The organism is Skermanella aerolata KACC 11604, assembly GCF_000936425.1.
Lineage (GTDB): Bacteria > Pseudomonadota > Alphaproteobacteria > Azospirillales > Azospirillaceae > Skermanella > Skermanella aerolata.
This window is the reverse complement of the sequence record NZ_AVFK01000011.1, coordinates 1-57,671: the sequence shown is the minus strand read 5'-3', so window position 1 is coordinate 57,671 and position 57,671 is coordinate 1. Positions and strand designations below refer to the sequence as shown.

The following is a 57,671-nucleotide window of genomic DNA, read 5'->3' as shown; positions in this document are numbered from 1 at the left end:
GCCGACGAAGACAGCATCGTCGCGGAGCTTACGGCCGCCACCGACCTCACCTTCTCAGGCGACCTGGGCGATGCTTCCCTGGAGGTTACCGGCGCTGGCGAGCTTAGCGTGGCCGCCGATCTGGCTACCGGCAAGTCCATCTCCTATGAAGACGGCACCATCATCATCACCGGCTTCGGCACTTCTCCGTACAACCTGTCCGACGTCAAGGCTGTTGATGGCAATGTGAAGGCAGACGTTTCTTCCGATCTGGAAGTAAACAGGGATGCCCAACTGGGCGACCTCGAACTCGCGGTTGCCCAGAATGCCACGGTGACACTGACGGCGACCCAGGCGAACGATCGCACGATCACCGGCGGCAACATCGATGGAAACGGAAACAAGGGCGCTTCCGTCATCGTCACCGACCTGACCAATGGTATCGATCTATCCAAGATCGTTGAAAGCTCGCCCCTCATCGGTGCCACCAACGCGACCAAGAGCGACTTGATCGTTCAGGTAACCGGCAAGGAAGGTAATGCCGAAGACGGCGTGCTCAAAGCGACCAGCCTCAACCTTGGTTCCTTCATCGTCAAGATCGACGAGGGAGCTACGCTGAAGACCGATAGCGGTTCAGTCAACGGCAAGAGCATTCAGGGTGAAGGCGCCATTATCGTCCGAGCCGAAGGCCCTAGCATCAATGCGGATCTGTCCAAGGTCACGGTGACCGGCGACAAGACGCTGGAAGTTGGTGTAAACCTTTCGGGTCAGCCGAGCCTTGCGGGCGGCGCACAGATCGGCAATTTCGAGGTCGTGGTCGATCAAGCGGCTACCTTCTCGCTCACTGCTGCTCAAGCCACCGGCAAGACCATCGACGGTGCTGCTTCGACCGACGTAGCCAATGGCGGCTCCATCTCCATCACTGGCCTGGGATCGACTGCGGTCGACTTCAGCAAGATCACCGCGGGAGCCAAAGAGGGGACACAGAGTGCTGGTTCTGTCGTCGCTACAACGAGCGCTGACGCCACTCTGACGGCCGATACCAAGCTTGGCACTGCCGAGATCGTGGTCGGTGACACTTACACGCTGACCCTGTCCGCCGCGCAGGCTAATGATCGTGTCATTACCGATGCGGGCAACAGCGGAGGTCTTGTCGTCACCGGTCTGGCCGCAGATACCGATCTCAGCAAGGTCGTCTTCAACGGTTCGGCTACGACGGTTACCGCGACCGTAGACAGCAGCATCGACATCACCGCGAACACCACGCTGGGCGAAGTCGATCTGTTCAAGGTCCTCGAAGGCACAACGCTGACGCTGTCAGCCGCTCAGGCTGCCGCTCTGGACGGTATCAACAACAAGCTCTTCAATGTCACGACGACCCCTGCAGTTGGGGACGTTGCCTCTGTGGTGATCGTCGGTGATCTTGATACCAGCTTGAGCCTGGTTACCTCTGCGGGCGTCTCCAAGCTCGACGGCGTCAAAGTCACCTTCGATGACAACTCCATCGTGGTGAACACCGGATCGACCCTGTCGATTGCCATGGGCGATCTTGCCGGCACGCAGACGGTTTCGGGTGCAGGCACCACTGCCGTTTACAATCTTCTGGGGACCTCGGACCTGTCCAAGGTCACGACCGAGACGGTCAACGCCTTCGTCACTTCGAACATCGACATCAGCACCAATACTAAGCTGTCCACGGTGGATAGCTTCACCATGAACGATGGCGCCACGTTGACGCTGAAGGCGACCCAGGTCGATGGTATCGATCTCTTGAAGTCTGGGACGTCGGGTGCAGCCACGATCGTTGCGACGAGCGGCGATGAAGACCTCGACATGACGGGTTCGACCGCCAACATCACGGTCAACCTCGGTTCCGGTGACGACACTTTCACGGGCGGCTCCGGGAACGACACCATCACCGGTGGCAATGGTCAGGACATCATTCGCGGTGGCGCCGGCAACGACACCATCAGGCTGACCGAAGGTACTGCCGCGATCGACAAGGTGATCTTCGAAGCCACCAACAATGGCAACGATACGATCATCGACTTCAAACCTGAAGTCGGCGGCGATGTTCTGGACTTCTCGGCCTTTAGCCTTGCTGGCAACGACAACTTCACGACGGCTACCAGTGCAGTTAAAGTTGATGCGTCCGCCTTCAAGGTCATCGTCGTTACCGATGCTGCTGCGGCCGATTGGTCCAATGACGAAACAATCATCAATGCGGCGCTCACCACTCCAGACAACATCGATGATAACGCCGAGTCCATCGTTATCATCAATAATGGAACGGATAGCCGTATTTACCACTACACCGATGGTGTCACCAGAGATCCGATTACTGACGCGATAAACGGCGGCACCAGTGACATACAGCTGCTCGGCACCTTGAACGGAGTGGATGCCAGCAAGCTGGTAGCCAGCAACTTCGACCTGACGCCGTTCGTCAGCTAAAAACGCCCTTCCACAAGGCGAAGACATGACGTATCGCAGGGTTGTTTCGGCAACCCTGCACTAAAACGAGAAAGGGGTTGATTTTTAGATCAACCCCTTTCTTTTTATAGAAGCCTGATTTTAATGTGAGGCCATATCAAAGAAAATCCTTATTCGTTTTCTAATTTTTGAGCTCATTTTCATGTGGTGCGCCACACTTCCTAACAATCCGAGTTCAAGCCCCATCATGGACCCTCACTTTCAGTCTGCAATGGCCCATGACGCAGGTGACCTCCGCAAGGAGGCCGGCCTCTGGCTCAAGATGCTTCGTAACAGTGCCGGTCTCTCTCAGCGCATGCTCGCCAAAGCGGTCGGCTATCCTTATTACACGACTATCGCTCAGATCGAAGCCGGCAAGCTGCGGCTTCAGTCGGATCGTTACGAGTTCTATGCCAGAGCCTTGGGTGTCGATACCCAGGACTTCATCAAGCAGATCATGAGCTACTACGATCCAGTCACTCATAAGGCTCTGTTCGGGGATGGCAAGGCTGATCGTTGAGCGGGGTTCCATATCCCCGGCGCCTTACACGCATGCGCGATGGTACGGCCAGTGCAGTATGTGTGCTGATCCATACGGTAACGCTCTGAAGGTCGTGCTGTAGCAGACGATTGGCGTCCGCAGAGAGCTTTTTAAATGCTAGAATGTTTAGCTATTTTACTGTGTTGATTATCCATCAATCTATTTGTCTTGATCTTTAAAAAGTATAGTGAACGTTATTGGATCATAAAAACGCATGATCTGTTTGACGAAGTCACGGGTGTCCATGTTCATAACAGCAGCCCACAACTTATAGGATTCAGGTGGGATTCTGCCCCGCCCTGACTCGATCATGGAAACCATAGTGTAGTTTCCGAGGCCGACCGCGTCGGCGACCTGGAGTTGGGTAAGACCTCGGCTCAGGCGGCACTGCTTCAACCAGGCTCCGCCCGCCTTGCGCAGATTCTTCACTTCCGCGCCGCCACCATGTTGAGGATGGGCATACATGTCCCGCCACCTTCCTCTGAGTGCTTATTGATGCATATCTCACTATGCTAGCGTATTCGATAGAGGTATGCGGCGCAATTAGGCGTTGAGGACGATGCTATCATCCTTTCCGCAGCACCAGGCTTGGCAGAACAGGCCCCCTGCCCTTCCCGATATCGGTTTCCAAGCGTTTCCTGTCATTAAGTCCTCGTTAAGCATAGTGACGGCAAAGTCGGTCTCATCGGTCTCGAGCATAGGTGCTCACTTCAATGGCACCGCGCTTCGCAGGGACCTTCCGAGCAACTGTCGAAGCATTGATGATGACCAAGAAGTCCGAACTGGGAGCGGTGCTTGCGACCTGTCGCAGTACCTTCGTTATGGCCGCAGTGTTCAGTTCCGTCATCAACCTCCTGATGGTGGTTCCTTCGCTCTACATGATGCAGGTCTACGACCGGGTGCTTCACAGCCACAGTGAGGCCACCCTGTTCATGCTGACCCTGATCACGGTCGGCTTACTGGGAACCATGTCGTTGCTCGAGGTTTTCCGGTCGCGCATCCTGGTGCGGATCGGCGGACGTCTTGATCAGAGGCTGGGAGAGCGGGTGCTGGCCGCCCAGTTCAGCGGCAGCCTTAAGCGGCTCGACGGCAACCCCGAGCAGGGCATGCGCGACTTCGACACGGTGCGCCAGTTCCTGACCGGGTCCGGCATCTTCGCCTTTTTCGACGCGCCCTGGGCGCCGCTTTTCCTGGCGATCATCTTCCTGCTGCACCCCCTGCTGGGTTTCTTCGCGCTGGCCGGCGGTGCGGTGCTGCTCGTTCTCGCGTTTGCCAACAACGCCGTCACCAAAAAGCCGCTGGCCTCCGCCGGCAAGGTTTCGTCAGCCCTGTCCGGAGCGATCGACAGCAGCATGCGCAATGCCGAGGTGATCGAGGCGATGGGCATGTTCCAGAATTTCCGGCGCCGATGGGCCGTACGGCAGGGCGACGTCCTGCGCCTTCAGGCGCAGGCGGCCGACCGTGCCGGCATCGTCATGGGCCTCACGAAGTTCACCCGGCTGCTGCTTCAGACCGCTATGCTCGGCGGCGGCGCCTGGCTTGCCATCCACGAACAGATCTCCGCCGGCTGCATCATCGCGGCCTCCGTCCTGATGGGCCGGGCGCTGGCGCCGGTCGAACAGGCGATCGGCGTCTGGAAGCAGTTCCTCGGCGCACGTGTCTCGTACCGGCGACTGAACGGCCTGCTGCAAGCCACCGAGAGAGCGGACAGCCGAAGCAACCCTCCCCGCCCGGAAGGATCTGTCAGCGCCGAGAACATTCGCGCGATACCCCCCGGCCGCGACATGCCGTCCCTGTCGGATCTCTCCTTCGAACTTCCAAGCGGACAGGTGCTCGGCATCATCGGACCCAGCGGGGCCGGCAAATCAACGCTGGCCCGCCTGTTGGTCGGGGCTTGGCGTCCCAATGCCGGCACCATCCGGTTCGACGGGTCCGACATCCAGAGCTGGAACGCCGAAACTCGTGGCACTTTCGTCGGCTATCTACCGCAGGACGTCGAACTGTTCGATGGCACGGTCGCCGAGAACATCAGCCGGTTCGGCTCGATGGACGGCGAGGCGATCGTGGCGGCGGCCAAAAAGGCGGATGTCCACGATCTTATCCTGCGGCTGCCGCAGGGTTACGACACACCGATCGGACGGGGCGGCAGCGCACTGTCCGGCGGGCAGCGCCAACGCATCGGCTTGGCGCGCGCGGTGTTCGGCAATCCTGCAATCGTCGTGCTCGACGAGCCGAACTCCAATCTGGACGACGCCGGCGAAGCGGCCCTGGTGCATGCGGTTTCCCAGATGAAGGCCGATGGCACGACCGTGATCATCATCTCCCATCGCCCGAGCGTCCTGAGCGCCACCGACCAGATCCTGCTGCTTGAAGCAGGAAAGATAAGGCTGTTCGGCAGCCGCGCCGAGGTACTGGCTACCGTTACGAGGCCCGTCGTCACCGCAGGCGGCCGAGCCGGCGACCAGCGCTCCGGAAGCCATGCGGGACCCGCTCGCCAGGACGGTTCCCCCGCGCGCGACCGCCAGACGGCCGGTCATGAACTCACCGAGCAGCAAGCGGTTTGAAATTGAGCGAACTCATCGAAGCTTTCCCCATCCGCGCGGCTCAGCCGGCGGAGCAGCAGGCAAAACCGGCTTATCCGGTTTCCAGCCGCAGCATCATCATGGCGGGCTGTCTGGTGATCGCCGGCAGCTTCGGCAGTCTGGCGGCCTGGTCCGCTACGGCCAACCTCAGCACGGCGGCCATTGCCAAGGGGACCTTGGCGGTAGACACCCACAGGAAGTCGGTACAGCACCTGCAAGGCGGCATCATCCGGGAAATCCTGGTGCGCGATGGCCAGCGCGTCCATGCAGGCGATGTCGTGCTCAGGCTCGACCGGACCCAGACTCAGTCCCTGGTCGATATGCTGCGGAGCCAAGTCGATCTGGGACGGGCGGAGGAGGCCCGGATGATCGCGGAGCGAACCGGCGCCGCTGCCGTCAGCTTTCCCCCCGACCTGCTGGAGCGCGCCCGTGCGGAGCCCGATCTTGCTACGATCCTGAGTGGCCAGAAAGGTCTCTTCGAGAGCCGCCGACAGTCGCAGGAGGGGCAGACCGCGATCCTGCGTAATCGGATCGCACAGTCCAGGCAGCAGATCGACGCCATGAAGGTCCAGGAAACCGCGAAGCGGTCCCAGAGCACCTTGATCGAGAAGGAGCTGAAAGGGCTTCGCGCCCTCGCCTCGCGCGGCAACGCGCCGGGGAACAAGGTCCTTCAGTACGAACGCGAGGCGGAGCGGATCGCCGCCGAGCGCGGCGAGATCATCTCGAACATGGCGATGGTCAAGCAGAGCATCGGCGAAGCCGAGTTGCAGATCATGCAAGTCGGGAAGACTTTCCTGGAGCAACTGGAGGCGGATCTTCGAAAGACGCAGGCTTCTCTGTTCGAATCCTCGCAACGGCTGCATGCGGCACAGGCCGATCTAGCCCGCCTGGATGTGAGGGCGCCGTACACCGGCACTGTGGTCGATATGGCTCACCATACAGTCGATGGTGTGGTGACACCGGGAAGCCGCATCCTCGATATCATCCCGGACGGCGACCAGATCGTGGCGGAAGTCCAGATCCGCCCCGGTGACATCGACGGTCTGGCGGTCGGCATGCCGGCGCAGATCCGGTTCACGTCGTTCAACCAGGTCGAAACGCCTGTCAGGCATGGGCAGGTTCTCTCGATCTCCGCCGATCGCCTGATCGATCCGAAGACCGGTGCGCCCTACTATGGCATGCGCGTCCTGGTCGATGTCCGATCCGGCGAAGGCCTTACGATCTCATCGGGCATGCCGGCGGAGGTCGTCGTCGAGAAGCAGGAACGGACCCTGTTCGCCTATTTGATCCAGCCGATGCGCGAAACGATCACCCAGGCGATCAAATAATGCGATCCTCGGCAGCCGCCTGAAAAGGTTTAGGAATGGAGATCCCGTCGGGTAGAGTCGCTTGGCGGGGTTCGATCGCAGATTTGCCTGGATGTTGTTGATATTACAACTATTTCAAATCCACAAAATATAAACCCTAAAATAATATATACTTATTTATATATTTTATAGAAAATTTAATAGTTAAGATGACTTTTCGGTAAATTGAAAGAAAAGTTAAAGGTCTGGCGATAGACCTCTTCAGGCTCATATTGACACCGCGGATACGCACTTGAGCGGCATCCCAGACCATTGCGTCGAGCCATGGCGAAAGTCACGCCCTCCCCTCCCCTCCCCTGCCTACTTGCCGGATTGCCAACACTCGGCTACCCGGCTATCTCATGCGCTTCGCCATCGATTACCGTCCCACCCAGTTCTGCATCGATCTGCCTGAGTTCCTCTGCGAGCTTGCGCTGAAGCGCGACGATCTGCTCGCGGCGTCGCTTCAGGATCTCGGTCCGCTTGGCCGCCGGAGCGCGTAGTTCCCGTTTGAGGCTGATGATTTCCTGACGTCTGACTTCGCGGTGAATGATGCCGCGTGTCTCTGCCTCCTGCCACTCCGTCTCGTTCAGGGTTGCGGCCTCGTACAGGATGGAGAAGCTGTTCGGCAGGCGGTCGGCCGGCAGGCGGCCGTTTTCGATCGCCTCGGTGACTTCACGCATTCTGTAGGCGTTGTTGCGGGAAAAGGGAAGGTCGCGTTCGATCAGGTCCAGGTATTCGCCATGTTCCAGTTTCTGCTTCGCTTGAAGCAGGTAGCGGCCGATCAGCAGGTAGCGTTTCTCGATGCCCTCCCAGGCTTGCCGGATGGCACCGGCGAACTCTGCCCGTGAGGTCAACTGCCGCTCGACCGTCTCCATGGCTTCGACACGGGTGTCGGTGCGCGCCAGCTCACGCGCTTGGTTCTTGCTGACGAATGATTGTACCGCCATGACCGGTTACTCCTGTCTCAGGCCAAGCTCGTTGCGCACGAACGCCCACACCCCTTCGATCTCCGCGGCACCGAAGGCCTTGGCGATTTCCTGGACGCCAATCCCGATCTTTGACGCTCTCTTGATATCTTCCGACTGCGGGATTTCGATCGGGCAGAGGCGGCCGACGGCATTGAGTTCCAGTTTGACCTCCCTGACGGTGCTTGAGCGGCGGTCCACCCTCGTCAGCACGAATGCCGACGGCTTGCCGAAGCGGCCGACAAACTCCATCCAGGGCACGACGCTCTCGCTCTCGTCGGAAGAAGGGCCGCAGGGGATCAGCAGCAGGTCCGATGCTTCGATCAGCCTCTGTACGTCTTCTGGGTATTTCTCCAGACCTGGCGGAGTATCGATGATCAGCACATCGAAAGACTGCCGACTGATGATATCCAGGAGTTCGCGGCTGTCGCTCGGCTCGGCTGCCCAGAGCGCTACCTCAGCCAGTCCTTCGGGGCGGCGCGACCACCACTTCAACAAGGTCTGCTGCGGATCGAGATCGGCGAGGGCGACCCTCAGACCGGATCGCGCGGCGGCTACGGCAAGGTTTCGGACAAGGGTCGTTTTGCCAAGCCCGCCCTTTGGGCCATTCACCAGAACCGTTTTGCATCGTGGCACGTCGGCGATGGCCGTCTCCAGCAGGATCTCGGAATTTGCTTCCTCCGGTCCTTGGGCTGCTTTGGGAGTCGTGGGCTTCTTCCGACTTCGACGCTTGGTTCCGACGTCCGTGCCGCTCATGATGTCCCCCCCAAGTTTGACAAGCTCACGAGGGGTAAACTTTCGTCACCGGTTTGGGAAGACCGTAGTCTTGGATAACGATAGAGTGGTTGGCTATTCGTCGGCTTTGTGGCCGGGATGTCTCACCTTGGCCATCGAGAGGCGGCCCGGCATCGCCGCCTGAGTATATCGGTCAGGCAGGGAAGATGGTGAACCGGTTCAACATATCCCCTTCGCCCTCCGGCCTCTCCTCTCCTACCCGGTCTATCGAGTGTCGCGTTTCAGGATCAGGCTCTTGCGGATGAAAGTCATGAATTCGGTCCCGTCCGCCTTGTAGCCGATGGTCTTGGTGGTGACGATTCCCTGGGTCGGCCGCGAACGGGACTCGCGTACGTCCAGGACTTCCGACCGAGCATAGATTGTGTCACCGGGAAATACCGGCGCCGTCAGCTTGATCTCGTCCCAGCCAAGGTTGGCGACGGATTGGGCACTGACGTCGTTGACGGTCATGCCCAGCACGATCGCGAGCGTCAGGCCGCTGTTGACCAGCGGCTTGCCGAACTCGCTTTTCGCCGCAAAGGCATGGTCGCAGTGCATCGGGTGCTGGTTCATCGTCATGAGACTGAACTGGATGTTGTCGGCCTCGGTGACCGTCCGGCCGGGCCGGTGGTCATAGACATCCCCAACTACGAAGTCTTCCAGAAAGCGGCCATAGGTGGCTACGATGTGACGGGGTTCCCGCTTGCCGGTTGCGGCGTTCATGTTTCCTCCTGTCGTCTTTGGCTTGCGCCTGGCAACGGCTTGGCGCATCTTTGTCCGGACAAACATACACGTATAGTCGGGGAGGGCAACGCCAATGATGCGGACCAGCGAAGAAACCAGCCAAGGGGGCCTTTCCTCCGTTCCGGTGCGGAGAAGCCTGCTGTTCGTTCCCGGCAATCGGCCCGAGCGCTTCATGAAGGCGCTGGCCGCTGGCCCGGATGTCGTGGTGATTGACCTTGAGGACGCCGTGGCGCCGGCCGAGAAGGAGGCGGCGCGCCGGAAGGCCTTGGGCGCCTTGGCGGATCTTGCCGGCAGCGCGCCCGCGACGGAAATCTATCTGAGGCTGAATGCGCCCCGCACGCGGGCAGGGCTTGACGATCTGGCGGCGCTGCTCGACCACAGGCCGCGCTTGGGCGGCATTCTCCTGCCCAAGGTGGAGGGGCAGGGCGATATCGAACTGGTCGATGCCCTGATGGACGAGGCCGGGTACGATACCGGTCTCGCCGCCGTTATCGAGACGATCAGCGGCCTGGACTCGGCATACGCCATCGCCAAGGCTTCGCCGCGCATGACCTTTCTGATGTTCGGCGGCGCCGATCTGGCGGCGGAACTTCGCGTCGCCATCGCGTGGGAGCCGCTGATCCATGCCCGCGCCGATGTGGTGCGCGCGGCTGCCCGTGCCGGGATCGACGCGCTCGACATGCCCTTTCTCGGCCTTGACGATCCGGCGGGCCACGACCGTGAAATCGTGGCGGCGGCTCGACTTGGCTTCACCGGCAAATCGGCCATCCATCCCAAGCAGATCGACGCGATCAACCGCTACTTCACGCCGGATGGCGAGGCCGTGGCGCAGGCCCGGCGGATCGTGGATGCTTCCACCAAGACCGCCGGGGGCGTGATGCTGCTGGATGGCAAGCTGGTCGAACGGCCGATTCTGCTCGGCGCACACCGGGTCCTGGCAGTGGCGGCACGCACCGGGCTTTCAGCCTGAACCATGGCACCGATTTCCCTTTCCGGACCGGACGCCGACACGCCGCCGCTGGCATTGGTCCTCGCAGCCGTCACCTTGGTGCAGGCGATTGCTTCCATGGGCATGCTGTCGTTTTCGGTGATAGCGCCTTCCGCCGCCCTGTCTTTGGGGGTTGGAGCGGAACTGATCGGATTGCAGATCAGTCTGGCCTACATCGCCGCGACCTGCTGTTCCGTGCCGGCCGGGACGCTGGTGCGGCGATGGGGGGCCGTGCGGGCGAGCCAATTGGCACTCCTGCTGTGCACCGCAGGAACGGCTGTCGCCGCAAGTGGCTATCTCGTGCTGGCGGCAGTGGGTTCGGTGCTGATCGGCCTGGGATATGGACTGACCAACCCGGCCGCGTCACATCTGCTGTTCCGCTTCACGCCGCCGCATCGGCGCAACCTGGTCTTCTCCCTGAAGCAGACCGGGGTGCCGCTGGGGGGAATCTGCGCCGGGCTGGTCCTGCCGCGCCTGACCGTGGGCTTCGGCTGGCCGGTTGCCCTGCTCGCCGTCAGTGTGGTGGGAGCCGTGCTGGCGGTGCTGCTCCTGCCGGTGCGCGCGTCCTGGGACACCGACCGGCAGCCAGGGCTTGCGATCCGGGCGGACCTGACCGAGGGACCGCGGATGGTCTGGCGGGCACGCCCGCTACGGCTGCTGTCGGTCACGGCCTTCTGCTTTTCGGGCTTGCAGCTCTGTCTGGTCAGCTTCCTCGTGACGATGCTGGTGACGGAGCTGGATTACTCGCTCGTGCTGGCCGGGACGGTGGCGGCAGTGGCGCAGGCGGCGGGAGTGGTCGGGCGGATCGTGTGGGGCTGGATAGCCGACCGGATGGAGAGTGCGCTCGGCGTCCTCATCATGGTCGCGGTTACCTCCGCCCTCGCCTGCGGCTTGACGGCGGTGCTGCATCCGGGGTGGCCGGCATCGATGGTCGTGGCGCTGTTCCTGGGGTTTGGCCTGTCGGCCATCGGGTGGAACGGCGTTTTCCTGGCGGAGGTGGCTCGGCTGGCGCCGGCCGGCACCGTCGGCATGGCTACCGGCGGTGCCCTCGCCTTCACCTTCGCCGGTGTCGCCGTTGGACCGACGGTGTTTTCCGGGCTCTACACGGTGGTCGGCAGCTATACGACAATGTTCATCTTTCCTGGCCTGCTGATGATCGTCAGCCTGGGCCTGCTGCGCGCCGCCCATCGGGAAAGCACCTGACATTATTTGTCCGGACAATACTCTTTACAAACATGATTGTCCGGACATAGCATTCGGCCAGCAGAAACGTGGGGCCGTTCCGGTCAAGGACCGGTCCTCAACAACGGGAGGAAAGCCATGCTGAGACGGACTCTTCTGATCGGGGCTGCCGCGGCGGCATTGATGGGCCTGACGGGGATCGCCGCTCCGGCCCGCGCCGAGACTTACGAAATGGTCATGACCAACGAGATCGCCACCACCCACTGGACGGCGCAGGCCATGGAGCATTTCGCCGGCCAGCTCAAGGAGCGCTCCGGAGGCCGGATCGTACCGAAGATCTATCATGCCGGCACCCTCCTGAAGGACAAGGAGGCGGTGGCGGCGCTGGGCACCGGTGCGGTCCACATGGTCTGGCCGGTCAGCGTCCAACTGGAATCGCTGGCTCCCCAGTACGGCGTGATCAACCTCCCCTTCATGATCACCGACGAGGTGATGCTGAAGCCCGGCGCTTCCGACGAGATCGCGGCGCTGATGACGAAGTACGTCGAGGATATCGGCATCGAGGTGCTGGGCCTGATGCGGACGGCGGACCTGATGTTCCTGGCCAAGGACAAGGAGATCGACACGCCTAAGGACCTGAGCGGCATGAAGATCCGCCTGACCGGCGGCCGCGTGCTTCAGGACACCATGCGGCGCTTCGGCGCAAATCCCGTCACGATGCCGGCGACCGAGATGGCGGCGGCCCTGATGCAGGGTGCCATCGACGGCATCTATACCTCTGCCGGCGGTTGGGAGATGGTCGGCACGACGGCCAAGGTCGCCAGCTACGTGCCGGGAATGAGCCTGCTGACCTATTCCGTGCTGGTGGACAAGAATTGGCTGGCCGACCTGCCGGACGACCTGCGGCAGGTCGTGAAGGAAACTACCAAGGAGATGCTGAGCCGGCAGTGGCAGGAAGCGATCGACAGCGACAAGCTCGTGCTGGACAAGATGCTTGCGGCCGGCGGTAGGCTTTCGACGGTGGACGACGCCTCGCGGGAGCAGTTCCAGGAGCTTTCCAAGAAAGCCAGCAGCACCTTCAGCGACCGCTACGCGGAGGTCACCCAGCAGATGGAAGCGATCAAGGCGAAGTATTCGGCGAACTGATGTTTCGAAACCTGGGCGGAGCAGGGAAGGGGAGGGCGGTTTCCGCCCTCCCTTTTTTTGATGTCAAAGCAGCATCAGGCTCAGGGCCGGCACCGCGTTGATCAGCAGAAGACCGAACAGGCGGATGCCGTAGAAGGGCAGCACACCCTGGATGATCTCGTGGACCGGTATCTTGGTGATCTTGCTCATGACGAACAGGTTGAGGCCGATCGGCGGGGTCAAGGTCGCGATCTCGACCAAGGCCGTCATGATGACCGCGAAATGGATCGGGTTGATTCCGACGGCGTTGGACAGGGGAAACAGGATTGGGCTGAGCAGCACGATCATCGACACGCCGTCCAGGAACATGCCGACGATGATCAGCAGGATGTTGACGGTGAGCAGGAAGACGAAGGGCGACACGTCGGCTTCGCTGACGAAGCGCGTCAGTTCGGCCGCCAGTCCAAGCCGCGTCAGCATCGCGGTCAGCAGGCCGGAGCCCAGCAGGATGCCGTAGATCATGACGGTCTGCTTGACCGATTCCCGGAGCGTGCGCCAGATCGCGAAGATATCCGCCGTCCGGTAGACCACCAGCACCAGCAACGCCGCATAGATGGCGGCCAGGGCCGAGACCTCGGTCGGGGTGAACAGGCCGGCGTAGATCGTCCCGATGATCAGCACCGGCATCAGCAGCGCGCCGCTGGCCGACGGCAGGGCCTTGCGGAAACCGGCCCAGTCCGGCCGGTCCTGAACGATGCCATAGCCGCGCCGGCGGCTGACCAGGACGGTACCCAGCGCCAGCAGCGACAGCTCCAGCAGTCCCGGCACGATGCCGGCGATGAACAGGTCTGGGATCGGCATGCCGACGATGCTGCCGATCAGGATGAAGCTGAGCGACGGCGGGATCATCAGGCCGAGTGTGCCGCAGACGGCGATCAGCGAGGCGGAGAAGCGGGCGTCGTAGCCCTCATTCGGAAGGAGTTTGACGGCGGCCGGGCCGAGCGCCACGGCGCAGGCGACCGAGGAGCCGTTGACCGCGGCGAAGAACATGCTGGAAACCGCGAGCGCCAGGGCGACACCGCCCTTGAAGCAGCGGACGACCGAGGCGACGAGGTTCATGATGACGAGCGCGAGGTTGCCCTGCGACATCAGGTTGCCGGAGAAGATGAAGAACGGGATGGCGACCAGCGCGTAGCTGTCGATCGAACCCCAGGCGGTCTGGGCGATCAGGACGGGCGGGATGTTGAAGCTGAACAGCATCAGCCCCGCCGCGATGATGCCCAGCGCTATGCCGACATGGATGCCCGCGGCGATCAGCGCCAGCAGGGCCAGGACTGCCAATGCGACGGTCATCTCAGCGTAGCTCCTCGGTCTCGAAGGGATCGACGCCGTGGAGCAGGTGCAGGGCCGCTCCCACGAAGTAGCCGATATAGAGCAGGCCGCCCAGCGGCATGATCAGGCGCACCTGCCAGAGCGGCAGGTCAAGACTCGATTCCGTCATCATGCCGATCCGGTGCAGGTGCATGACCTCCACGCAGCCGGCGTAGACCAGCACCGACGCGAACGCCATGCCGAGTATGCAGTTGAGCCAGTTGAGCCCCATCCGGACCCCGCGCGGCAGGCGCTGGATCAGAAGTTCCATACGGATGAAGTGGTGGTCGCGGCTGGCGGCGCTCAGCGCCAGCAGGACGCTCCAGACGACCAGGAAGCGGACCAGCTCCTCCGCCCACCAGTGGCTCTCGCTGAACAGGGAGCGGCTGGACGCCTCGTAGAACATCACGCCCATCGCGGCGGCCATGAACAGGCTGGCGATGTTGAGCAGGACCTTGTCCTCGAACCAGATCCACGGACGCGGCAGGGTGTATCTTTCGCTGGGTTGTTCGGACCTGTTGGCATGAGCCAGGGTATCGCCGGATGCCGCAGGGGCTTCCGGTCTCGTTATTCCCGTCATGGCATCCTCTTGTTGCTGTGTTCCTCCCCAGGAACTTGCTTGTTGCTCGGTATCAGCTTCGGGATTGGAGAGACGGTGCTTGGCGCGTCCATCCGGATGCCACTTCATAGGCATGGCCGATGGACAGCAGCTCCCCTTCGGAAAATGGTTTGCCGATCAGCTGGATGGCGGTCGGCAGGCCGTTGGCGGTGAAACCGGCCGGGACCGACAGGCCGGGCAGTCCCAGGTATGAGAGCGGCCGTGTCAGTTCGGCAAGGCCGCCGACGACCTTCGCCATTCCCGCGCCGGCGCCGACATCCGTTTCGGCTCCGGTCGGAACGGGATGCTTCAGCACCGGCGTCAGCAGGGCGTCGCAGTGCCGGAGCGGCCCTTCGACCATGTCGGCAAGCATCCGGCCGCGCAGGGTCCTGGCCTGGAGATAGGCCGTCGCCGGAAGCGTCAGGCCTTGAAGCAGGCGGGCACGGACCTGTTCGCCATAGTCGCCGGGTCGATCGCGTAGCCACGGCAGATGAAGGGTCGCCGCTTCCGGCGTGAAGACGACGCCGGCAAGCTCGCCGAGCTGCCGGTGGTCGGGAATATCGACGTCGACGACGCCGGCGCCAAGGCTCTCCAGCGTGCGCCGCGCCGCATCCACCAGTTCCGCGACCTCCGGGTCCAGGCCGTCGAAATAGAAGCTGGTCGGCAACCCAATCCGGACGCCGTCGAGGCGGCCGGCGGAGGCTCCGTCCAGGGCAGCTTCGTAGTCGGGTACGGCGGCTGCGACCGTGCCGGGATCGCGCGGATCGGCGCCGGCCAGCACGCCCATCAGCCGGGCGACGTCGCGCACCGTCCGCGCCAGCGGCCCGATGCAGTCCAGCGAGTCCGACAGCGGCATGCTGCCGTAGCGGCTGACGCGGCCCTGGGTCGGCTTCAGGCCGACTACGCCGCACATCGCGGCCGGCAGCCGGACTGAGCCGCCGGTATCGGAGCCGAGCGCTCCGAACGCCAGCCGAGCCGCGACCGCCGATCCCGATCCGCTCGACGAGCCGCCGGTGATGTGATCGGGGTTCCACGGGTTGCGGCACCGCCCGAGATGGGCGTTGTGGCCGCTCGGCCCCATCGCGAATTCCGCCATGTGCAGGCGCGCGAGATCGACGGCGCCCGCCCGGTCCAGCCGCTCCAGGACCGCCGCTGTCGCGTCGGGCACGAAGCCCCGCCGGATCAGGGAGCCGCATTCCGTCACCCGGCCCTTGCGGTAGAACATGTCCTTGTGGGCGAGCGGCACGCCGCCTAGGACGCCGGGATCGCGTCCCTGTGCGATGGCGCGATCGGTGATGCGAGCGCTTTCCAGTGCCGCGTCGCGGTCGGCGGCGACGACGCAGTTGAGATGGCCGGCCTGTTCGATGCGGTCGAGACAGGCTTCGGCAAGGGCCTCCGCCTTGATCCGTCCCGATCGGACGGCGTCGGCGGCCTCGCAGAGCGACAGCGTCCAGGGATCGGCGACGCTCAAGACCGCTCTCCGGCTTCGGTCAGGAGGGTGACGAAGCGGTTCGTTTCCTGGTCGAAGCCCAATTGGCCGGCACCGGCCGCGTTCAAGGCGGCCAGCGAGCGGTCGAGTGCCGCATCGGCCAGCACCGCATCGGCGCCGGTGAGGGAAATGCCGTGCCAGTTCCGGATCAAGCCGGCGGCCGGGGATGGATCAGTCATGAAGTTGCTCCCTCATCTGCGGCGCATTCAGTCACGGGTGCCCTTGCGCCGGCCGGACGGATTGTCCTGGCGCTGGAGCCTCATCGAATAGCGGAAACGGCCGGTGGGATGGATGTTGACGGAGCCTTCGAACACCTGCCCGTCGGTGCCCAGATAGAGCCGGGTGATCTTCAGCCCCGCCGAGCCGGCCGGGGCATCGAGCGTCGCGGCGGTGCGGTCGTCCAGCACGATACCCTCGATGTCCTGAAGCACTTCCCGGATCGTGACGCCGTGGGCTTCCTCGATCATGCGGTAGACCGCCCGCTGCTCCTTGCCGATCCTCGGTACGATGCCGGCGAAGTCGCCGCGCACCCACAACGTGGTCGTGCAGAAAGGCTTGCGGGTGTCGGACGCCCAGCGCTGGGCATCCATCCTGTACCACGGCGTTCCCGGTTCGCAGTTCATCAGGGCCGCCAGTTCCTCGTCGGCCTCGATCAGCTCCGTACCCAGCACTTCCATCCGGGTGTCGCTGGCGTACTGCATCAGCTCGTCCAGGGAGTTGATCGAGTTGGCGTAGCGGCCGTCCGCCGTGGTCGCCGCCAGGATCGTGCCGATGCCGGGCCGGCGCGAGACCAGCCCCATGTCCTCAAGCTTGCGCATCGCCTCGCGCACCGTGTAGCGGCTGACGTCGAAGCGGCTGCACAGTTCGAACTCAGTCGGCATCCGCGCCCCAAGCCGATAGGCGCCCTGCTCGATCTCCTTCAGCAGGATGCTGACGATCTCCTGGTAGCGGGGGATCTCGGGCGAAGGCTGTGGCGATGGCTGGGGCGCGGGGTTGGTCATAGAACACCGATCTCTTTCAGATGCTTGAGACGATCGGCACTATATCCCAGTTCGGACAGGATCGAGGTGCTGGCTTCGCCCATTTCAGGCGCCGGCCGGGTCGGCAGTTCGGCGTCGGACAAGCGGAACGGACCCTTCAGCATCCTGAGCGGCCGCCCCAAAGCGTCGCCGTGCCCGGCGAACTCCGCGACGTTGCCCTGTTCGGCGACGAAGGGATTGTTCAGCGCCTGTCCGATATCCAGCACCGGGGCGGCCGGGATCTGGCCGCCGAAGACCGATATCCACTCCGTCGTGGTGCGGTGGGACAGCGCCTCGTCCATCAGTTCGGTCAACTGTGCGCGGTTGGCGAGCCGAGCCTTGAAGGTGGCAAAGGCCGGATCGGTCCCCCATTCCGGACGGCCCAGCTTGTCCGCCAGGATCGGCCAGAACTTCTCCTTGTTGCACATGATCAGTATCCAGCCGTCCTGCGTCCGGTAGAGCTGGCTGGGGGTGAGGGACGGGTGGGCGCCGCGCGGCTCGCGGCCCTGGAGGTGATCGGCGTTGAGATACCACGTCGCGAGGTAGTTGACGTTGTGGAGCGCCACATCGAACAGGGAAACGTCGACATCGCGGCCGATGCCGGTGGCGCGGGCGCCGGTGATGCCGGCCAGCAGCCCGAAGGCGCATATCTGGCCGGTCATCAGGTCGACGATCGACAGGCCGAACCGGGTCGGCGGTCCGTCCGGCTCGCCGGTCACGCTCAGGTATCCTGCCTCCGCCTGCATTAGGTAGTCGTAGCCGGGCCACGATCGCCGCGACCCCGTCCTGCCATAAGCGGACAGGTGGGCACAGACGATCCGGGGATTGACGGACTTCAGCGCGTCATAGGTCAGTCCCAGCTTTTCCGGCTGGTCGCCGCGCAGGTTGTCCAGGACGCCGTCGGCATGTCGGACGAGGTCGTGCAGGATCTCCCGCGCTTCCGGCTTCTTCAGGTTCAGCGTGATGCTGCGCTTGTTGCGATTGAACGACTGGTAGAAGTGACTGTCGCCCGGACCGAAGAAGTGCGGCCCCACGGCGCGCCCGACATCGCCGCCGTCGGCGGGGTTCTCGATCTTGATGACGGTGGCGCCGAGGTCGGCCAGCAGCATGGTGCCGAACGGACCGGCGCCGTACTGCTCGACCGCGACGATGGTCATGCCGGCAAGCGGTAGGGCCGCCGGTTCGGCCGCATGGGGCTGGGATGAAGGGGTGCCGGTCATATCGGGTTCTGCTCGATCAGGCGCTTGGCGATGATCAGCCGCTGAAGCTCGTTGGTGCCTTCGCCGATCGCCAGCAGCGGAGCGTCGCGGTACAGCCGCTCGACGATGAACTCCTTGGAATAGCCGTAGCCGCCGTGGATGCGCAGCGCCTCCAGCGAGTTCTCGATAGCGGCTTCACTGGCGAACAGCTTGGCCATGCCCGCTTCCATGTCGCAGCGGTCGCCCCGGTCCAGTGCTTCCGCTGCCTTCCGGACCAGCAGCCGGGCGGCTTCCGTGCGGGTCGCCATATCGGCCAGCTTGAGCGCTATCGCCTGATGCTCGTGGATCGGCTTGCCGAAGGTGGTCCGCTGCTGGCTGTACTTGACCGACTCGTCCAGCGCCGCCTGAGCGACGCCGACACCGCGCGCCGCGACGTTGACGCGGCCAAGTTCAAGACCCGAGATCGCGCATTGCAGGCCGGTGCCTTCCTTGCCGCCGATCAGGCAGTCGGCCGGGACGCGGTAGTCCTCGAACACCAGTTCGGCGCTGTCGATGCCCTTGTAGCCGAGCTTCTCCAGCTTCTTGCTGACGCGGAATCCCTGCCGCTTCTCGGCCAGGAACATGGTCATGCCCTTGTGGCGTGGCTGGGCCGTGGTGTCGGTCTTGACCAGCAGGGCGAAGCAGGACCCCTCGATCCCGTTGGAGATCCAGGTCTTGGTGCCGTTGATCACGTAGTCGTCGCCGTCGCGCCGGGCCGTCGTCCGGATCGCCTGAAGGTCGGTGCCGCAGTCCGGTTCGGTCAGGGCCAGACCGCCCCGGACCTCGCCGGCGGCGAACAGCGGCAGGAAGCGGGCGCGCTGCTCCGGCGTGCCCATCTTGTTGACCACGTGAGCCATGATGAGGTGGGAGTTGATGATGCCCGTCAGCGACATCCAGACCCGCGAAATCCGCTCGATCACGGCGGCATAGGTGCTGGGGGCTAGCCCGAGGCCGCCATATTCCTCGGGGATGGTGGCGCCGAACAGGCCGAGTTCCTTCATCTTGCCGACGATTTCCGTCGGGTAGATGTCATCGTGCTCAAGATGCTGGGCATAGGGTTTGACGTCGCGGTCCAGGAAGCGTCCGATGCTGTCGAGGATCATGCGTTCTTGGTCGAGCCGGTCGGCCAAATCGCCGGCCGGATTGGTGCTGAGGGGGGCGGCGGTCATGTCGTCGCAAACTCCTAATGTTCGTCAGGCCGTAAGATCGGCCGAAAGGGTCGCCGCATCGGTCTCGGCGCAGGACAGGACGGTGGCTTCCACCGCGCGGCTCCGCTCCGGCGAAACGGCCAGCGCCGCGTTGATCCGGTATTTCTCGACGATCTCGTCGTTCGTCAGAGGACGGTCGGGAGCGCCGCGGTTGATCTGTTCGCGGTGGCTCAGCGTCTGGCCGTCGGCCATCTCCACGATGACTTCGCCGGAGTAGTGGCGCGGGAAGCCCGATTTCGGATCGACCTCGTAATCGACCTTGGCGGCCAGCGCCAGCAGCCCGGGGTCGCCCAGCATGCCGGGCTCCAGGTCGCCCAGGCCCATCCGTCCATGCAGAAGCCCGACCGCGACCAGATAGGGAATACTGAACTGGGCATCATAGGAGTTGGCCGGCCGCTTCTTGCTGGCGACCGGCTCGCACACCGTCTTGACGACCTCCGCCGGCACCAGCGCACGGATGCGGCGGATCCTGCCGATGTCGAGACCGGGCGAAAGCCGGATGGCGGCGTCGATGCAGGCGTGGGTGAAGTGGCAGGCCGGGAAGGGCTTGATGGCGGTCTGGTTCAGCTCCCATCGGTCGCCCAGTCCGGCCGTGGCAAGGGCCAGATCCGCCTCCGCCGCGCGCGGTCCGAGATAGGCGTTGTACAGGCCGAACCGTCCCTCGTACGGCGCCGCGGCTCCGACGAAACCTTCCCGCGCCAGGGCCGCCGCCGTGATGCCGGACGATGCCGCCCAGCCCGGATGCATGCGCTTGGTCCAGGCCCCGTCCTCCAGGAACTCCAGGCTGCCGGCGCCCATGCTGAGCGCGATGCCCTGGGCCTGCGTCAGTTCCCGTGCCGACAGGCCGAACAGCTTGCCGGCGACAAGGGCGGAGGAGAAGGTGCCGACCAGGCCGGTTGGGTGGAATCCAACCTGATGGAAACCGCCCTTGGCGACCGCGCCGAGCCGGGCCGCGACCTCGATCCCCAGGATATAGGCGACGATCAGGTCCTTGCCGCTGGAGCCCGCCTGGACACCGGCGGACAACGCGCAGGGCAGGGCGCTGACTGTCGGATGGACCACCCCGCCTAGATGCGTGTCGTCGAAGTCCAAGCCGTGGCACAGGATGCCGTTGACCAGGGCCGCGTCGCGCGGCGCCAGCCGGACCGGTCGGCCGATCACGCCGACCGACTTCTCGGCGGCGCCGGACAGGCCGGATAGCGCCGTCAGGGTGCGGTGGGCGAAGTCGTAGGTGCCGGAAACCAGGGCGATGCCGACGGCATCGAGCATGTGATGGACGGCGCGGACGCGAACGTCCTTCGGAATGCCGTCCCAGGTCAGACCGGCCGCGAAATCGGCGAGCGTTCTGGAAATGGTCGAGCTTCGGGAAGACGCCTCGTCTAAGGGCATCGCTTTCTCCCATCATGGTTCTTATTGGTGCCGGCTTGGTGCGGACCGACTTTGTCCGGACATTCAGGCGTATGGCGCGAGCGCTGTCAAGCGCTGAATTGTCGAAATCGCCGACGTTCTGCCGAAGCGCTCCTTCCGTCCTGTAGCGCACGCATTGAAAACGAAGGCCTTTGTGGCCGAAAAGCGTGGCGGTATCGCGATCTGACGATTTGATCGGGCTGGCGGAAAGTGAGATGCTTGGTTCCAATTAGCATCGCGCTCATGTCGCGACCCCGTTTTCCGGTGCGCGTTGCAGGCATTTACAATGGACATATCGTTATACTCCTCGGACATCCTGCGCGGAGACGGGGAGCTGGGGCTGTTCCGTGCCCAGTCGCCGGACGGCGCGCATTCCGTCCTGGTGCTGGCACCGCTGGTCGAGCAGCCGGACCCGGCGATCACGATGCGGATCGAGTCCGAATTCGTCGTCGCCGGTGAGATCGCGAGCGATTGGGTCGTCCGGCCGCTTGGGCTCGACCGGACCACCGCTGTCCCGCGCCTGATCCTGGAAGATCAGGGCGGCGATCCCGTGCCGATCGGGCCGGTACGCCCTTCCGGCCTGGGACGGTTCCTGCGTATTGCCGCCGGGCTTGCCGCCGCGGTCTGCGAAATCCACCGGCACGGGCTGATCCACAAGGACATCAGACCGGCAAACCTGCTGGCGGATCAAGCCGGGCGCGTCCAACTGACCGGCCTCGGCCTGGCGACGCGGCTGCCGCGCGAACGTCAGGCGTTGGTCCCGCCGGAAACGATCGCCGGCATTCTGGCCTATGTGGCGCCGGAGCAGACTGGACGGATGAACCGCTCGGTCGACGCGCGCAGCGACCTCTATTCGGTTGGCGTCACGCTGTACGAGATGCTGACCGGCACCCTGCCGTTCGCGGCAGCCGACCCGCTGGAGTTGATCCACTGCCATATCGCACGGCCACCGACGCCTCCCGGTGAGCGAACGCCCGGCATACCCGGCCAGATCGAGACCATCGTTCTGAAGCTGCTGGGCAAAACCGCCGAGGAGCGATATCAGACCGCCAAGGGCCTCGAAGCGGACTTGCGGCGCTGCCTGGGAGAGTGGGAAAAGGCGGAGCGGATCAGTCCGTTCCCACTAGGCGCGCACGATGTTCCGGACAGGCTTCTGATCCCGGAACGGCTTTATGGCCGCGACGCGGAAATCACCGTACTGGTCACGGCATTCGACCGGGTCGTGAACAACGGTGGCATGGAGGTGGTGCTGATCTCGGGTTATTCCGGGATCGGAAAATCCTCCGTCGTCGCCGAACTGCACAAGGTGCTCGTCCCGTCGCGGGGCCTCTTCGCCGCCGGCAAGTTCGACCAGTTCAAGCGCGACATACCCTATGCGACGCTGGCGCAGGCTTTCCAGGAGCTCATGCTCCAGATCGTCGGGAGGGGGGAGGCCGAGGTCGCGGGCTGGCGCGATGCGCTGCGCGAAGCATTGGGCGCCAACGGCCAGCTCATGATCAATCTGATCCCCGAACTGGAACGCATCGTCGGCCCGCAGCCGCCGGTCCAGACGCTGCCGCCCCAGGATGCGCAGAACCGTTTCCAGCTTGTGTTCCGCCGGCTGCTGGAAGTCTTCGCCCGGCCCGAGCACCCGCTCACCCTGTTTCTCGACGACCTTCAATGGCTGGACCGCGCGACCCTCGACCTGATCCGTCATCTGGTCGAAGGGCAGGAGACGCCGCATCTTCTGCTGGTTGGAGCCTATCGTGACAACGAGGTGGATGGACTGCATCCGCTTTTCCGAACGATCGAGGGCATCCGGGAAATCGGCACCCATGTCAGCGAGATCGTGCTGGGGCCACTTGCCCCGGAGGACGTGGAGCACCTTCTGGCTGACACCCTGCGCGCCGATCCCGACCGGGCAGCCCCGCTAGCACGGCTGATCCATGGCAAGACCGGCGGAAATCCGTTCTTTGCGATCCAGTTCATCTCGACGCTGGCGGATGAAGGACTGCTGGGATTCGATCCGAAAGGCCGTGGCTGGAACTGGAGCCTGGACCGGATCCGCGCCAAGAACCTGACTGACGATATCGTCGATCTGATGATGACCCGGCTGGCTCGCCTGCCCCGGCAACAACTGGATATCCTGAAGCTGCTGGCATGCCTCGGCAATGGTGCTGCCGTGTCGACGATAGGGCAGGTGCGCGAGCCGGACTCCGAACCGGCGGACAAGCTTCTGTGGGAACTTGTCAATGCCGGTCTGATTGGGCGGAAGGACAGCGCCTATGCGTTCGTCCATGACCGTATCCAGGAAGCGGCCTATGCCCTGATCCCGACCGCGGAACGACCGGCGCTGCATCTGGGTATCGGCAAGGCGCTGTCGGCCGGCCTGGATGCGGCGGAAATCGAAGAGAACGTCTTCGAGATCGTCAACCAGCTCAACCGGGGCGCTGCGTTGATAGAGGATGCATCCGAGCGGGAGCGCTTAGCCGAGTTGAACCTGACCGCCGGCAGGCGGGCCAAGGCCGCCACCGCCTACGCTTCAGGCCTGACCTATCTTGCCATGGGAGGCGATCTGCTGGAGGCTGGCTGCTGGGATCGACGCTACGACCTTGTCTTCCAGATCGAACTGAACCGTGCCGAGTGCGAGTTCCTGACCGGAGACATGAATGCGGCGGAGGATCGCCTGAACCTGCTGCTGTCCAGGACGGAGAGGCTGATCGATCGTGCGGCTGCGACATGGCTGCTGGTGACGCTATACACCGCGCAGTGTCAGCTTGGCCGCGCGGTGGAAACCTGTCTCCGCTATCTGAAAGGGATTGGCGTGGAATGGTCGGCGCATCCCAGCCGCGACGACGTGATGGAGGAGTTTCGGCCGATCCGCGATGTCATCGCCAGGGGAGGGATCGAGCGGCTCGGTGTGCTCCCCCGTCTGACCGACCCGGAACACCGGGCGACGCTCGACGTGCTTACGGCTGTACTGCCACCGGCTTTCTTCACCGACGAAAACCTGGTCTGCCTGGTCCTGTGCCGTGCGGTCAACTTCAGCATCGCCAACGGCAATTCCAGCGCATCCAGTCTGGCCTACGCTTATCTTGGCATGGTGCTCGGGCCGTATTTTGGCGATTATCGAGCCGGATACCAGTTTGGCAAACTCGGCTATGACCTCGTTCGCCAGCATGGCCTCGACCGGTTCAAGGCGCGCGTCGGCATGTGCTTCGCCTATCACGTCCTGCCGTGGACGCAGCCTCAGCGTACCGGCCTGCCGCTGTTGCGGCAGGCCTACGACACGGCATGCGAAGCCGGGGATGTGACCTATGCCGGATTCTGCGCCTGCACCCTGATATCGACCCTGCTCGGGTGCGGCGAGCCTCTGGGAGACGTTCAGCGCGAGGCGGAGCGCGGGCTGGATAGCGTGCGCAAGGCCGGCTTCGGGCTGGTCGCCGACATCATCACCACCCAGATCAGGCTGATCGCGACCCTACGCGGATTGACACCGAGACTCGGCTCCTTCGCCGATGCCGGGTTCGACGAGGCCCGGTTCGAGGCGCATCTGGAGTCCGATCCCAGCTTGACCATTGCGGCCTGCTGGTACTGGATCCGCAAGCTTCAGGCCTGCGTCTGTGCCGGCGATGCGGCAGCGGCTGTCGCGGCGGCGGCCCGGGCGAAGCCGCTGATGTGGACGACCGGCGGCCATTTCGAAATGGCCGAATATCATTTCCACGCCGCACTGGCGCACGCTGCCAGATACGACGGCGCGCCGGTAGCCGACAAGCCGAACTACCGGACCGAACTCGACCGGCACGCGGCACAGCTCAAGGTCTGGGCGGCGAGTTCGCGTGAGAATTTCGGACACCGCTCCGCCTTGGTCGATGGGGAAGTCGCCCGGATCGACGGGCGCGGCGTCGAGGCTTTGAAACTGTTCGAGAGCGCTGCTCGCTCGGCCCGGGCCGGTGGCTTTCTCCAGGTCGAAGCCCTGGCCTTCGAGACCGCCGCCCGCTTCTGCATAGCAACCGGGCTGGATCTCATGGCCGACGTCCACTTGAGGCACGCGCTGAACGCATGGCGCCGGCTGGGGGCGGAGGGCAAGGTGAGGCAGTTGCTTGAACTGCACCCGTGCCTGCGGGATGAAGCCATGCTTTGGGGTTCGCCGGCCGCACCCCTCGGCCGGGTGGTCGAGCACCTGGACCTTGCCGCCGTCGTCAGGACCTCGCAGGCGATCTCCGGTGAGACCAGCCTGGAGCGGCTGATCGGAACGCTGATGGTGATAGCCCTCGAGCACGCGGGCGCCGACCGTGGGTTGCTCATCCTGCCGCACGGCGGCTCGTTATACGTCGAGGCAGAGGCAAGGGCAGGGCGTGAAGCCGTCTCGGTCGATGTACGGGCCAGCGCGCTGACGTCCGACTTGGCACCGCAGTCGCTGCTCCATACGGTGATCAGGACACGGGACAGCCTGCTGCTGGACGACGCGCGCGGAACCCATGCATTCGACTCCGACGACTATTTCCGGCACGCCTGGTGCCGGTCCGTGCTGTGCGTTCCCCTGATCAAGCAGAGCGGACTGGCCGGCCTCCTGTATCTGGAGAACAGCCTGACGCCCTATGCCTTCACCCCGGCACGTATCGCCGTGCTGAAGCTCCTGGCGTCCCAGGCGGCGGTATCGTTGGAAAACGCATCGCTCGAAGAGAAGGAAACTTTGCTGAAGGAGGTCCATCACCGCGTTAAGAACAATCTCCAGCTGATCAGCAGCTTGCTCAGCCTCCAAGCGTCCAGGATCGAAGACCCTGCCGTGGCGGAACTGTTCGCCGACAGCCGAAATCGGGTGCGGTCGATGGCGCTTGTCCATGAGAACCTGTACCGCGCCGGCGATTTCGCCAGGGTTTCCATGAAGGCGCATATCCAGAACCTGTGCTCCCACCTGATCCGCGCCTATGGAGCACAGAGCCGGAATGTCGATCTGGTCATGCATATTGAGGACTTGCAGATGGACATGGACCGTGCTGTTTCATGTGGTCTGATCATCAACGAACTGGTCTCCAACGCCTTGAAGCACGCATTCCCCGACGACAAGGCCGGCCATATCGAAGTCGCACTCTCGCTCCAGCACGATCGAAGATGCATGTTGACCGTCAGGGACGACGGTGTCGGGCTTCATGCAGGTTCCACCAGTTCTGGTTCGCTGGGGCTTCAGCTCGTCCAGGACCTGACACAGCAATTGCGGGGAACGATCGCGGTGACTCACGACAAGGGCAGCAGCTTCTCGATTTCGTTCGATGTGGACGGGCGTCGATGACACCGGCGAAAATCCTTGTCGTGGAGGACGACCGGGTGGTCGCCCGTGATATCGCGCAGCAGCTGGTCCGTATCGGTCACAGCGTCGTGGGCACGACCGCCGTCGGCGAGGAAGCGCTGCCGCTGGTATTGGAAACCCGGCCCGATCTGGTGCTGATGGATATCCGGCTGGAAGGCGAGATGGACGGCATTGACGCCGCCCAGCAGATCCGGGATGCCTGCCTGATCCCGATCATTTTCCTGACCGCCTATGCCGATGACGAGACGGTCAGCCGAGCCAGCCGGACCGAGCCCTTCGGATACCTTCTGAAGCCTTTCGAGGACAGCCAGCTCCGCACGGTGATCGAGATGGCGATGGCCAAGCACACGGCGGAATCAAGGTTGCGCGCCAGCGAGCGCCGCTTCGTCGCCACCCTGTCGAGCATCGGCGACGCCGTCATCGCGACCGACGCCGATGCCCGCATCACCTTCATGAATCCGGTGGCCGAGGCCCTGACCGGTTGGCCCCAGGACGAAGCGATGGGATTGCCACTCCCCGACGTGTTCCGCATCGTCAACGAGGACACGCGCGCAACCGTCGAAGACCCAGCCGCCAAGGTACTGCGGCTTGGGACCATCGTCGGTCTGGCGAACCATACCTTGCTGATCGCCCGGGACGGCGTCGAGCGGCCGATCGACGACAGCGGTTCTCCCATCGTGGACGATCACGGCGCCGTCATCGGAACCGTGCTGGTGTTCCGCGACCAGACCGAGCGGCGCGCGATCGAAGAAGCCCTGCGCAAATCCCAGACCGATATGGCCAACGTCGCCCGCTTGACGACCATGGGCGAACTGGCGGCGTCGATCGCGCACGAAGTCAACCAGCCCTTGACGGCGATCGTCACCAATGCCGGCGCCTGCTTGCGTTTCCTGGATGAAGCGCGACAGGGAGTGGAGCGGATCGTCCGCGACGGTCACCGCGCCGGCGATGTCGTCCGCAGCATCCGGGGCCTGACCCGCAAGTCGTCCGCCGAACTGACCGAACTCGACCTCAACGAGACGATCTCAGATATCCTGACGCTGCTGCGCGGCGAACTGCGCCGTCACGACATTTTGCTGGAAACCGACCTGTCGCCGGATCTCGGGCCGGTCATGGGCGACCGGGTGCAGTTGCAGCAGGTCATGCTCAACCTGATCAAGAACGGTATCGAAGCGATGGGGACCGTGACCGACCGGCCCCGCGTCCTGCGCGTCTGCTCCCGCTTGAAACTTCCCGGCATGGCCCTGGTCGCGGTCGAGGATACCGGGATCGGCCTGGAGCCGGACAGCATCGACCGCATCTTCGATGCCTTCTTCACGACCAAGCAGGAGGGCATGGGCATGGGGCTGGCGATCTGCCGCTCCGTCATCGAAAGCCATGGCGGCCAGCTATCGTCGGCGCCGCGACAGCCTCACGGCAGCATATTTCAGTTCACGGTGGCGCTGGCGGCAGCTTCTCCCTGACGGCTGTCAAATCGCGCCGATGCCGAGCTTCGTGATTGAGGGACTTCGGCGGAGCATGCCCGGCCGCTGAGGCGGCCAAGTGGTGCCGTAATGTGACATTCGCCTTGCCCTCTTCCCCGGTGCGTCAACTCGGCATTGTCACGTTGCGTCAACTGTGTATGGTGTGATGCGAACACACCGCATGACGGCGACGCAGATATTCGACGTCGAATACCGGGGAGCTTCGATGATCGGCCCAGAATTGAAGACGCTGCGCGAAGGCCGGGGAATGGACCAGCGCGCCTTTGCCGAACACCTCAACGGACAACTCGGCCGCAGCTATGACAAGGCCCGCATCTCCCGGTGGGAGTCCGGGGCCGAACGCATTCCGGCGCAAGTCGCCAAGTTCGTCGCCGCTGAGATGGCGCCCAAAGCCCTTGTCCCCAAACGCTGCATCATACTGGCTGTCGCCAATCAGAAGGGTGGGGTGGGCAAGACCACGTCGGCGGTCAACTTGGCCTTTCTGCTTGCCAATGCCGGTCTGAAGGTCCTGCTGATCGACAGCGACCCGCAGGCGAGCGCCACGGCGCATCTTGGCATCGATCAGGCGGAAGCCCATGCTGCGGGAAACACGCTGTATCCGGTCCTCCGCCAGGAAAAGCCCATCACGGACGTTATCGTCCCCGTCTGTGATGGTTTGTTCGACCTCGTGCCGTCGACGATAGCATTGGCCAATGTCGATATCGAACTGGCATCCGACCCGGTCAATGGCGGTCCGCTTGCCATGCGTGACCGGCTGGAACCGCTACGCGGGATCTACAATGCCGTCGTGATCGACTGCGGCCCTACCCTGTCGATGCTGACGGTCAACGCGTTGAATGCTGCCGATCAGTTGCTGGTGCCGGTCCAGACGGAAACGCTGGCGGGCCTCGGCGTCTCGCTGCTGCTGGAAACGGCGAACAAGCTGCGGCGGCGCAGCAATCCTGGTTTGCAGATCCTTGGCCTGCTGCCTACCATGTATACCTCGCGCAATGCCGCTGAGAAACTGACGCTGGAAGAGTTGCACGAGTTGTTCGGCAAGGTGATCCGGATCTTCGATCCGATCCCGCGGACGACGAAGTTCACCCAGTCGGCGCGGGCGCAGCTGCCCCTGCTCAAGGCCGCTCCCAATGCTCCCGGAGCCGAGGTCTATCATGAGATTACCCGTACCCTCATCACCCATATGATTGCGGAGGATGGTCGTGTCGCTTCTTAAGAAAGCTCAAAAAGGGCCGTCCATGATGAGCAAGGCAGCCGCCCAAGTGCGGAGCGATGTCCTGTTCGGCACCAGTTCGAACTTCCCGAGGATGGTCGAGATCGACCTGACGGCCATCGACCGCAACCCCAATCAGCCGCGCCAGCACTTCGACGAGGACGAACTGCAAGGTCTTGCGGAATCGATCGACAGGATGGGACTCAAGCAACCGATCCTGGTGCAGCAGACCGACGGTGGGCGCTATGTCATAGCCGCTGGTGAGCGGCGGTTTCGGGCCCATCAGCTGCTCGGGCGAGAAACCATCTTCGCCATCATCACCGATGGCGATCTGGACGAGATTGCCCTGATCGAGAACCTCCAGCGCGCCGAACTGGATGCGCTGGAGGAAGCCAGGGCATTTGCCCGGCTGATCGAGCGCCATAGCTACACCCATGAGGAACTTGGGCGGATCGTTTCACGCAGCCAAGGTGAAATCGCGAGGACGCTGGCTACCCTGAAGCTCCCGGAAGACATGTTGCTGGAATATCCGGCATTCCGTAAATCGATTTCCAAGTCGCTCCTTCAGGAACTTGCCTTTATCGACGATAGTGCCCTGCGCCAGAACCTGTGGGAAGAAGCCAAGGTTGGCAAGCTGACCATCCGGGGCCTTCGCGAAACGAAGAAGAGTACGGTCGCGACGGACGGGCAGGGACGGAAGCCCATGCCAGCGGCAACGACCGCTGCGGATGTCGCCAAGTTGCTGGCGAGCGTTCAGAAAAACATCAAGCGTACCAGCATCGATATCGTGGCGCTTCGGCAGCGGAAGGCGACGCTCGATGATAAGCAGCGCGAAGTGATCCGTTCTCTGCGCAACCAGCTGAACGATCTGCTTGGCGATTGAAAGGCGTTGCAAATCAAAGCCGAACTTAGGGGATCTTGGGAGATCCCCTCCGGGATCTTCGTTCACTCTCCTGGCGGTTTTCCAGAAAGTGGAAATTCGCTTCGATAGCAGGCAGATCGGTGCGGCTGAGGCCGATATCCCTCAGTGCATGGTCGCTCATGGCTTCCAATGTCAAGGTTCGGGCTTGAGAGGTCGGACGATCCCAATCCCAACCCCGGTTGCGTCGCAGGCGTCGTATTCTCAGCGCGGCCAGTATCGAAGGCATCATGGCATTGTACTTTCAACGCAAGTCAATGGTTCAAATCTCGGTAGTCTCCAAGCTTTTCATGGAAAAGTGGAAGCCGACGATTGATCCAGCGTTGATATCGCGTGGAAGGAGGCTGGGACTCCATATTCGCTGCTCCCCACCAGGCTGAAAACCGGCATTCATCATCATGGTATGGATGGCTATCGTGAAACAGCCGAATGGGCTTTGTTTTAAACGGCCTGTTTAGGTCTCATGCAGGTTTTCAGCCCTACTATGAGAAAAGGATATAATCGAAAGGCGTATAAGCGACGTGTATATTTTAAACACACTGAAATGAACATATAAACGGATGTTCATGTATTCATAAAAAGGAAATTTTTTTTAAAAGTTCGATCATTTCAAACAAATGAAACTATCGACGACTGGTAGTCTCAACCGGATCATTTATCACACCAATAGGTCTTATACGGGAGGGCGGAATTCGAACAGTTCTCTACCATAAGTCTTTGTACCTTTATGAGCAGCCCAAGTGACACCCTGCTGAGTTAGTATCAGCATTGTAGAGGGCCAATACATAGACAGAAGCCGTATTCCGCGATAAAGGCGGAATGGCAAGAAACCTCACCCATAGCTCAGAACACATCCCTTAGATATCCAGTGTTCTGGTCTGTCCTCTATCATCAACTGGAGGGAATATTCATGGCCGAATACAACGCAGGTGACGAAGGTTATGATAAGGAACATGACACCGACGACTACGATGATCATGACGATCATCACCCCGGTGCTAAATACAAAGTAATTTACGGCACCAAGTACGACGATAATCTCCACGGAACCTACAAGGACGAGATTTTCTTCGCCGGCAAGGGCAATGACAAGGTGTACGGTTACGGTGGTGACGATATCCTCTTCGGTCAGAAGGGTAATGATTATCTCTCAGGTGGCAACGGTTACGACAAGATTTATGGTGGCAAGGGCGACGATTACCTCGACGGCGGCAACGGCGACGACAAACTCTCCGGGGATGAGGGATACGACAATCTCTTCGGCGGCAAGGGTGACGACAATCTCTCCGGCGGCAAGGGCGACGACAAGCTTTATGGCGGCGACGGTAGAGACGAATTGCACGGCGGCAAAGGCGACGACAACCTGTGGGGCGGCGACGGCAAGGATAAGCTCTACGGCGGCGACGGCAGAGATGAATTGCGCGGCGGCAATGGCGACGATGACCTGTCCGGTGGCGACGGCAAGGATAAGCTCTGGGGCAACGATGGCCAGGACACGCTTTCCGGCGGGAATGGTGACGACAACCTCTGGGGCGGCGATGGAAAGGACTCTCTGTACGGCAACGACGGTGACGATTACCTAGACGGCGGTAACGGCGAGGACTATCTCTCCGGCGGCGACGGCAAGGATACCCTCTATGGCGGCGACGGCAGGGATTCCCTGTACGGCGGCAACGGCAGGGATTCCCTGTACGGTGGCGACGGAAAGGACGTTCTCTACGGCAATGACGGCGACGATCACCTCAGAGGCGGCAAGGGTGCCGATACCCTGACTGGCGGTGACGGTAAGGACACGTTCTATGTGGACAAGTGGGATACCGTCACCGACTACAAGTATGGTTACGACGTGATCGTCGAAATCGCCTGAGGCGCAAGCCTGCGATCCCTGACCTGACGCTGTAAGGACGGCGGGTTCGGCAGCCAGCCGGACCCGCTCCATTCCGGTCATCCATGCGCCGGGATGCAATTTCTCCTGTCATTCCGGCATCCAAGCCGGTCCGGGGGCGCTCAGATATGCCTTGCGACAGACTCCTGACGGTAGCTCTTTCCCGTTGCCGGCGTCCACTGATGTGGATCGCGGGGTTCAGCCTCGTAATCAATATACTGATGCTGACCTCGTCGCTGTACATGATGCAGGTCTTCGACCGCGTCCTCGCATCGGGCAGCATCGGAACGCTGCTGTTCCTGACGCTGGCTGCGGCACTGGCCCTGGCGCTGATGGCGGCGCTGGATTTCATCCGATCGCGCATCCTGTCAGGGCTGGGGGAGTGGCTCAACCGGCGCCTGGGCGCCATAACCCTGGAGAAGTCGCTGGAGAGCGTGCTGACCGGACGGAACGACCGCTCGGACGCCCTGCGCGACCTCGACACGCTCCGAAGCTTCTTTTCCGGCGGCGTCACCTTCCTGTTCGACGCGCCATGGGTCCCGGTCTACATCGCGGTGATATACCTGCTGCACCCGGTCCTTGGACACACGGCCCTCGCCGCCGCCGTCATCCTGTTCGCGCTGGCCCTCGCCAACAATGCGCTGACCGGGAAACCTCTGGTCGCTGCGGGAAACGCCAGCCGCCGGGCCATGCGTACGGCTGATGCGGCGCTCAGGAACGCGGAGGCCGTCGAAGCGATGGACCTGATGCCCGGGATTGTCCGCCGCTGGGAACGGGACCAGTCGGCCATGATGGATAACCAGGCGTCGGTGGCACGTACCGGCGCCCTGCTGCTGGATCTCACCAAATTCCTGCGCCAGATGGTCCAGATCGCCATCCTGGCGCTGGGCGCATGGCTCGTCGTCAAGCACGAACTGACGGGAGGCGCCATGATCGCCGGTTCGATCATTCTCAGCCGGGCGCTCCAGCCGGTCGAGCAGGCGATCAGCGGATGGAAGCAGGTTTCCAACGCGCGGGCCGCAAGGAAACGGCTCCACGAATTCCTTAACCGTCCGGAGCGGCGTCCCGCGGGATTGCCGCTACCACCGCCGGCCGGGCACCTCGTCGTGGACAATGTGTTCTTCAAGCATCCCAACAGCCAGAAGCCCGTTCTGAAAGGTATCTGCTTCGATGCCCGTCCGGGAGAGGCTGTGGCGGTGATCGGTCCGTCGGCCGCCGGCAAATCGACCCTGGCCCGGCTGCTCGTCGGCCTTCACCCGCCGATATCGGGGACGGTACGGCTGGATGGGGCGGAGATCTTCATGTGGCACCGGCAGGATATCGGACGCTATCTGGGTTACCTGCCGCAGGATGTCGAACTCTTCTCCGGTACGGTCGCGGAGAACATCGCGCGTCTTCGGACCCCCGACTCGTCCGCCGTGGTCGCGGCGGCGCAGCTTGCCGATTGCCACGACATGATCCTGCGTCTGCCTGCTGGCTACGACACCGAGATAGGCGAGGGCGGCGCCATGCTGTCGGGCGGACAGCGCCAGCGCATTGGGCTGGCGCGGGCATTGTACGGAGATCCGAAGCTGGTGATCCTGGATGAGCCGAACGCCAGCCTCGACATCGAGGGCGACGATGCCCTCAATCAGGCGATCGCCGCTATGAAAGGGAAGGGGGCTGCCGTCGTCGTCATCGGGCACCGCCCCAGCACCCTGTCGCAGGTCGAACGCATCCTGGTGCTGCGCGATGGCCGGGTCGCCATGTTCGGACCCCGGTCCGACGTGATCGAGGCCCTGAAGCGGCAGCGGGTTCAGCCGATACCGCCGCAGCCCAGGCCGGCCATGCCGGCAGCGCCGCAAGCAGCGCCACCTCCGGCAGCATCGCCGAACGTCCGGATCGTCTCGTCCGAAACGGCAGAGTGAGAAGAGATGCCCATGACCGCGCTTCTGAATTCTTCCGCGATTTCGCAGCCCTCTTTGTCGCTCCCCGAGCGACCGCCGGTCGGACGTCCGGTGATGATGGGGATCATGCTGACGCTGTTCGGTTTCGGCGGCTTGACGGCATGGTCGGCACTGGCGCCGCTGGCGAGCGCCGCGATAGCGCCGGGCATCGTGACGGCGGATACCAACCGCAAGACCGTCCAGCATCTCGACGGAGGGGTGATCGCGGAAATCGCCGCGCGCGACGGCGACCGCGTCGAAGCCCGCCAGGTACTGATGCGCCTGGACGATCTGGAAACCAAATCCGTCGTGACGCTGCTGGAAGGCCAGCGCCGCGCCTATGCCGCACAGGAAGCGCGGCTGCTGGCCGAGCGCGATGCCCGGGACCGGCTGGTCTTTCCGGACGATCTGGCGGCCCTGCGGAGAACCGCCGACATGGCCGAGATCCTGTCCGGACAGGAGCGCATCTTCCAGAGCCGGCGCATGTCGCTGGAAGGCCGGGTCGATGTGACGCGTCAGCGGATCGCGCAGTACCAAGCCCAGATCAAGGCGTTCGAGGCCCAGTTCAACGCTGGGCACCGGCAGCTCGACCTGATCCGGGAGGAACTCAGGGACGTTGCGGAACTGACCGCGAAGGGACTGGAACGGAAACCCCGCCTATTGGCGCTCAAGCGGCAGGCCGCCGCCCTCGACGGCGAACAGGGGGAATTCCAGAACAACATGGCACAGGCGCGCGAAGCCATCGCCGAGGCCGAGATGGACATCCTCCGGATCCGGGCGGACCGCCAGAGCGAGGTCGCGACCGAACTGCGCGAGGTCCAGACCCAACTGGCCGAGGTCATGGAGAAACTGGCGGCGGCGCAGATACGCCAGGGCCGCCGCGACGTGCTGGCTCCGGAAGCGGGGACCGTGCTGAACCTCCGCTACTTCGCGCCCGGCGCCGTGGTCCCGCCGGGAGGGCCGATCCTCGATCTGGTGCCTCGGGACGACTCCCTGGTAGTCGAGGCGCGGGTTAAGCCCAGCGATATCGACGTTGTCCATGTCGGACTGGCGGCCAAGATCGTCTTCAGCGCCTTCAAGAGCCGGACAACGCCCCAGATCGACGGTAAGGTGACCCGTGTCACGGCCGATGCCCTCAAGGACGAACGGACCGGGGAGTTCTACTATGTCGCACGCGTTGCCGCCGATCCGGCCGAGCTTGAAAAGCTTGCCGATGTCAATCTGCAAGCCGGCATGCCGGCAGAGACCCTGATCATCACGGGAGAGCGTACGATGCTGCAATACCTGATCCAGCCGATCCAGGACACCTTCCGCAGCGCGTTCCGGGAACAGTGAGCGAGAGGTATTCCGCCTTGGGGTTTTCCGTCGTATCCTGGTCGTTCCGCGTCGTGCCGAAGTCCGTGCCGTCGCTCGGTGCGGCGGTGCTGGTCCTGGGGGTGTTTCCAGCAGCGGCCGGCGACCTGAAACTCGCCTTGCCGGTCGCGTGCGAGATCGGCCGCGACTGCTTCGTGCAGAACTTCTTCGATCATGATCCCGGACCGGACCGGCGCGATTACGCCTGCGGCAGGCTGAGCTACGACGGTCATCCCGGAACGGATTTCCGGGTGGCCGACCTGCCCGCGATGATGCGCGGGGTGACGGTCGTGGCGGCAGCGGGCGGCATCGTCAAGGGAGTTCGCGACGGCATGCCCGATGTCGGGCTTGCCGGTACCAGCCGCGAGGCGCTGAAGGGCAAGGACGCCGGCAACGGCGTCGTGATCGATCATGGGGACGGCTGGGAAACGCAGTACAGCCACCTGTTGAAGGGCAGCGTCACCGCGCGGCCTGGACAGGTGGTCGAGGTGGGAACGCCGCTGGGACGGATCGGAATGTCCGGAGCGGCGGACTTTCCCCACGTCGATTTCTCCGTGCGCCATGAGGGCGAGGAAATCGACCCGTTTACCGGAACTGGAAGCGCGGTCGCCTGCGGTGAGACCGGGCGGACGCTGTGGCGGGCGGAGGCGCTGGCGGCGCTCGAATACCAGTCCACCGGCGGGCTTGTTTCCGGCTTCGCCACCGGGCCGGCTGCTTCGGAGGAGGCCAGGAAGGGCGCCTATGCCCAGGAGTCGCTGAGGGACCCGCCGGCGCTGGTGTTCTGGGCGGATGTCTTCGGCGTCCAAGCCGGCGACGAACAGCGGATCAGCATAGCCGCTCCGGGCGGCAAGGTGATCCACGAGAACGTATCCAGGCTCAAATCCAGCAACGTGTCATGGTTCGCCTTCACCGGCCGGAAACGCCCCGCGGAAGGCTGGCAGACCGGCAAGTACCAGGGCACATACACCCTGCTGAGGAACGGCGTGTTGGTCGCCCGCCTGGAGGATACCGTCGAGGTTCAGTGATGGGAGATATGTCTCCGCCGCCTTTCACGCTACGCCGCCTTGGACCTTCCGACGTCCCGCTTCTTCGCAAGCTGAACGGAGTGTTCGGCGACGCCTTCGCCGACTGCGAAACATACGGGGCCGATCCGCCGCAGGACACCTACTTGGAAGGTCTGCTGGCCAAGGAGCACGTGGTGGCCCTGGTGGCGCTGGCGGGTGAGGACGTCCTGGGTGGACTTGTCGCCTACCAGCTCGACAAGTTCGAGCGAGCGCGGCGCGAGCTGTATATCTACGACCTTGCGGTAGCGGAAGAACACCGCCGCCGGGGCATCGCGACCGCGTTGATCCAGCACCTGTGCGGAATTGCAGCGCGCAGCGGCGCCTGGGTCGTCTACGTTCAGGCCGACTTGGACGATGCCCCGGCCATCGCGCTTTACGAAAAGCTGGGAGCGCGGGAGGAGGTGCTGCACTTCGACATCAAGGTCGAGCCTCCGCCCCGGTAGTTTCCTATGCGGCAGCCGTCCGCCGGACGAAGGGCAGCAGCAGCACCGCTACTGCCATGATGCCCGCCAGCATCAGCAGCAGGTCGTTGAACGCCATGACCTCGGCCTGCAAGTTGACGATATCGGACATGACCCGCAAGGCCGCCAAGTCCGGGTCCTGGCGAATGACGTCCGAAAGCTCCGCCGCGATCCCGGCCAGCCGGTCCTGGACCTGCGGATCGAAGGCGTCGAGGCTTTCCGCCAGCCGGCTTCGGTGCAGCACGGTGCGATCCTCGAAAGCGGTGGCGACCCAGGCAAGGCCGATGGCTCCGCCCAAGTTGCGAGTCAGGCTGAACAGTCCGCTGGCATCTCGCACCTGTCCGGCCGACAGCGTCCCCAGCGCCAGTCCGGTCACTGGGACGAAGCAGAGCATCAGCGAGAAACCACGTACGGCCTGCGACCAGAACAACTCGTCAAAGTCCCAGTCGGCCGTCATCCCCGTCGCCAGATAGAGCCCCGATGCGAACAGGGCGTATCCCAGCGCCAGCACATAACGCGGATCGACCCGCGTCGCCAGCCAGAGGGAAACGGGCGCCCCCAGCACCTCGAAGGCTCCGGTCACCAGCAGGGTGTAGCCGATCTGTTCGCTGTTCAGGCCGCGCACCCGGCCGAGATACTGGGCCATCAGGTAATCGCCGACGAACAGCCCTGCTCCCAGCGCGAAATTGAACAGGCAGCCTAGGGTGAAGTTGCGATTGCGGAAGACGCCGAGATTCAGGATCGCCGCCGGCTGCCAAAGACAACGCCAGACCAGCAGCGCGCCTGCCAGGGCCGCCGCCAGCAGCAGCGCCCTGATGCTGCCGTCGTCCAGCCATTGCAGGCGCGGCCCTTCGTGCAGGACGTATTGCAGGCTGCCCAGCGAGATGGCCAGCAGCGAGGCGCCGAAGCTGTCGAAGTTCCGCAATGCCGCCTTGTCGCCCTTGTCGATATCGACCAGCAGCCAGACCGCCCATGCCACCGCCAGCCCCGGCAGGACCGTGATGAAGAACAACCAGCGCCATGACAGCGCCTGCGTCACCATCCCGCCGAGTGCCGGACCGATCGTCGGGGCCAGCGTTGCGACCAGACCGATCAGCACCGTCATGCGCACCTGCTTTGCCGGCGGAAACATCAGGATATTGGCGGCGAACAGCGTCGGGATCATGGCACCGCCCAAGAATCCCTGGAGTGCGCGCGCCGCCGTCATCTCTCCCAGCGACGAGGCCATGCCGCACAGGAGGCTCGCGACCGCGAAGCCGATGGCCGACAAGGTGAACAGCAGGCGCGTCCCGACCGCCCGCGACAGCGTTCCGGCCAGCGCTATCATGACGATTTCGCCGATCAGATAAGCGCTCTGGACCCAGCCGATCTCATCAAGGCCGGCGCTCAGACCGCCTTGTATCTCCTTCATCGAGCTGGTGACGAGCTGGGTGTCGACGATCGCCAGGAACAGACCCGCCACCATGGCGTAGAAGCCGAGACTCTGCCGCATGCTGTGATCGGTCCTGCTCGGCAGGGAAGCCGGCGGTGCGGTGCGCCGGAACAGGAAAGGCAGGACCTTTCGCGGTCCGGCCGGCAGGACCGCCGTCATGGTGCCGCTTTCCCGTTCACCGGTGCTGCGGCGGGTAACGGGGAGGCAAGGGCGCCGAACGCGGGTGCCGTTCCGTCGTCAGCTTCCCGCGTATCGATGGAAGCTTCGACCGAAAGTCCGGGCCGCAGGATGCCCGCCTGCCTGTTCTCGGGCTCCAGCGCTATTCGCACTGGGACGCGCTGGACGATCTTGGTGAAATTGCCGGTGGCGTTGTCCGGCGGCAGCACGCTGAAGCGGGAGCCGCTGGCCGGGGCCAAGCTCTCTATCCGGCCGAAAAGATCCTTCTCGGCATAGGCGTCGACGGTGATGCGGACGCGCTGGCCGATCTTCATCCGGCTGAGCTGGGTTTCCTTGAAGTTGGCGACGATATGGACGGTATCCAGCGGCACCACCGCCATCATCAGGGTGCCGGCCCGGACGAACTGCCCGATCTGCGCGCCACGATTCCCGACGACGCCGTCCACCGGCGACCGGACGACCGTACGTTCCTGATCGATCCGCGCCAGCCTCAGCCGCACCTCCGCCTGCTGGACCCTGGCCGAGGCCTCGCGCATCTCCGCTTCCAGCGTGAGTATCCTCTTCCGGTCGGCCGCCAGTGCGGCGACGGCGCCGTTATAGGCCGCATCGCCCTTGTGGGCGTCGGCTTCGCGTTCGTCGTATTGCCGCCGCGACACGCCTTCGCGGGTGACCAGGACGGCGGACCGCTCCAGGTCGCGCCGCGTTCTGGTCCGTTCCGCCTCGGCGGACGCCACCGCTGCGGAGGCCGCGTCCACCGACGCGACGGCCTGGGCGATCCGCGCCGCCGCGGTCGCAACGGCCGCCGTGGCCAATCCTACCGCCGCCGAGGCCTCCTGCACCTTCGCGGCATATTCCTCGTCTTCCAGCACCGCCAGGATGTCGCCTTTCCTGACCGGCTGGTTCGACTCCACCGGCAAGTCGCGGATGTAACCGGACACCTGCGGGCTGATAGCCGAGATGTCGGCCTCCACATAGGCGTTGTCCGTTGTCTCGATGAAGCGTGCCGCCGTCCACCAGTACCACCCGCCCAGTCCGGCGCCGGCCACCAGGGCCGCACAGACGAGATGCTTGAAAATGCCCAGCCAGAAAGTTTTTGCTGAAGAAGTCTTTGCTGAAGAAGCTACGAGTCCGGCCACAGAGTCAGCCCTGTCCGATATCCAGGGTGCGGGCTCGCACCCCCTTGAAGGAGAAGTAGTTCATGGGCGGTTTGCCGGAGACATCCTGCCGTTTGCTGAAGACGCCGTAGCAGCACCAGCCGGTGGCGCGCCACCATGCGGCGATACCGGAGTCGACATCGCGGGTGACCAGCGCCTTGAGCAGCAGCAGGGGAAGCAGAACCATGTCGATCAGCCGCTGGTCGTATCGGGTGACCAACGGAATGCAGCTCCAGTAGATCGACATGCGGTACAGCGCCTGGGGTGTGAAGGGGCGCCCGACATGGGTAGGATCGTCCCAGTACGACAGGATCAGGTGGAGGTGCTGTGCCCAGGGAAACGACCACCGGACCGACCGGTCCGACGGAGTTTCCACGAAGATCGTCCCACCAGGCCGGCAGACCCGGACGGCTTCCCCGAAAGCCTCGTGCGGGTTGGTCAGGTGTTCCAGCACATGACTCATCACGACGCAGTCGAACTGGTCGTCTTCCCAGGGCAATGGCTCGCGGCACAGGTCGGCCCTGCGGAACTCGCCATGGATCACGCCCGTCCCCTCGTCCAGGTCGCAGCCGGAATGGCGCAGGTCCATGCGCTCCAGCGACTCAGCCCGGTGGACGACCGTCCAGCCCTGGCACCCGATATCGAGCACCCGGGCGCCAAGCGGCAGATTGGACAGCACGGTGGACAGCGATCCGGCCGGCGACTGGGGAAAATCCCGGATGGACATCGGCTTGCCGGCTAGCGGACCCGGGCGTTGGGACGTACCGGTGCGCAGCGTGGCGGCTGGCCTGACGTCGGCCTCAAGATGCGATAAGCCTGTCATTTCGCATCCTCCTTTCTGGTTGTTTGGGAAAAGCGACGGCGGGAGCGCCACCGCCGACGCGTTCGGGCGGCAGGGTGACGACCGCCGTCGTCCCGGCGCCCGCTTCGCTCAGGAGCTTGAAGGATCCGCCATGGAGTTCGACCATGGCCTTGACCAGGGACAGGCCAAGGCCGGTTCCCTCGTACCGGCGCTGCAAATGGTTCTCCAGCTGGACGAAGGGTTGGATCACCCTGTCGATATCCTCGGGTGCTATCCCGATGCCGGTATCGCTGATCCGCACCTCCAGCCCGCCGGCGGCATCATGGACGAGGGTGACCGTGACCCGCCCGCCTGACGGCGTGAACTTCACGGCGTTGCTAAGGAGGTTGAGCAGGATCTGCCGCAGCAGCCGCTCGTCCGCCCGCACCAGGCATGTGCCGGCCGGCAGTTCGTAGGTGATTTCCACTCCGCCTTCGGCGGCGCGGTGCCGGAGCATCCGGACGACGTCGGAGGTCACCCCGTCGAGCCTGACCACTTCCTCCGACAGTTCGAGCCGGCCGGCTTCGATCTTCGCCATGTCCAGGATATCGTTGATGAGGGACAGCAGGAGCCTGCCGCTCTGGTGGATGTCCTGGGCATATTCGCTGTAGCGTTCGCTGCCCAGCGGTCCCATGAGCTGACTGGCCATGATCTCGGAGAAGCCGATGATCGCGTTCAGGGGTGTCCGCAACTCGTGGCTCATATTGGCGAGGAAGCTCGTCTTCGCCTTGTTGGCGCGGTCGGCCTGGTCCTTGGCCTCCTGAAGGGCTAATTCCCGCTGCTTCAGTTCGGTGATGTCCGTGACGATGCCCACCGATCCGCCGTCCTGCGTGCGCCTCTCGCTGATGCGGACCCAGCGGTTCTTGCTGAGCGCAAGTTCGAATGCCTCTCGCGGGTTGCGGTGCTGGGCCAGGCGCGCGGCGAGCCAGCCGTCGGGATCGGCATAGGCGTCCGGAATCACCCAGGCATCGACCAGGGCGCGCTGGATATCCTCGAACCGGCAGCCGGGAACGAACAGGTCTGAAATGGGAGCGTGTAGTTCCTGATACTGCCTGTTGCACAGAACCAGCCGGTGATCGCCGTCGAACAGGACGAAACCGTCGCCGATGCTGTCGATCGCGACCCGCAAGCGGTGGACGGCCGATTTGGCCAGCGCCTCGGCGCGATGAACCGACAGGTTCTCCCGGAACAGCAGAAGGATCAGACCCAGGCCGCTGACGAGAAGGCCGGCCAGCGACATGTTCAATTCCAAATGCACCTGTTCGAGCTGCGTATTGACGAAGATCGACTTGCCCTCGTCCCGGACCAGGGCGCTTACGATCAGGTCGTCGAGCGGCTTCGCCTTCTGGTCGAAACGCTGGCGCAGCGTTCGATAGGCGTCGATCTCGCCCTTGCCAAGCTCATGAAGTACGGGTTCGATCTCCCTCAGCATCGCCATGAGCCCGGACACCAGTTCCTGCAACCCGGGCACCGCTGCGTAGCGCTGGCTGTCCCGTCCCTCGACGAAGAGCGGCAGCCGGCTCCACAGCACGTCGAGGCGTTGCAGCAGATCCATCTTGGTGACGTCGGAACCCGGCTGTGCGAAGAGGTCGAGCGTGGACGCGAACCGGAAGAACTCGAACCGGGTCTGCGCTACCAGCCACGTCGTATCCGACAGTTCTATCCGCCCGATCTCCTCGTATTTCCTGAGCTTGACGATGCTGGTGGCCATGGACGCCATGACGCCGACCATGAGCAGGCACAGGACGATGCGGGCACCGTTGATGGAGAGTAGTTTGCTCATCGCTCTCCCCGCGCGGCTTTCCGCCTGCCTTTTTTCAGGGTGCCCGGATTCATGGTTGCCCCGTCTGGCTTACTGCACGGTCATGGCGTTGACCTGCCAGACCATCCGGTGATCCACCTCCTTGGTGTTCAGTTCGGGAAACTCGTCGCGCGGATAGATCACCCAGAGAGGTCCCTTGTCGCGGGGTGTCAGGTATTTGCCGTTCATCTTGAATGCTAGTATAACCGGGTAATCCTTAACGTCCTTGAACGGGATCGTGTAGCTGTAGTCGTTGATCGCGGCGACGCGGACCGACTTGACTCCGTCGGCGCCGATTTTCGCCAGCACGTCCGTAATCAGGACCCCTTCGAATTCCACCACGCCGTCGGTCCAGGACGTGGAGGTTTTGACGGTGCGCGTCCCGATCGCCTCGAACCCGGCACGGTCGAAGACGATCTCGTGGTTCTGGCCGGTCTTCGGCACGGTGATCCGGAGCACGGGGAATTCCGCGGCCTGAGCCGGCGCGACCGGCGTCAGGAGATCCGCAGTGGCCATGGCACCCAGGAAAAGAGCGGCACAAAGCGCTACGCTGGACAGGCGCATCGGGAGATCCTTCGATGTTCAGGGGACGGGAACCGCCGGTGGAGCAGGTTCGTGTGGAAGGGGCAAGCGCCCTCTTCAGGCCGAAAAGATCAGGATGAGCGGATCAGGTCGAGGAATTCCCGCCGGGTCGCGGGATCGGTCCTGAATGCGCCCAGCATGCGGCTGGACACCATGCTGACGCCGGGCTTATGGATGCCGCGTGTGGTCATGCACTGGTGCTCGCCTTCAAGTACGACGGCGACGCCCAAGGGCTGAAGAACCTCTTCCAAGGTATTGGCGATCTGGGAGGTCATCTTCTCCTGGATCTGGAGGCGCTTTGCGTAGACATCGACCACGCGGGCCAGCTTGCTGATGCCGACGACGCGGTGCCGGGGCAGATACGCGACATGGGCCTTGCCGATGATCGGCACCATGTGGTGCTCGCAGTAGCTCTCGAAGCGGATGTCCTTGAGGACGACCATTTCGTCATAGCCGTCGGTTTCCTCGAAGGTCCGCTGCAACAGGTCGACCGGGTCGACCTTGTAGCCGGCGAAGAACTCCTCGTAGGAGCGCACGACGCGGTCCGGCGTCCCCAAGAGCCCCTCCCGGTCGGGATTGTCACCCGCCCAGAGCAGCAGCGTGCGCACGGCTTCCTCGGCATCGGCGCGGCTCGGGTAGGCTGGCCGCAAGGAGGCATCCGCCAAGTTGCCGGTCAGGCTGCGATCATCAGAGATGGCATCGGCAAGTGTATCAGCAATCATCCAGGCACCTGAAAGTTGGGAGTGGACAACATAGCGTCTCCAGTGATCGCATATCCGTTCGTATAGTCTCTATGCGCCGCCGGACAATCCAGTGTTTGTTCTTAACTACTATTGGCTCCACGGCTTGGTGCCGTGCTGAGCACTTGGTGTAGGGCATATTTGCCGCGAAAGAGGCTTAACTCAATACGATTTTAGATAAAAATCAAAGTAATTTTCTATGCTGACTGACTAAGTGGTTAGGTCGAGAGGCCGCATAGGTGGGGCGGTCTAGCCAATCCTGCGGATCATGGGCATAAACCTTGTTGTGAAAGAAAGAGTATGCAGAGCCGCTGACCGGACGCTCGTCTGATTTTAATGGTAGCCGGCGGTCGGGAGTGGCAACATTGATTATCCTTGACCTTGGCATTCATGCGCGGGGAGCAGTCCGTGGAGGCTTATCGCCTCGACCTGCTCGGCGGATTCGACCTTTATTCGCCCGCTGGGTCGCCGGTTCCGTTGACTGCCAGAAAGCCGATGGCTTTGCTGGCCTATCTGGCGTTGCGGCCGGATCGGCCGCACCCGCGCGACAAGATCGCGACCCTGCTGTGGGAGGACAGTCCAGATACCCTGGCTCGCAGCAGCCTGAGGCAGGCGCTGGCTCTCCTGCGCCGCTGCTTGCCCCTGCCGATCACGGACAGCGACAGCCTTCGCATCCCGGCGGAAGCCCTGGTGACCGACGTGGCGGAGTTTCAGCGGGCGGTTGCCGACGGCTCTCCCGCCATGCTGGTCCGGGCCGTGGCGCTCTATCGCGGCGACCTGTTCGAAGCTACGCCGTCGAGATCGGCGGCGTTCGAGGACTGGCTTCAGGTCGAGCGCCAGCACTTGCGTGAACTGGCGCAGGGCGCACTCGGAAAGCTGCTCGACCATGAACTGGAGCAGGGCGGTTGTGAAGCCGGCATCCGCCATGCCCTGCGGCTTCTCGCCCTAGATCCCCTGCGCGAACCGGCACACCGGGCCCTGATGAGGTTCTATGTCCGGCAGGGGCGGTACGCCGCCGCCCTGAAGCAGTACCAGACCTGCCGGTCCGTGCTGGAGCGCGAGCTGGGCGTCCTGCCCGAACCGGAAACGGAGGCGCTTCTGCGGGAGATCCGGGAACGGCGGCGCGCCCGCGACGACCGGGGCGGAACGGTGCCGGCACCGGCACCGGCACCGCGCATGCAAGACGCCGAGACACCGCCGCCGGCAGCCTGCCCACCCGTGCCGGAACTGCGCGTCGCCGCCATTCTTTGCGTCGCATTGGCGGATACCGGCGCTTTGGACCACGATCCGGAGGAGATGCACCGGCGAACGGCCGGCGCGGTTGTCCGGATCGACACCACCGTGCGGAACTATGGCGGCGACCTGTACCGGCACGTCGGAAACACGGTGTTCGCCGCATTCGGTGCGAGGCGTGCCCACGGAAACGATCCGGAACGGGCGGTCCGCACCGCGCTCGATCTGCTGAGGAGTGAGGAAGGCGGAGAGCCGCCCCGCACTGGTGTCGCCTGCGGTCTGGTCATGGTCGATGGCGGACCGGACCTCATGCTCACGGGGGCCGCCGTACAGGAAGGCGGTCGGCTCGCCATGCTGGCCGAACCGGGGGAGATCCTGATATCGCAGGCTGTCCGGGAAGCCCTTGACGGTCTGCTGGACTTGAAGGGCACGCATGGGCCGCCGTGGCGCCTGCACGATCTGAGGACGGCGGGAACGAGTTCGGCTTCCCGGCCTTTCATTGGCCGCCGTGCCGAACTGCACCAGTTCAATGGCTTGCTCGCCGCTTGCCGTGAGGCCGATCAAGGTCCCGGCGATGGCGCCGGTGGCGGGATGGTGGTCCATGTCCGGGGAGAGGCCGGAATCGGCAAATCGCGGCTGGTCGAGGAATTCCAGCGCATGGCCGGCGACCAGGGGTTCGCCTGCGTGACCGGCACCGTGCTCGATTTCGGCGTCGGCTGCGGCCAGGACGCGATCAAGGCGGTGGTCCGGTCGCTGGTGGCGGAACTGGAGAAGCGCGCCGGTTCGCTGTTCGCCGAGGGGCTTCTGGCCGGCGAACACCGCGTTCACCTCGCTCCGCTGCTCGACCAGCCGATGCCGCCGGAACTTCGCCCCGTCCATGACGCCCTGGATCACGCGACGCGGGATCTTGGCCGCAGGGCCGTCATCGCCGAGCTGGTCAGGAAGGTCGCGGCGGTCCGGCCGCTGGTCCTGACGTTCGAGGACATCCACTGGGCCGACCCGCAAGTCCATCCCTACTTCGCCATGCTGGCCGGCCTGGTGGCGGAATGTCCGGTCGTCCTGATGCTGACGACCCGCATCCAGGGCGATCCGATCGACGCCGCGTGGCGGGCCGCCGCCGGCGGCGTGCCTGTTATGACGATCGATCTCGGCCCCCTTCGCCCTGCCGAAGCCGAGGCGCTGGCGCATGCCTACGTCAAGGACGACGAGGATTTCGCACGATCCTGCGTTACGCGGTCGGGTGGAAATCCGCTATTCCTGGAACAGCTGCTGCGCGCACGGAATGCGGCGGGCACCGTGCCGGACACCATCCACTGCATCGTCCTGGCGCGCACGGACGCCCTGACGGCCAAGGACCGGCAGGCGCTTCAGGCGGCATCGGTGCTGGGCCAGCGTTTCCACCTGGATGCGCTGCGCTACCTGCTGGACGACCGGGATTATGACGTCGCGGTCCTGCTGGATCAGGCGCTTGTCCGTCCGGCCGGTGGTCCCGCCGGCGGGGAATACCTCTTCGCGCACGCGCTGGTCCAGGAGGCCGTGCATGACTCGCTCCTGCGCTCACGCCGGAACGACCTGCACCGCCGCGCCGCCGACTGGTATGCCAGCCGCGACATCGTCCGGCGGGCGGAGCATCTGGGAAGTGCCGGCGACGACAGGGCCGCCGCAGCCTATCTCGAGGCCGCCCGGTTCCACATTGCCGGCTATCGTTTCGAACGGGCGCGGTCGCTGATCAAGCGCGGACTGGCGTTGGATTGCGCTCGCGCCGAACGCTTCGCGCTGGCTTGTCTTGACGGCGAGGTGCTGGAAGCGCTGGGATCGATCCGGCCCGCGATCTCGGCTTATCGAACGGCGCGCGACCTTGGCGAAACCGATGAGGAACGCTGCCGCGCGTGGTTCGGATTGGCGGCGGGCATGCGGGTGATCGACGACCTGACCGGCGCCCTGGATGCGCTCGATCATGCCGAAGCAGCGGCCATGCGAGCCGGTTTGGTAGCGGAACGCTTCCACATCCATCACCTGCGCGGCAACCTCTGTTTCCCGCGCGGCGATCTCGACGGTTGCCTGCGCGAGCATGAAGCGGCACTGGAATGGGCGCGGCGGGCGAACGCGCCTGATCTGGAAATTCACGCGCTGAGCGGGCTTGGCGACGCGTGCTACCTGCGCGGACGGATGATCACGGCGCACGGATACTTCTCCCGCTGCGTCAGGCGGGCGCGGGAGCGGGAACTGCCCCGGATCGAGGTCGAAAACCTCTACATGGACGCCGTGACGCGCCTGTTCATGACCGATCTGGAGTCCGCGCTTGCCTTGGCGCGGGACTCGATCGCTCTCGCCGCGAGGATCGGGCACAGGCGGGCGGAACTGGTCAGCCATGTCGTCGCTTCGGAAGTGATGAGCGAGCTTGGCGACGAGGAGGCTTGTCTGTCCCACTACGCCCGCGCCCAGGCCCTGACCGCCCAGCTCGGAGCCCTGCGGTTCGAGGCGGAGAACCTGATGGGGCTTGGCCGGATGGCCTTGTACAAGGGGCGGCGGACGGAGGCGCTGGACCTGCTGACGCGGGCGATGGATTTGGCCGTCCAGACCGGTATCGGCTACTTGGGACCCAGCGTCCTGGCCCTGCTGGCGCGGGCGCACGACGGGCCTGACGAGCGCAGGCGCCTTCTCGACCAGGGGACTGCGATGCTTGCCCAAGGCAGCGTCAGCCATAACCATTTCATCTTCTACCGCGAAGCGATCGAGGTGGCGCTGGACATGGGCGACTGGGCGGCGGCCGACCATTACGCCGACCGGCTGGAGGATTTCGCCAGTCCCGAACCTCTCCCATGGAGCACCCTGTTCGTCACGCGCGGCCGCCTGCTCGCCCGCTCCGGACGGGGCGAACAGGGCAACGAACTGTGCTACGGCCTGACGCGCGTCCTGGATACCTGCCGCGCCACCCGCATGGTCCGCCATACTGCCCGCATCGACGAGGCGTTGAGCAGGCTGTGAGGCGGGTCGCGAGGCGCTGCGGGTGCCCCAGCGAAGTCTGCGGTACCCCTACAGCCGCGCGAGGTCCAGCATGCCGGGGTCGCCGGCCCATGCGCGCTCCAAGCTGGCGGCGGCTTCCTTGGCCGCTTCGCGGTCGCCGCGCGCCTCATGCACCTTCATCAGGCCGTAAAGCGCCCAGCCGTTGTTGCGCGCCCGTGTCAGGCTGGTGGCGAAAGCCTGCTCGGCCTCGTCGATGCGGCCTGCCCGGAGCAGCGCCGCGCCAAGGGATTGCTGGACCGGATAGTACCAGAAGGGCGGCTCCATGTAGGGCAGCTTGCCTTCAAGCTCCGCCGCGGCGGTGAACTCGGCGATGGCGCCGCCATTGTCGTCCCGGGCTTGGGCGATCCGCGCCCGCACCACGTGGCGCGCCAACTCCAGCACGGTTGCGGCGGGGACGCCGGCGCTTTCCAGCCCGCTGAAATCCGCCGTCCGCTCAAGCGCAGAAATGGCGTCGGCTTCCTTGCCGGCCGCCGCCGCGTCCCCGGCCTTGGCCTGCGCGACGCCTCGGGCGTAGTGCCACATAGCCTTGACGAAGGGGAACTCGTCCGACGGCGCCGGCGCCGCCATGATGGCGTCCGGCTGACTGAACTGGGCGTGGGCGAAATAGGGTGCCGCCATGATCGGTTGCACCCAGGGGACCGTGCGCGCCGCATCGTCCGTGACCGTCGCTTGGAGTTTCTCCGCCGAACTCACCGCCGTCGGACCGTCGCCCGCCATCTGCGCCGACGCCATCAAGAAATGGATGTTGTGCGGGAAATACGCACCCGGATAGATGCCGGCCGTGCCGATGCTTTCAAGATAGGCCTCGTCGGTCGCGACCGCCCGCCGGTTGGCCTGGAGAGAATCTAGGTACCGCCCGACCCTGTAGTAGATGTGCGACGGCATATGGACGAGATGGCCGGCCCCCAGGTCGAACGATGCGAGCCGGTCGGCGCCGGGCACGGCCCGTTCCGGCCGGTCGGATGCCTCGACCATGTGGATGTAGTAGTGGATCGCGCCGATATGGTCAGGGTTGCGTTCCATGACCGCTTCCAGCATCCGGACGATCTCGGCCGTATGCCCCTTCGGTTCGGCGCCTCCGGCTTGCCAGTAGTCCCACGGCGACAGGTCCATTAGCGCTTCGGCTGTCAGTACGGTTATGTCGGCGTCGTCGGGATAGCGCTTGGCGACGTCCATCATGGCTTCGGCATAGGCCGCGTCGAGCGAACGGCGGTCCGCTGCGGGGTCGGCTGCGTAGCGCCGTGCCAGCGCTTCGATCAGGGCCTGCTCATCGGGACGGGCAGCCGGTGCCAGCGCCATGGCCCGCGTTACGGCGGCCAGGGCGGGAGCGGCCGCTTCCGCTTCCATCGGCGCGTTGATGTTCGGCCCCAGGACCATCGCCTCGCCCCAATGGCACAAGGCGCAATCGGGATCGATCTGCTGCGCCTTGCGGAAGGCGCGGCGCGCTTCGGCGTGGTTGAAGCCGTAGGCAAGCCGCAGTCCCTGGTCGAAATACCGCTGAGCCAGGGGCGACGCGGTCGTCACCCGATAGCTGACGGTGCCGAGGTTCGGCCAAAGCGGCACGTTGGACAGATCGTCATAGACGGCGGTGGACGATGCGCCGGCCGTCGGTGCGAAGGGTTTCGTTTCGACCTTCATCGGCTGATGGTGCATGCCCTGGTGCTGGGTATTCGTCTGGGTGCCAGTCTGGGCGGTCGTCTGGCCCGACAGCGACAGCATGGCGGCGGTGATCAGGCCGGTATGGAGCAGTGCGTGCAGGATCGAACGGGACATGGTTATCCTCCGTTTCCAATACGATGACGATGCCGGTTCAGGCGCTCAGCCGGGCCGAGCGCTGGCGGGCGCGTTCCGCTGCAGACGCATCGCCGACGCCATCCAGGGCGCGGGCGGCAAGGGTCCAGTTGAAGGGGCTCGACGGCTTGAAGTCGGTACGCTCGGCGGTCAGGGCGCGGGCCAGCTTGGCTTGGCCGCCACGCAGGGCGGCCTCGATCAGGGTCAGGGTGATGACGTCGCGCTGGGCGTTGCTGCCGCCGAACCGGTGCGAGATCGCGCGGACCGGCAGCAGCAGGTCGACGGCGAGATCGTGGTCTCCGTCGGCGAAGGCTTGGATCGCGGCACAGACGGGCAGCCCTACCTCACGCGTCATGACGGCGTTGCTGCCGGGGGCCGATGCGCGGCGGTTCAGGACAGCCATCAGGCGGCGGGCGGCATGATCGCGGCCGCCGGCCGCGAAGGCCATCATGGCGTGCATGTCGTTGAAGGCGTAATAGCCGTCATCGGCCATCGGCTCCCACCTCTCGGCCACCGTGCCCCAGCGGTTGCCGACATCGACACCGCGCAGGTGCAGGCGCCATAGCATCGAGGTGGCGTCGACCAGTTCGATGGCGGGACCGCCCGGCCGGGGCAGGATATGCCGGTCGTAGATGTCCAGCGTCCTGTCGATCTGGCCATGGTCAAGATGATAGAGCGCCAGATGCCACCAGTTGTGGATCGCCAGCATGTTGTCGGGAGCCCAGTCGTCCACCCGGCTGGTCAACCAGCGGATGCCATCGGCAAGCCGCCCCTCCATCTCCATGACATGGGCGACGGCGTGGATCGCCCAGGGATCGCGCGGCGTCAATTCCACCGCGTGGCGGCCCATGTCCTCCGCCCGGCGGAACATGTTGTTCTCTTCCAGCCCGAACGCCTGCATGCCCAGCACATAGCCGTAGCCCGGCGTGGCATTGTCCCATTGCGGCAGCACGCGCGCCGGGCGGTCGCGCAGCATGGCGGTGTTTCCCGTAAAGAAATCGATCTGATGGGCGATCTGAAGCGCCAGAAGGTCGCGCGGGTGGTCCAGCAGCACCTGCCCGTAAAGCTCGGCCGCCCTGTGGAAATCGCCGTCCAGCCAGGCACGGGCGGCGGTGGTGTGGCCGCGTTCGCGATCGTTGGCGGCGGAGGCCAGCGCCTCGGCGGCCTCGACGCTGCGGCGCAGTTCCGGCTGGGCGCTCTTCTCGGCCGCCATCAGCATCAGCCCGGCGCGCATGCAGTGGCCCATCACGAAGGCGGGATCTTCTTCAAGCGCTTCGTCGATCACGGCCAGCGGATCGGCGAAGAAGCCGCTCAGCAGGGTGGAAGCATGTTCGAAGCGGTCGAGCGAATGGCGGTCCGACGTGGAGACGGGTTCGCCGTGCATATCGTTCAGGCCCATGGCGCGGTAACTCCAGGAGAAGGTCTTTCATATGAGATCAGGTTACCCGCCCCTTGTCAGCGCTCCGTGATCGGCGGCGTGAATGGATCGTGAAAAACGATCGGTGGAGCGCTGCCGTATTGCCGATAGTCCACACCTCTCTCAAGTCGCGATCGGACGGGAAGCTGGATAGATAGAAGCGGCTTCCCTTCGGCTTCTTGCGTTTACGCGTACGGCAACGCCAAGGCTTGTCTCACCGTGTCCGGCATCGGTCTGGCAGACGAAAATACGGTGATATGTTAACACAGGTTAAATCCGCGAGATGGCCACACCGACACTGTAGAACTGCGGAGACCTTGGCAACGGAAGCGGTTCCGTCGGCCAAAGGCGGAAACGACCGGTTTGCGTTCTTTTACGGAAGAGGAGGCCAGATAGATGATGATAGGGGTGACCGCGATCCAGCGCTGGTAGGGCAATCGCTTCGGCTCGGTGGCCATCGTACTCATATCAACGGCATTGAAGATTGACCGGTGAGTTCCGGCAAGGAGGTCGGGCTGAAGAGGCTCGACCTACAAAACCAAGTGTTGGCAAAGCACGCTGGCGTAGGTCGGGCCTCTTCAGCCCGACATCTAACGCTCCAGACCGGTCAATGTTTATTGCCGTTGGTATCAGACGATATGAAAGGGAATGAAGACCTACAAATTATGACTAGTCTAATCGAGTAGCAACCCAATACTTTCAATATCAAGCCTTAAGTTGAAAAAGGTCCTCGTTGACTTGTGTATAGACAATGTACTGACCAGGTCTCAGGTGTATATCCATTATGTTAAAGATGTATGAGTCCTCACCGGTTGGCATACAACACGTAAGTAATACACCTTGTCGATTTTCCTCCATAAGATCCGTTCCTTTGAAGATGGCGCATTATTTCGCATTATGTCGAGCAATAAAATTTACAGAAGACAGATTTTAGAATGGTGTTCTCCTTCACATATTCCCGCCTTCATTGCTGGTATAACGGCTAAGTCACACTTATCCAGGAGGCTGCGATCCATTGCCTAAAAGAACAATCAACTAAATGAACGTTGAGTGGGAAAGCGTCTGAGGTTAGTTTAGTTCTACCGCTCTAAGTAGATGATCTTGGTTGGTTAAATCCGATCGATGCCTCACCACAAAAAGGTGGAAATAGAGGTCAAGTGAACGTTCCGTTCCATTGAAAGTCTCGATCGGCGTTGCTATGGATTTCGGTGCTTCAAGCGTGTCTGCTTTGTCCGGAAGAGATGGTCTAAGCTAACGCATATCTACCAAATAGATGCTGACATTATGGTCGGATCTTCAGGTAAAACTGCGGTATTCTTGTCGATTGCGGGTTTTCTGGATAATCCTGAAAACGCAAACGTCTTGAGATCACCCCAATCAGATAAAATGAAACCCCACTAGCCAATGCTGGGGTAGGAGAACGATAATGTCTACGGCAACACTCGCGAAAAACGACATGATCTTTAACCGCCGCGAATCCAATGTCCGCAGCTATTGCAGGCGACTGGATGCAGTTTTCGATAAGGCGGTTGGAAGCGTCATCACCGATGAATCCGGTCGGCAATATGTCGATTTCCTGGCAGGTTGCGCATCGCTCAACTATGGCCATAACGACCCGGACATGAAGCAGGCTCTTCTCGACCACATCGGCCGGAATGGCATCGCTCATGGTCTGGATCTTTTCACCACGGCGAAACGACGGTTCCTCGAAGACTTCGAGTCCTTGATCCTGAACCCGCGCGGTCTCGATTACCGCGTCCAGTTCACCGGTCCTACCGGCGCCAATGCCGTGGAAGCCGCCTTGAAGCTTGCACGCAAGGTTACAGGTCGCAACAACGTCGTCGCCTTCACCAATGGCTTCCACGGTGTTACGCAAGGCGCCTTGGCCGCTACCGGCAACCGGTATCACCGCATGGGGCCATCGACCCAGCACAGTGGCGTGTCGAGGCTGCCCTTCGACGGTTATCTAGGCGCGGATATCGACACCGCGGAAATTCTCGAGCGGATGCTGAGCGATCCGTCCAGTGGCCTGGACTCACCGGCGGCGATCCTGCTGGAGACGGTACAGGGGGAGGGTGGGCTGAACGCGGCATCGCCGTCATGGCTGCGGCAGATCGCGCATCTGGCCCAATTGCACGGCGCCCTGCTGATCGTGGACGATATCCAGGCCGGCTGCGGCCGCACGGGCACGTTCTTCAGTTTCGAAGGTATCGGCATCGTCCCGGACCTCGTCACGCTGTCTAAATCCCTGTCCGGCTTCGGCCTGCCCATGGCGTTGCTGCTGATCCGTCCGCAGCACGACCTTTGGCGGCCTGCCGAACACAACGGCACGTTCCGGGGCAACACGCACGCTTTCGTCACAGCCCAGGCCGCTCTCCGTAAATTCTGGTCCGACGACATCTTCTCACGCCGCATCCTGGATAAGGCAAGGCATGTCGGGGAACGTCTCACCGCCATGACGGACCTGATCCCAGGTTCCCGCGTCAAAGGCCGGGGCATGATGATCGGCATCGACGTCGGGTCCGGTGAACTGGCGGAAGCGATCTGCCGCCGTTGCTTCGAGGACGGCCTGATCATCGAGACTTCGGGCGCTTACGACGAAGTGGTCAAGATCCTGGCGCCGCTCACCACGCCCGATGATCTGCTCGATTACGGGCTGGATGTCCTGGAATCCGCCATCCATGCCGCTCTCACCGATCGCGCGGCCGCCGCTGCCGAGTGAGGCCATCACGCCGGCACCGGCCCGCCTGACCGCCTGAAGAGCTTTTCAATCCGACCCCATCGATGCGTTCGCGCCTGAGCTTCGCTTGCGGCGGCGCTGCACTGCGCCGCCGCTTCCCGGCACCTGGTTCGATGGCTCTGAACCATTCCAGGCTCAAAGCTGACAAGAAAGGCTGATGGTTATATCATGAACCAGACTGAGCAGGCTCTTGAGCGCTTCGCGCTTACTGGTGACGAAGACGCATACAGTACAAGAGCCGATTTTACTTTCAGCGACCCGGAAGAGGTTTTGACTTGTCCAGGCTATCCCCTCGATATCCGATGGCAGCCGGGTGAGCGCCTCGATCACTTGTTTGAGAAACGCTTTTCCCTGCTGCGGGAAACGGGTGTCGGGAGCCGCGTGGCGGTCATCGCCGAGGACGGCGAACTGAGCTTCGACGACCTCGAGCGCCAAGCCAATCGGCTGTCCCGTCATTTGATCGCTTCGGGCGTCAGGCCGGGCGACAGGATTGGCCTCCTCTTCAGCCGGTCGGTCTGGGCCTATGCCGCGATGCTGGCCGTCATGAAGGCCAATGCCGCGTATGTGCCGCTCGATCCGGGATTTCCCAAAGACAGGATCGCCTTCATCGCGGAGGATGCCGGCATCAGGCTCGTCCTGACGACCGCCAGCCTGCGCGACCATCTCGACACCCTGGCGGCCGACGTGATCTGCCTGGACGACGCGCGGACCGCGATCGACCGGGAAGAGTCCGCCGCACCCGATCTTTCCGCCCCCGATCTTCTTGCAGAGTCCCCGACCGACGACCTCTGCTACATCATCTATACCTCCGGCTCGACCGGCAAGCCCAAGGGCGTCGCTGTCGAGCATCGCAGCATCTGCAACTTCGTCAGGGTCGCGGCCGAGGTCTACGGCATCATGCCGGATGACCGCGTCTACCAGGGCATGACCATCGCCTTCGACTTCTCGGTCGAGGAAATCTGGGTCCCGCTGTATTCCGGAGCGACGCTGGTAGCCGCACCTCCAGGCCCCAGCCTCGTCGGGCGCGACCTTTCCCAATTCCTGGAAACCCGGCGGATCACGGCACTGTGCTGCGTGCCGACCCTTCTCGCCACCCTCGACGACGACTTGCCCTCGCTCCGGTTCATCCTGGTTTCCGGAGAGGCCTGCCCGCAGAACCTGGTCGAGCGCTGGTACAGCCAGGGCAGGACCTTCCTCAACGTCTATGGTCCGACGGAAGCGACGGTCACCGCCACCTGGACCATGCTCGTCCCGGACAAGCCGGTCACGATCGGGGTGCCGCTGCCGACATACAAGATCCTGATCCTGGCCCCGGACGAACCCCGGCGGGTGGAGAAGGGCGGCATCGGAGAAATCTGCATCGCCGGCATCGGGCTGGCGCGCGGCTACGTCAACCGGCCCGACTTGACCGACAAGGCCTTCATCGCGGACTTCCTCGGGCTTGAAGACAACCCGTCCGGGCGGATTTATCGGACCGGCGACCTGGGCCGCATCACGGACAAGGGCGAGATCGAATATCTCGGCCGGCTCGACGCCCAGGTGAAGATCCGGGGCTACCGGATCGAGCTGGCGGAGATCGAATCCGTCATCATGAGGGTGCCGGGGATCGCCCAGGCCGTCGTCGGCACCTTCCAGCCGGAACCCGGCATGGTCGAGCTGGTGGCCTATTACACGCTCCGCCATGACGTGGACCACCTCGACCGTGAAACGATCCTTGGGACCATCCGGAGCGACCTGCCCGCCTACATGCTGCCGGCCTTCTTCGAGAGGATGGACGCGCTGCCCATGCTCCCGTGCGACAAGGTGGACCGCAAGAGGCTGCCGCCGCCGTCGGGACCGCGTCACAGCGTCCGTAAAGCCGACTGCATCCCGCCGACGAACGACACCGAAGCCGAGATAGCGTGCACCCTGATGGATCTGCTCAAGCTCGAGCGGGTCTCGATGGACGACCATTTCTTCAACGATCTCGGCGCCAATTCCCTGCTGATGGCAAGGTTCTGTGCCCGGATCCGCGAGAAACTGAACTATTCCGACGTGTCCATGCGGGAGGTATACCTGCATCCGACGCCTCGGGACTTCGCGGCCTTCCTCACCACCCAGGCCCACAGGAAAGCCCCAGCGGCACCGGCCGAGCCGGTCCATGTCGCCGGCGATCTCGATTACTGGCTCTGCGGCGGCATGCAGTTGATCTTCTATTTCGTCTACTCGACGGCCCTGACCGCTGGACTCGTCCAGGGATATATCTGGATCTCCGCGACGCACTCGGTCACCGACACCTATCTCCGGTCCGTCGCCTTCGGCTCGGGCATGTTCCTCGCCATGGCGGCCCTCCCGATCGCGGTCAAATGGCTGGTCGTCGGCCGGTCGCGGGAAGAGAGCATTCCGATCTGGAGCCTCGGCTACTTCCGCTTCTGGCTCATCAAGCGGATGATCCAGATCAACCCGATGGTCATGTTCATCGGGACCCCGCTCTACAACGTCTATCTCCGGCTGCTGGGGGCGAAGATCGGCCGCAACGTCGTGATCTTCTCCGGTGTCGTTCCGGTCTGCCCGGACCTTCTGTCGATCGGCGACGGCACGATCATCAAGAAGGACAGCAATCTGGTCGGCTACCGGGCGCGCGCGGGGTTGATCGAGACCGGCAGGATCACGATCGGCCGGGATGCCTTCATCGGCGAGGCGACCGTCCTGGACATCGGGACCAGCATCGGCGACGGCGCGCAACTCGGGCACTCGTCGTCGCTGCACCAGGGACAGGCTATCCCCGACGGCAAGCGATATCACGGCTCGCCCGCGCGGGAGACGACGGACGATTACCTGTCGGTCGAGCCGATGCCGTGCGGAATCGTCCGCCGGGCGGCGTTCTCCACCGCTCAAGCGGTCGTCCTGTTCGGCCTGACGCTGCCGCTGCCCCTCGTGATCCTGGACTCTCTGCTGGTATGGCTGGGCTTCGGCACCGGGACGGAGGTCGCGGCCCATGTCGGCGCCAATTTCACCGACCCCGGTTTCCAGCTGATCCTGATCCAGGTTTCGGCCGGCACCTATTTCGGCCTGATCGTCCTCGGCCTGCTGAGCATCGTCACGATACCGAGACTGCTCAACCTGTTCATGACGGAAGGAAAGACATATCCACTGTATGGCTTTCACTTCCTGGTTCACCGGGCGATTTCAAGCAGAAGCAACTCATACTTCTTCAATCTCCTGTTCGGCGATAGCTCCTATATCATCTATTACCTGCGGGCCATCGGCTACAAGATATCGTTGAAAGATCAGACCGGCTCCAACTTCGGGGTCGAGCAGAAGCACGACACGCCTTTCCTCTGCGAGATCGGCAAGGGAACCTTGATTTCCGATGGTTTTTCCATGATCAACGCCGACATCTCCAGCTCTTCCTTCAGGCTGAGGAAGGTTTCGGTCGGCGCCGACAGCTTCATCGGCAACAACGTCTTCTACCCGGCCGGCAGCAAGGTGGGCGACAACTGCCTGCTCGGGACCAAGACGATGGTGCCGGTCGGCGGACCGGAGCTGAAAGACGTCGGGCTGCTCGGGTCCCCCAGTTTCGAGATCCCCCGGTCGGTCGTCCGCGACAAGCAACTGGAGCACTACCGCGACGGCCCGACCTTCAAGGACCGCCTGTTCCGCAAGAACATCTCCAACACCGTCACGATATTCCTGTACCTGGGCTCGCAATGGTTCTTCGTGCATCTGGTCACCCTGCTGGCCGCCGTCGAGATGGACCAGTACGTCGAGTCCGGCTGGATCGCTCTGCTCGACTTCACGATGATCGTGCTGGTCCTGACGGTCGCGTACTATGCCCTGCTCGAGCACGCCAGCATGGGTTTCCGCAAACTGCGGCCGCAGTCCTGCTCGATCTACGACGATTACTACTGGAAGCACGAGCGTTTCTGGAAACTGAGTGAAGTCTTCTACCTGGACCTGTTCTCGGGCACGCCGTTCAAGGGGATGATCTGGCGGCTGCTGGGCGTCAAGGTCGGCAGGAAGCTGTTCGACGACGGCAGCGGCATACCGGAAAAGACGCTGGTGACGATCGGCGACAACTGCACGATCAACCAGATGGTCACGATCCAGGGCCACTCGCTGGAGGATGGCGCCT

39 protein-coding genes and 1 pseudogene (1 of these 40 running past the window's edge) are annotated in these 57,671 nt (G+C 63.5%); 19 read left to right on the top strand and 21 right to left on the bottom strand.

Translation table 11 applies throughout. The annotated features are described in order from the left end of the window. Positions 1–2,433, top strand: partial view of a cadherin-like domain-containing protein gene (locus N826_RS15240; protein ID WP_044430213.1) — the final stretch only. The gene continues 2,580 nt to the left of window position 1, outside the view; only the last 2,433 of its 5,013 coding nucleotides appear in the window; its start codon lies off the left edge, out of view; the stop codon is at positions 2,431–2,433. 226 nt (positions 2,434–2,659) lie between these two features. Continuing rightward, a complete protein-coding gene (locus N826_RS15235; protein WP_044430211.1) occupies positions 2,660–2,971 on the top strand; it encodes a helix-turn-helix domain-containing protein in 312 nt (103 codons plus the stop codon). Between the two features lie 180 nt (positions 2,972–3,151). Here the strand turns inward: N826_RS15235 and N826_RS15230 are convergent, their stop codons facing one another. Then, a complete protein-coding gene (locus tag N826_RS15230; protein WP_044430208.1) occupies positions 3,152–3,457 on the bottom strand; it encodes a helix-turn-helix domain-containing protein in 306 nt (101 codons plus the stop codon). 296 nt (positions 3,458–3,753) lie between these two features. Between N826_RS15230 and N826_RS15225 the strand changes: the two genes are divergently transcribed. Beyond that, positions 3,754–5,556 (top strand): type I secretion system permease/ATPase, encoded by a 1,803-nt coding sequence (locus tag N826_RS15225; protein WP_063772261.1) that lies wholly within the window; start codon positions 3,754–3,756, stop codon positions 5,554–5,556. A 2-nt stretch (positions 5,557–5,558) separates the two neighbouring features. After that, complete coding sequence (locus tag N826_RS15220; RefSeq protein WP_052831327.1) at positions 5,559–6,902, top strand: HlyD family type I secretion periplasmic adaptor subunit; 1,344 nt, start codon at positions 5,559–5,561, stop codon at positions 6,900–6,902. A gap of 365 nt (positions 6,903–7,267) precedes the next feature. Here N826_RS15220 and N826_RS15215 read toward each other — a convergent pair whose 3' ends face one another. From N826_RS15215 to N826_RS15205, 3 genes are all read right to left on the bottom strand, one after another. Beyond that, positions 7,268–7,870, bottom strand: coding sequence for a DUF3102 domain-containing protein (locus N826_RS15215; RefSeq protein WP_044430205.1), 603 nt, complete (start codon positions 7,868–7,870; stop codon positions 7,268–7,270). A 6-nt stretch (positions 7,871–7,876) separates the two neighbouring features. Beyond that, complete coding sequence (locus N826_RS15210; RefSeq protein WP_052831325.1) at positions 7,877–8,644, bottom strand: ParA family protein; 768 nt, start codon at positions 8,642–8,644, stop codon at positions 7,877–7,879. Between the two features lie 243 nt (positions 8,645–8,887). After that, positions 8,888–9,385 carry a MaoC family dehydratase gene (locus tag N826_RS15205; RefSeq protein WP_044430202.1) on the bottom strand — a complete coding sequence of 166 codons (498 nt, stop codon included), beginning with the start codon at positions 9,383–9,385 and terminating at the stop codon, positions 8,888–8,890. A 94-nt stretch (positions 9,386–9,479) separates the two neighbouring features. On the opposite strand from N826_RS15205, the gene N826_RS15200 reads away from it, so the two are divergent. From N826_RS15200 to dctP, 3 genes and pseudogenes are all read left to right on the top strand, one after another. After that, entirely contained in the window at positions 9,480–10,376 is an 897-nt protein-coding gene (locus tag N826_RS15200; protein ID WP_052831323.1) for an HpcH/HpaI aldolase/citrate lyase family protein, read from the top strand. A gap of 3 nt (positions 10,377–10,379) precedes the next feature. After that, positions 10,380–11,495 (top strand): annotated as a pseudogene (locus N826_RS15195) (MFS transporter); the annotation flags it as partial. A 219-nt stretch (positions 11,496–11,714) separates the two neighbouring features. Beyond that, the gene (gene dctP / locus N826_RS15190; RefSeq protein ID WP_044430199.1) at positions 11,715–12,722 is read left to right on the top strand and encodes a TRAP transporter substrate-binding protein DctP; all 1,008 of its coding nucleotides are present in this window, start codon (positions 11,715–11,717) and stop codon (positions 12,720–12,722) included. Between the two features lie 63 nt (positions 12,723–12,785). Here dctP and N826_RS15185 read toward each other — a convergent pair whose 3' ends face one another. From N826_RS15185 to N826_RS15150, 8 genes are read right to left on the bottom strand one after another with little or no spacing between them, the layout of a single operon-like run. Continuing rightward, a complete protein-coding gene (locus N826_RS15185) occupies positions 12,786–14,054 on the bottom strand; it encodes a TRAP transporter large permease (RefSeq protein WP_044430198.1) in 1,269 nt (422 codons plus the stop codon). 1 nt (position 14,055) lies between these two features. Next, positions 14,056–14,652, bottom strand: coding sequence for a TRAP transporter small permease (locus tag N826_RS15180; RefSeq protein ID WP_052831318.1), 597 nt, complete (start codon positions 14,650–14,652; stop codon positions 14,056–14,058). A gap of 52 nt (positions 14,653–14,704) precedes the next feature. Then, a complete protein-coding gene (locus N826_RS15175) occupies positions 14,705–16,141 on the bottom strand; it encodes an amidase (protein ID WP_044430195.1) in 1,437 nt (478 codons plus the stop codon). Further along, positions 16,138–16,338 (bottom strand): hypothetical protein, encoded by a 201-nt coding sequence (locus N826_RS15170; RefSeq protein ID WP_044430193.1) that lies wholly within the window; start codon positions 16,336–16,338, stop codon positions 16,138–16,140. The genes N826_RS15175 and N826_RS15170 overlap by 4 nt, the downstream gene beginning before the upstream one ends. A 27-nt stretch (positions 16,339–16,365) precedes the next feature. Next, a complete protein-coding gene (locus N826_RS15165) occupies positions 16,366–17,160 on the bottom strand; it encodes a GntR family transcriptional regulator (protein ID WP_044430190.1) in 795 nt (264 codons plus the stop codon). Beyond that, positions 17,157–18,398, bottom strand: a complete 1,242-nt coding sequence (locus N826_RS15160; RefSeq protein ID WP_044430187.1) for a CaiB/BaiF CoA transferase family protein — start codon at positions 18,396–18,398, stop codon at positions 17,157–17,159. Before N826_RS15160 ends, N826_RS15165 begins: the two co-directional genes overlap by 4 nt. Then, positions 18,395–19,585 (bottom strand): acyl-CoA dehydrogenase family protein, encoded by a 1,191-nt coding sequence (locus N826_RS15155; RefSeq protein ID WP_044430184.1) that lies wholly within the window; start codon positions 19,583–19,585, stop codon positions 18,395–18,397. The genes N826_RS15160 and N826_RS15155 overlap by 4 nt, the downstream gene beginning before the upstream one ends. Positions 19,586–19,609: 24 nt before the next feature. Beyond that, positions 19,610–21,013 carry an MmgE/PrpD family protein gene (locus N826_RS15150; protein WP_044430181.1) on the bottom strand — a complete coding sequence of 468 codons (1,404 nt, stop codon included), beginning with the start codon at positions 21,011–21,013 and terminating at the stop codon, positions 19,610–19,612. Positions 21,014–21,317: 304 nt separating this feature from the next. On the opposite strand from N826_RS15150, the gene N826_RS15145 reads away from it, so the two are divergent. From N826_RS15145 to N826_RS15105, 9 genes are all read left to right on the top strand, one after another. Then, a complete protein-coding gene (locus N826_RS15145) occupies positions 21,318–26,303 on the top strand; it encodes an AAA family ATPase (protein WP_044430178.1) in 4,986 nt (1,661 codons plus the stop codon). Next, the gene (locus tag N826_RS15140; protein WP_044430175.1) at positions 26,300–27,784 is read left to right on the top strand and encodes an ATP-binding response regulator; all 1,485 of its coding nucleotides are present in this window, start codon (positions 26,300–26,302) and stop codon (positions 27,782–27,784) included. Before N826_RS15145 ends, N826_RS15140 begins: the two co-directional genes overlap by 4 nt. 181 nt (positions 27,785–27,965) lie before the next feature. Beyond that, complete coding sequence (locus tag N826_RS15135) at positions 27,966–29,018, top strand: AAA family ATPase (protein ID WP_052831316.1); 1,053 nt, start codon at positions 27,966–27,968, stop codon at positions 29,016–29,018. 22 nt (positions 29,019–29,040) lie between these two features. Further along, positions 29,041–29,898: a ParB/RepB/Spo0J family partition protein gene (locus tag N826_RS15130; RefSeq protein ID WP_044430173.1), complete on the top strand. Its 858-nt coding sequence runs from the start codon at positions 29,041–29,043 to the stop codon at positions 29,896–29,898. A gap of 946 nt (positions 29,899–30,844) precedes the next feature. Next, positions 30,845–31,801: a calcium-binding protein gene (locus N826_RS15125; protein WP_052831314.1), complete on the top strand. Its 957-nt coding sequence runs from the start codon at positions 30,845–30,847 to the stop codon at positions 31,799–31,801. A gap of 146 nt (positions 31,802–31,947) precedes the next feature. Continuing rightward, positions 31,948–33,726, top strand: a complete 1,779-nt coding sequence (locus N826_RS15120) for a type I secretion system permease/ATPase (protein ID WP_044430170.1) — start codon at positions 31,948–31,950, stop codon at positions 33,724–33,726. A gap of 12 nt (positions 33,727–33,738) precedes the next feature. Next, entirely contained in the window at positions 33,739–35,079 is a 1,341-nt protein-coding gene (locus tag N826_RS15115) for an HlyD family type I secretion periplasmic adaptor subunit (RefSeq protein WP_044430410.1), read from the top strand. Positions 35,080–35,096: 17 nt separating this feature from the next. Further along, positions 35,097–36,122: a M23 family metallopeptidase gene (locus N826_RS15110; RefSeq protein WP_084720771.1), complete on the top strand. Its 1,026-nt coding sequence runs from the start codon at positions 35,097–35,099 to the stop codon at positions 36,120–36,122. An 8-nt stretch (positions 36,123–36,130) separates the two neighbouring features. After that, complete coding sequence (locus N826_RS15105) at positions 36,131–36,604, top strand: AAC(3)-I family aminoglycoside N-acetyltransferase (protein WP_052831370.1); 474 nt, start codon at positions 36,131–36,133, stop codon at positions 36,602–36,604. A gap of 4 nt (positions 36,605–36,608) precedes the next feature. Here the strand turns inward: N826_RS15105 and N826_RS15100 are convergent, their stop codons facing one another. The 6 genes from N826_RS15100 to folE all read right to left on the bottom strand — a co-directional run bounded on the left by N826_RS15100 (position 36,609) and on the right by folE (position 43,331). After that, positions 36,609–38,213 (bottom strand): DHA2 family efflux MFS transporter permease subunit, encoded by a 1,605-nt coding sequence (locus tag N826_RS15100; RefSeq protein WP_084720770.1) that lies wholly within the window; start codon positions 38,211–38,213, stop codon positions 36,609–36,611. Beyond that, positions 38,210–39,277, bottom strand: coding sequence for an HlyD family secretion protein (locus N826_RS15095; protein WP_063772260.1), 1,068 nt, complete (start codon positions 39,275–39,277; stop codon positions 38,210–38,212). Before N826_RS15095 ends, N826_RS15100 begins: the two co-directional genes overlap by 4 nt. A gap of 94 nt (positions 39,278–39,371) precedes the next feature. Continuing rightward, complete coding sequence (locus N826_RS15090) at positions 39,372–40,208, bottom strand: class I SAM-dependent methyltransferase (protein WP_084720769.1); 837 nt, start codon at positions 40,206–40,208, stop codon at positions 39,372–39,374. After that, positions 40,186–42,009 (bottom strand): sensor histidine kinase, encoded by a 1,824-nt coding sequence (locus N826_RS40035; RefSeq protein ID WP_052831309.1) that lies wholly within the window; start codon positions 42,007–42,009, stop codon positions 40,186–40,188. The genes N826_RS15090 and N826_RS40035 overlap by 23 nt, the downstream gene beginning before the upstream one ends. 69 nt (positions 42,010–42,078) lie before the next feature. Continuing rightward, complete coding sequence (locus N826_RS15080) at positions 42,079–42,591, bottom strand: putative pterin-binding protein (RefSeq protein ID WP_044430158.1); 513 nt, start codon at positions 42,589–42,591, stop codon at positions 42,079–42,081. An 89-nt stretch (positions 42,592–42,680) separates the two neighbouring features. After that, positions 42,681–43,331 carry a GTP cyclohydrolase I FolE gene (folE, locus tag N826_RS15075; RefSeq protein WP_084720768.1) on the bottom strand — a complete coding sequence of 217 codons (651 nt, stop codon included), beginning with the start codon at positions 43,329–43,331 and terminating at the stop codon, positions 42,681–42,683. Positions 43,332–43,757: 426 nt separating this feature from the next. Here folE and N826_RS15070 point away from each other — a divergent pair, with 426 nt between their 5' ends. Further along, on the top strand, positions 43,758–47,570 hold the full coding sequence (locus N826_RS15070) for an ATP-binding protein (RefSeq protein ID WP_169789355.1): 3,813 nt from the start codon (positions 43,758–43,760) through the stop codon (positions 47,568–47,570). Positions 47,571–47,618: 48 nt separating this feature from the next. Here N826_RS15070 and N826_RS15065 read toward each other — a convergent pair whose 3' ends face one another. Both N826_RS15065 and N826_RS15060 read right to left on the bottom strand, forming a co-directional pair. Then, positions 47,619–49,382 carry a tetratricopeptide repeat protein gene (locus N826_RS15065; protein ID WP_044430156.1) on the bottom strand — a complete coding sequence of 588 codons (1,764 nt, stop codon included), beginning with the start codon at positions 49,380–49,382 and terminating at the stop codon, positions 47,619–47,621. A gap of 37 nt (positions 49,383–49,419) precedes the next feature. Continuing rightward, positions 49,420–50,799 (bottom strand): tetratricopeptide repeat protein, encoded by a 1,380-nt coding sequence (locus tag N826_RS15060; protein WP_044430153.1) that lies wholly within the window; start codon positions 50,797–50,799, stop codon positions 49,420–49,422. A 1,474-nt stretch (positions 50,800–52,273) separates the two neighbouring features. Here N826_RS15060 and ectB point away from each other — a divergent pair. Further along, positions 52,274–53,539 (top strand): diaminobutyrate--2-oxoglutarate transaminase, encoded by a 1,266-nt coding sequence (ectB, locus tag N826_RS15055; RefSeq protein ID WP_244619578.1) that lies wholly within the window; start codon positions 52,274–52,276, stop codon positions 53,537–53,539. 153 nt (positions 53,540–53,692) lie between these two features. Here the strand turns inward: ectB and N826_RS44195 are convergent, their stop codons facing one another. Then, positions 53,693–53,992, bottom strand: a complete 300-nt coding sequence (locus N826_RS44195) for a hypothetical protein (protein WP_169789354.1) — start codon at positions 53,990–53,992, stop codon at positions 53,693–53,695. On the opposite strand from N826_RS44195, the gene N826_RS15050 reads away from it, so the two are divergent. Then, the coding region (locus N826_RS15050; RefSeq protein WP_052831303.1) for a Pls/PosA family non-ribosomal peptide synthetase at positions 53,939–57,671 on the top strand (3,733 nt) is incomplete at its 3' end. The two genes, N826_RS44195 and N826_RS15050, sit on opposite strands and share 54 nt — an antisense overlap.

Bases quoted from the DNA above. Each gene is read 5' to 3' on its own strand.
- N826_RS15155 (WP_044430184.1), bottom strand. From the start codon at position 19,585: ATGACCGCCGCCCCCCTCAGCACCAATCCGGCCGGCGATTTGGCCGAC.
- N826_RS15060 (WP_044430153.1), bottom strand. From the start codon at position 50,799: ATGGGCCTGAACGATATGCACGGCGAACCCGTCTCCACGTCGGACCGC.
- N826_RS15200 (WP_052831323.1), top strand. From the start codon at position 9,480: ATGATGCGGACCAGCGAAGAAACCAGCCAAGGGGGCCTTTCCTCCGTT.
- N826_RS15160 (WP_044430187.1), bottom strand. From the start codon at position 18,398: ATGACCGGCACCCCTTCATCCCAGCCCCATGCGGCCGAACCGGCGGCC.
- N826_RS15235 (WP_044430211.1), top strand. From the start codon at position 2,660: ATGGACCCTCACTTTCAGTCTGCAATGGCCCATGACGCAGGTGACCTC.
- N826_RS15230 (WP_044430208.1), bottom strand. From the start codon at position 3,457: ATGTATGCCCATCCTCAACATGGTGGCGGCGCGGAAGTGAAGAATCTG.
- N826_RS15150 (WP_044430181.1), bottom strand. From the start codon at position 21,013: ATGCCCTTAGACGAGGCGTCTTCCCGAAGCTCGACCATTTCCAGAACG.
- N826_RS15065 (WP_044430156.1), bottom strand. From the start codon at position 49,382: ATGTCCCGTTCGATCCTGCACGCACTGCTCCATACCGGCCTGATCACC.
- N826_RS15145 (WP_044430178.1), top strand. From the start codon at position 21,318: ATGGACATATCGTTATACTCCTCGGACATCCTGCGCGGAGACGGGGAG.
- N826_RS15215 (WP_044430205.1), bottom strand. From the start codon at position 7,870: ATGGCGGTACAATCATTCGTCAGCAAGAACCAAGCGCGTGAGCTGGCG.
- N826_RS15130 (WP_044430173.1), top strand. From the start codon at position 29,041: ATGATGAGCAAGGCAGCCGCCCAAGTGCGGAGCGATGTCCTGTTCGGC.
- N826_RS15205 (WP_044430202.1), bottom strand. From the start codon at position 9,385: ATGAACGCCGCAACCGGCAAGCGGGAACCCCGTCACATCGTAGCCACC.
- N826_RS15135 (WP_052831316.1), top strand. From the start codon at position 27,966: ATGACGGCGACGCAGATATTCGACGTCGAATACCGGGGAGCTTCGATG.
- N826_RS15080 (WP_044430158.1), bottom strand. From the start codon at position 42,591: ATGCGCCTGTCCAGCGTAGCGCTTTGTGCCGCTCTTTTCCTGGGTGCC.
- ectB (WP_244619578.1), top strand. From the start codon at position 52,274: ATGATCTTTAACCGCCGCGAATCCAATGTCCGCAGCTATTGCAGGCGA.
- N826_RS15165 (WP_044430190.1), bottom strand. From the start codon at position 17,160: ATGACCAACCCCGCGCCCCAGCCATCGCCACAGCCTTCGCCCGAGATC.
- N826_RS15100 (WP_084720770.1), bottom strand. From the start codon at position 38,213: ATGACGGCGGTCCTGCCGGCCGGACCGCGAAAGGTCCTGCCTTTCCTG.
- N826_RS40035 (WP_052831309.1), bottom strand. From the start codon at position 42,009: ATGAGCAAACTACTCTCCATCAACGGTGCCCGCATCGTCCTGTGCCTG.
- N826_RS15210 (WP_052831325.1), bottom strand. From the start codon at position 8,644: ATGAGCGGCACGGACGTCGGAACCAAGCGTCGAAGTCGGAAGAAGCCC.
- N826_RS15170 (WP_044430193.1), bottom strand. From the start codon at position 16,338: ATGACTGATCCATCCCCGGCCGCCGGCTTGATCCGGAACTGGCACGGC.
- N826_RS15120 (WP_044430170.1), top strand. From the start codon at position 31,948: ATGCCTTGCGACAGACTCCTGACGGTAGCTCTTTCCCGTTGCCGGCGT.
- N826_RS15125 (WP_052831314.1), top strand. From the start codon at position 30,845: ATGGCCGAATACAACGCAGGTGACGAAGGTTATGATAAGGAACATGAC.
- folE (WP_084720768.1), bottom strand. From the start codon at position 43,331: ATGATTGCTGATACACTTGCCGATGCCATCTCTGATGATCGCAGCCTG.
- N826_RS15090 (WP_084720769.1), bottom strand. From the start codon at position 40,208: ATGACAGGCTTATCGCATCTTGAGGCCGACGTCAGGCCAGCCGCCACG.
- N826_RS15225 (WP_063772261.1), top strand. From the start codon at position 3,754: ATGATGACCAAGAAGTCCGAACTGGGAGCGGTGCTTGCGACCTGTCGC.
- dctP (WP_044430199.1), top strand. From the start codon at position 11,715: ATGCTGAGACGGACTCTTCTGATCGGGGCTGCCGCGGCGGCATTGATG.
- N826_RS15105 (WP_052831370.1), top strand. From the start codon at position 36,131: ATGTCTCCGCCGCCTTTCACGCTACGCCGCCTTGGACCTTCCGACGTC.
- N826_RS15140 (WP_044430175.1), top strand. From the start codon at position 26,300: ATGACACCGGCGAAAATCCTTGTCGTGGAGGACGACCGGGTGGTCGCC.
- N826_RS15115 (WP_044430410.1), top strand. From the start codon at position 33,739: ATGACCGCGCTTCTGAATTCTTCCGCGATTTCGCAGCCCTCTTTGTCG.
- N826_RS15180 (WP_052831318.1), bottom strand. From the start codon at position 14,652: ATGACGGGAATAACGAGACCGGAAGCCCCTGCGGCATCCGGCGATACC.
- N826_RS15185 (WP_044430198.1), bottom strand. From the start codon at position 14,054: ATGACCGTCGCATTGGCAGTCCTGGCCCTGCTGGCGCTGATCGCCGCG.